Origin of the sequence: Amycolatopsis sp. NPDC052450 (assembly GCF_044547565.1) — a bacterium.
Classification (GTDB): domain Bacteria; phylum Actinomycetota; class Actinomycetes; order Mycobacteriales; family Pseudonocardiaceae; genus Amycolatopsis.
This window is the reverse complement of record NZ_JBIUAQ010000020.1, coordinates 57672-114496: the sequence shown is the minus strand read 5'-3', so window position 1 is coordinate 114496 and position 56825 is coordinate 57672. Positions and strand designations below refer to the sequence as shown.

50 protein-coding genes and 1 pseudogene (2 of these 51 cut by a window edge) are annotated in these 56825 nt (G+C 68.9%); 25 read left to right on the top strand and 26 right to left on the bottom strand.

Annotated features, from left to right (window positions below; translation table 11 throughout):
• The 4 genes in view from ACIHAO_RS28365 to ACIHAO_RS28350 are tightly spaced (at most 58 nt apart) and all read left to right on the top strand, a layout consistent with a single transcriptional unit that may run on beyond the window.
• A protein-coding gene (locus ACIHAO_RS28365) for a hypothetical protein (protein ID WP_396562847.1) crosses the window boundary here: on the top strand, window positions 1-399 show its end. Its footprint begins 2643 nt before the window's first position; only the last 399 of its 3042 coding nucleotides appear in the window; its start codon lies off the left edge, out of view; it ends in the stop codon at window positions 397-399.
• Between the two features lie 58 nt (window positions 400-457).
• Complete coding sequence (locus ACIHAO_RS28360) at window positions 458-985, top strand: hypothetical protein (protein WP_396562845.1); 528 nt, start codon at window positions 458-460, stop codon at window positions 983-985.
• A gap of 9 nt (window positions 986-994) precedes the next feature.
• Window positions 995-1840, top strand: a complete 846-nt coding sequence (locus ACIHAO_RS28355) for a DUF3592 domain-containing protein (RefSeq protein WP_396562843.1) — start codon at window positions 995-997, stop codon at window positions 1838-1840.
• A 21-nt stretch (window positions 1841-1861) separates the two neighbouring features.
• On the top strand, window positions 1862-3175 hold the full coding sequence (locus ACIHAO_RS28350; RefSeq protein WP_396562841.1) for an MFS transporter: 1314 nt from the start codon (window positions 1862-1864) through the stop codon (window positions 3173-3175).
• Here ACIHAO_RS28350 and ACIHAO_RS28345 read toward each other — a convergent pair.
• Together ACIHAO_RS28345 and ACIHAO_RS28340 are read right to left on the bottom strand one after the other, a co-directional pair.
• Window positions 3168-3983 (bottom strand): hydrolase, encoded by an 816-nt coding sequence (locus ACIHAO_RS28345; RefSeq protein WP_396562839.1) that lies wholly within the window; start codon window positions 3981-3983, stop codon window positions 3168-3170. The two genes, ACIHAO_RS28350 and ACIHAO_RS28345, sit on opposite strands and share 8 nt — an antisense overlap.
• Before the next feature lie 82 nt (window positions 3984-4065).
• Window positions 4066-4662 carry a DUF6801 domain-containing protein gene (locus tag ACIHAO_RS28340; protein ID WP_396562837.1) on the bottom strand — a complete coding sequence of 199 codons (597 nt, stop codon included), beginning with the start codon at window positions 4660-4662 and terminating at the stop codon, window positions 4066-4068.
• A 228-nt stretch (window positions 4663-4890) separates the two neighbouring features.
• Here ACIHAO_RS28340 and ACIHAO_RS28335 point away from each other — a divergent pair, with 228 nt between their 5' ends.
• On the top strand, window positions 4891-5688 hold the full coding sequence (locus ACIHAO_RS28335; protein ID WP_396562835.1) for an adenylate/guanylate cyclase domain-containing protein: 798 nt from the start codon (window positions 4891-4893) through the stop codon (window positions 5686-5688).
• A 280-nt stretch (window positions 5689-5968) separates the two neighbouring features.
• On the opposite strand, the gene ACIHAO_RS28330 is transcribed toward ACIHAO_RS28335, so the two are convergent.
• Entirely contained in the window at window positions 5969-7357 is a 1389-nt protein-coding gene (locus ACIHAO_RS28330; RefSeq protein WP_396562833.1) for a Gfo/Idh/MocA family protein, read from the bottom strand.
• A gap of 172 nt (window positions 7358-7529) precedes the next feature.
• Complete coding sequence (locus tag ACIHAO_RS28325; protein WP_125784606.1) at window positions 7530-8225, bottom strand: nitroreductase family protein; 696 nt, start codon at window positions 8223-8225, stop codon at window positions 7530-7532.
• 280 nt (window positions 8226-8505) lie between these two features.
• Here ACIHAO_RS28325 and ACIHAO_RS28320 point away from each other — a divergent pair, with 280 nt between their 5' ends.
• Window positions 8506-9225 carry a S1 family peptidase gene (locus ACIHAO_RS28320; protein WP_396562830.1) on the top strand — a complete coding sequence of 240 codons (720 nt, stop codon included), beginning with the start codon at window positions 8506-8508 and terminating at the stop codon, window positions 9223-9225.
• Between the two features lie 57 nt (window positions 9226-9282).
• Here ACIHAO_RS28320 and ACIHAO_RS28315 read toward each other — a convergent pair whose 3' ends face one another.
• The 3 genes from ACIHAO_RS28315 to ACIHAO_RS28305 form a co-directional block, all read right to left on the bottom strand.
• The gene (locus ACIHAO_RS28315; RefSeq protein ID WP_396562828.1) at window positions 9283-10050 is read right to left on the bottom strand and encodes a twin-arginine translocation pathway signal protein; all 768 of its coding nucleotides are present in this window, start codon (window positions 10048-10050) and stop codon (window positions 9283-9285) included.
• 357 nt (window positions 10051-10407) lie between these two features.
• Complete coding sequence (locus ACIHAO_RS28310; protein WP_396562826.1) at window positions 10408-10905, bottom strand: GNAT family N-acetyltransferase; 498 nt, start codon at window positions 10903-10905, stop codon at window positions 10408-10410.
• 488 nt (window positions 10906-11393) lie between these two features.
• Window positions 11394-12380, bottom strand: coding sequence for a helix-turn-helix domain-containing protein (locus ACIHAO_RS28305; protein ID WP_396562824.1), 987 nt, complete (start codon window positions 12378-12380; stop codon window positions 11394-11396).
• Between the two features lie 242 nt (window positions 12381-12622).
• Between ACIHAO_RS28305 and ACIHAO_RS28300 the strand changes: the two genes are divergently transcribed.
• Window positions 12623-12868: a hypothetical protein gene (locus tag ACIHAO_RS28300; RefSeq protein WP_396562822.1), complete on the top strand. Its 246-nt coding sequence runs from the start codon at window positions 12623-12625 to the stop codon at window positions 12866-12868.
• Between the two features lie 42 nt (window positions 12869-12910).
• Here the strand turns inward: ACIHAO_RS28300 and ACIHAO_RS28295 are convergent, their stop codons facing one another.
• The gene (locus ACIHAO_RS28295; RefSeq protein WP_396562820.1) at window positions 12911-14089 is read right to left on the bottom strand and encodes a WD40 repeat domain-containing protein; all 1179 of its coding nucleotides are present in this window, start codon (window positions 14087-14089) and stop codon (window positions 12911-12913) included.
• Window positions 14090-14393: 304 nt separating this feature from the next.
• Between ACIHAO_RS28295 and ACIHAO_RS28290 the strand changes: the two genes are divergently transcribed.
• Window positions 14394-15413: a hypothetical protein gene (locus ACIHAO_RS28290; protein WP_396562818.1), complete on the top strand. Its 1020-nt coding sequence runs from the start codon at window positions 14394-14396 to the stop codon at window positions 15411-15413.
• Window positions 15414-15511: 98 nt separating this feature from the next.
• Here the strand turns inward: ACIHAO_RS28290 and ACIHAO_RS28285 are convergent, their stop codons facing one another.
• Window positions 15512-16084, bottom strand: coding sequence for a CGNR zinc finger domain-containing protein (locus ACIHAO_RS28285; RefSeq protein ID WP_396562816.1), 573 nt, complete (start codon window positions 16082-16084; stop codon window positions 15512-15514).
• Between the two features lie 64 nt (window positions 16085-16148).
• Between ACIHAO_RS28285 and ACIHAO_RS28280 the strand changes: the two genes are divergently transcribed.
• The 6 genes from ACIHAO_RS28280 (at window position 16149) to ACIHAO_RS28255 (ending at window position 23991) form a co-directional block, all read left to right on the top strand.
• The gene (locus tag ACIHAO_RS28280) at window positions 16149-16787 is read left to right on the top strand and encodes a haloacid dehalogenase type II (protein ID WP_396562814.1); all 639 of its coding nucleotides are present in this window, start codon (window positions 16149-16151) and stop codon (window positions 16785-16787) included.
• 71 nt (window positions 16788-16858) lie between these two features.
• Entirely contained in the window at window positions 16859-17356 is a 498-nt protein-coding gene (locus ACIHAO_RS28275) for a hypothetical protein (protein ID WP_396562812.1), read from the top strand.
• Window positions 17356-18729 (top strand): hypothetical protein, encoded by a 1374-nt coding sequence (locus ACIHAO_RS28270; protein ID WP_396562810.1) that lies wholly within the window; start codon window positions 17356-17358, stop codon window positions 18727-18729. Before ACIHAO_RS28275 ends, ACIHAO_RS28270 begins: the two co-directional genes overlap by 1 nt.
• Window positions 18726-20096 carry a VWA domain-containing protein gene (locus ACIHAO_RS28265; RefSeq protein WP_396562808.1) on the top strand — a complete coding sequence of 457 codons (1371 nt, stop codon included), beginning with the start codon at window positions 18726-18728 and terminating at the stop codon, window positions 20094-20096. The genes ACIHAO_RS28270 and ACIHAO_RS28265 overlap by 4 nt, the downstream gene beginning before the upstream one ends.
• Before the next feature lie 20 nt (window positions 20097-20116).
• Window positions 20117-21229, top strand: a complete 1113-nt coding sequence (locus ACIHAO_RS28260; protein ID WP_125784594.1) for an AAA family ATPase — start codon at window positions 20117-20119, stop codon at window positions 21227-21229.
• The gene (locus ACIHAO_RS28255) at window positions 21226-23991 is read left to right on the top strand and encodes a DUF5682 family protein (protein ID WP_396562805.1); all 2766 of its coding nucleotides are present in this window, start codon (window positions 21226-21228) and stop codon (window positions 23989-23991) included. Before ACIHAO_RS28260 ends, ACIHAO_RS28255 begins: the two co-directional genes overlap by 4 nt.
• A 42-nt stretch (window positions 23992-24033) precedes the next feature.
• Here ACIHAO_RS28255 and ACIHAO_RS28250 read toward each other — a convergent pair whose 3' ends face one another.
• Complete coding sequence (locus ACIHAO_RS28250; RefSeq protein ID WP_396562803.1) at window positions 24034-25500, bottom strand: carotenoid oxygenase family protein; 1467 nt, start codon at window positions 25498-25500, stop codon at window positions 24034-24036.
• Between the two features lie 82 nt (window positions 25501-25582).
• On the opposite strand from ACIHAO_RS28250, the gene ACIHAO_RS28245 reads away from it, so the two are divergent.
• Window positions 25583-26302, top strand: coding sequence for a TetR/AcrR family transcriptional regulator (locus ACIHAO_RS28245; RefSeq protein WP_396562801.1), 720 nt, complete (start codon window positions 25583-25585; stop codon window positions 26300-26302).
• A 40-nt stretch (window positions 26303-26342) separates the two neighbouring features.
• Here the strand turns inward: ACIHAO_RS28245 and ACIHAO_RS28240 are convergent, their stop codons facing one another.
• A complete protein-coding gene (locus tag ACIHAO_RS28240) occupies window positions 26343-26951 on the bottom strand; it encodes a TIGR03086 family metal-binding protein (RefSeq protein ID WP_396562799.1) in 609 nt (202 codons plus the stop codon).
• A gap of 70 nt (window positions 26952-27021) precedes the next feature.
• Here ACIHAO_RS28240 and ACIHAO_RS28235 point away from each other — a divergent pair, with 70 nt between their 5' ends.
• Window positions 27022-27450 (top strand): MarR family winged helix-turn-helix transcriptional regulator, encoded by a 429-nt coding sequence (locus ACIHAO_RS28235; RefSeq protein WP_396562797.1) that lies wholly within the window; start codon window positions 27022-27024, stop codon window positions 27448-27450.
• A 1-nt stretch (window position 27451) separates the two neighbouring features.
• Here ACIHAO_RS28235 and ACIHAO_RS28230 read toward each other — a convergent pair whose 3' ends face one another.
• Complete coding sequence (locus ACIHAO_RS28230; RefSeq protein WP_396562795.1) at window positions 27452-28078, bottom strand: hypothetical protein; 627 nt, start codon at window positions 28076-28078, stop codon at window positions 27452-27454.
• A gap of 84 nt (window positions 28079-28162) precedes the next feature.
• Between ACIHAO_RS28230 and ACIHAO_RS28225 the strand changes: the two genes are divergently transcribed.
• Genes ACIHAO_RS28225 through ACIHAO_RS28215 form a run of 3 tightly spaced genes read left to right on the top strand, consistent with a single transcriptional unit; the run spans window position 28163 to window position 33573 of the window.
• The gene (locus ACIHAO_RS28225; protein ID WP_396562793.1) at window positions 28163-31174 is read left to right on the top strand and encodes a DEAD/DEAH box helicase; all 3012 of its coding nucleotides are present in this window, start codon (window positions 28163-28165) and stop codon (window positions 31172-31174) included.
• Complete coding sequence (locus ACIHAO_RS28220) at window positions 31167-31868, top strand: hypothetical protein (RefSeq protein ID WP_396562791.1); 702 nt, start codon at window positions 31167-31169, stop codon at window positions 31866-31868. The genes ACIHAO_RS28225 and ACIHAO_RS28220 overlap by 8 nt, the downstream gene beginning before the upstream one ends.
• Window positions 31869-31917: 49 nt before the next feature.
• Window positions 31918-33573 carry a DUF885 domain-containing protein gene (locus tag ACIHAO_RS28215; RefSeq protein WP_396562789.1) on the top strand — a complete coding sequence of 552 codons (1656 nt, stop codon included), beginning with the start codon at window positions 31918-31920 and terminating at the stop codon, window positions 33571-33573.
• Window positions 33574-33595: 22 nt separating this feature from the next.
• Here the strand turns inward: ACIHAO_RS28215 and ACIHAO_RS28210 are convergent, their stop codons facing one another.
• Both ACIHAO_RS28210 and ACIHAO_RS28205 read right to left on the bottom strand, forming a co-directional pair.
• Entirely contained in the window at window positions 33596-36118 is a 2523-nt protein-coding gene (locus ACIHAO_RS28210) for a LamG-like jellyroll fold domain-containing protein (protein WP_396562787.1), read from the bottom strand.
• 210 nt (window positions 36119-36328) lie between these two features.
• Window positions 36329-36694 (bottom strand): hypothetical protein, encoded by a 366-nt coding sequence (locus tag ACIHAO_RS28205; RefSeq protein ID WP_396562785.1) that lies wholly within the window; start codon window positions 36692-36694, stop codon window positions 36329-36331.
• 158 nt (window positions 36695-36852) lie between these two features.
• On the opposite strand from ACIHAO_RS28205, the gene ACIHAO_RS28200 reads away from it, so the two are divergent.
• Both ACIHAO_RS28200 and ACIHAO_RS28195 read left to right on the top strand, forming a co-directional pair.
• Window positions 36853-38436 carry an FAD-binding oxidoreductase gene (locus tag ACIHAO_RS28200; protein WP_396562783.1) on the top strand — a complete coding sequence of 528 codons (1584 nt, stop codon included), beginning with the start codon at window positions 36853-36855 and terminating at the stop codon, window positions 38434-38436.
• Between the two features lie 149 nt (window positions 38437-38585).
• Complete coding sequence (locus tag ACIHAO_RS28195; RefSeq protein WP_396562781.1) at window positions 38586-39971, top strand: M20 family metallopeptidase; 1386 nt, start codon at window positions 38586-38588, stop codon at window positions 39969-39971.
• A 2-nt stretch (window positions 39972-39973) separates the two neighbouring features.
• Here ACIHAO_RS28195 and ACIHAO_RS28190 read toward each other — a convergent pair whose 3' ends face one another.
• Together ACIHAO_RS28190 and ACIHAO_RS28185 are read right to left on the bottom strand one after the other, a co-directional pair.
• Window positions 39974-41557, bottom strand: coding sequence for an AMP-binding protein (locus ACIHAO_RS28190; RefSeq protein WP_396562778.1), 1584 nt, complete (start codon window positions 41555-41557; stop codon window positions 39974-39976).
• Between the two features lie 75 nt (window positions 41558-41632).
• Window positions 41633-42193: a TetR/AcrR family transcriptional regulator gene (locus ACIHAO_RS28185; RefSeq protein ID WP_396562776.1), complete on the bottom strand. Its 561-nt coding sequence runs from the start codon at window positions 42191-42193 to the stop codon at window positions 41633-41635.
• A gap of 125 nt (window positions 42194-42318) precedes the next feature.
• Between ACIHAO_RS28185 and ACIHAO_RS28180 the strand changes: the two genes are divergently transcribed.
• From ACIHAO_RS28180 to ACIHAO_RS28170, 3 genes are all read left to right on the top strand, one after another.
• The gene (locus ACIHAO_RS28180; RefSeq protein WP_396562774.1) at window positions 42319-43023 is read left to right on the top strand and encodes an alpha/beta fold hydrolase; all 705 of its coding nucleotides are present in this window, start codon (window positions 42319-42321) and stop codon (window positions 43021-43023) included.
• 77 nt (window positions 43024-43100) lie between these two features.
• The gene (locus ACIHAO_RS28175) at window positions 43101-43745 is read left to right on the top strand and encodes a flavodoxin family protein (protein ID WP_396562772.1); all 645 of its coding nucleotides are present in this window, start codon (window positions 43101-43103) and stop codon (window positions 43743-43745) included.
• Entirely contained in the window at window positions 43746-44783 is a 1038-nt protein-coding gene (locus tag ACIHAO_RS28170) for a LacI family DNA-binding transcriptional regulator (RefSeq protein ID WP_396562770.1), read from the top strand.
• Here ACIHAO_RS28170 and ACIHAO_RS28165 read toward each other — a convergent pair.
• From ACIHAO_RS28165 to ACIHAO_RS28120, 10 genes and pseudogenes are all read right to left on the bottom strand, one after another.
• A pseudogene (locus ACIHAO_RS28165) lies at window positions 44773-45940 on the bottom strand (cytochrome P450). The gene ACIHAO_RS28170 and the pseudogene ACIHAO_RS28165 overlap by 11 nt on opposite strands.
• A 134-nt stretch (window positions 45941-46074) precedes the next feature.
• Window positions 46075-47376 (bottom strand): serine/threonine-protein kinase, encoded by a 1302-nt coding sequence (locus ACIHAO_RS28160; protein WP_396562768.1) that lies wholly within the window; start codon window positions 47374-47376, stop codon window positions 46075-46077.
• Between the two features lie 16 nt (window positions 47377-47392).
• Window positions 47393-48025: an SGNH/GDSL hydrolase family protein gene (locus ACIHAO_RS28155; protein ID WP_396562766.1), complete on the bottom strand. Its 633-nt coding sequence runs from the start codon at window positions 48023-48025 to the stop codon at window positions 47393-47395.
• On the bottom strand, window positions 48022-48783 hold the full coding sequence (locus ACIHAO_RS28150; protein ID WP_396562764.1) for a sugar phosphate isomerase/epimerase family protein: 762 nt from the start codon (window positions 48781-48783) through the stop codon (window positions 48022-48024). The genes ACIHAO_RS28155 and ACIHAO_RS28150 overlap by 4 nt, the downstream gene beginning before the upstream one ends.
• Window positions 48780-49817 (bottom strand): LacI family DNA-binding transcriptional regulator, encoded by a 1038-nt coding sequence (locus ACIHAO_RS28145; RefSeq protein ID WP_396562759.1) that lies wholly within the window; start codon window positions 49815-49817, stop codon window positions 48780-48782. The genes ACIHAO_RS28150 and ACIHAO_RS28145 overlap by 4 nt, the downstream gene beginning before the upstream one ends.
• An 84-nt stretch (window positions 49818-49901) precedes the next feature.
• Window positions 49902-51344 (bottom strand): chondroitinase-B domain-containing protein, encoded by a 1443-nt coding sequence (locus ACIHAO_RS28140; RefSeq protein ID WP_396562757.1) that lies wholly within the window; start codon window positions 51342-51344, stop codon window positions 49902-49904.
• Between the two features lie 13 nt (window positions 51345-51357).
• On the bottom strand, window positions 51358-52659 hold the full coding sequence (locus ACIHAO_RS28135; RefSeq protein ID WP_396562755.1) for an alpha-L-fucosidase: 1302 nt from the start codon (window positions 52657-52659) through the stop codon (window positions 51358-51360).
• 27 nt (window positions 52660-52686) lie between these two features.
• Window positions 52687-53553, bottom strand: a complete 867-nt coding sequence (locus tag ACIHAO_RS28130) for a carbohydrate ABC transporter permease (RefSeq protein WP_396562753.1) — start codon at window positions 53551-53553, stop codon at window positions 52687-52689.
• Window positions 53550-54506 (bottom strand): carbohydrate ABC transporter permease, encoded by a 957-nt coding sequence (locus ACIHAO_RS28125; protein WP_396562751.1) that lies wholly within the window; start codon window positions 54504-54506, stop codon window positions 53550-53552. Before ACIHAO_RS28125 ends, ACIHAO_RS28130 begins: the two co-directional genes overlap by 4 nt.
• Window positions 54503-55831, bottom strand: a complete 1329-nt coding sequence (locus ACIHAO_RS28120; protein ID WP_396562749.1) for an extracellular solute-binding protein — start codon at window positions 55829-55831, stop codon at window positions 54503-54505. The genes ACIHAO_RS28125 and ACIHAO_RS28120 overlap by 4 nt, the downstream gene beginning before the upstream one ends.
• A gap of 182 nt (window positions 55832-56013) precedes the next feature.
• Between ACIHAO_RS28120 and ACIHAO_RS28115 the strand changes: the two genes are divergently transcribed.
• Window positions 56014-56825, top strand: the 5' portion of a protein-coding gene (locus ACIHAO_RS28115) for a hydroxyacid dehydrogenase (RefSeq protein WP_396562746.1). It continues 196 nt past the right edge of the window; the window shows 812 of its 1008 coding nt (coding positions 1-812); its start codon is at window positions 56014-56016; the stop codon falls past the right edge of the window.

Genomic DNA, 56825 nt, shown 5'->3' with positions numbered 1-56825 from the left:
CACCGGCCGTTCACCGCCGCCGACCTCGCACTGTCCGAAATGGACAGTATGCCGGCACGGGTGGCGCTGATCGGCTGCGCCAGCGCGAGCGATTTCGGCCTGGCCGAACCGTTCGGTGTGCTGCTCGCCGCCGTCGCGGCCGGAGCGGGCCTGGTCGCCGCCACGGTCTGGGCCTTGCCGACCTCGGCTGCCGTGCCCGGTTCGGACCCGATGTCCGAACTCGTCATCGCCGTCGACACCGCCCTCGCCGGAGAGGACCCGGTCACCGAGTTGTGCGCCTGGCAGCGATCCCGGCTCGCCCGCTGGCGCGAGAAGCCCGAACCGGCGGGCTCGCCGGTCTTCTGGGCGCCGCTGACCTGCCTCGACGCGACCGACGACGGGAAAACCTGGGTTCGGTAGCAGCCAAGCCCGCCGAAGCTGTGTCCAGCACCAACGACACGGCGAAAGGCGGCACCCGATGTTCAAGAAGATCCGCGACAAGATCAACGACGCGACACAGCAGGGCATGGCGCGTGGGGAGCAGGACTTCCACCGCCACGCGGAACAGTTCCGGCAGGCCGCCGCCGCGCAGGGCCACGACATCACCCCGCAGCTGCCCACGCCGCAGCTGGCCGCGCAGGCGTTCCGGAACCTCAACGCCGACCCGGACATGGCGGCGTTCCTGGCGCTGCCGATGGACGAGCAGTTGCGTCAGCAGCAGGAATTGCAGGCCTACGGCACCGAACTGCGGCGGCTCTACGACACCTGCGAGCCCGCCACCCTGGTGATCCGCGAGCTGGAGCCGACCGGCCGGAAGATCGCCGGGCAGGCGCAGTACACCGCGACGCTCGAGGTCACCCGTGCCGACGGCACCACCTATCGGACGGTGTCGCAGCTGATCGCGCCGCTGGCGACGATCCAGCAGTACGCGCCCGGCACCCGCCACGAGGCCCGCGTCGACCCCGCCGACCCGGCGAAGGTCGCCGTGTTCGGGCCGATCGCGTAGGCGGCGGCGATGTTCGGGTCCTTCGAGTTCGGCCTGCCGGGAGATCCCCGGCAGGCCCGCCGCCCGGGTCTGCGCCTGTGGTTGCTCGGCGTGCCGACGACACTCGCGTGGGCGGCCGTCGGCTGGTCGGGCGCCCTCGGGTTGCTGGACGGCTTCCGGCTGATGTCGCTGAACCGCGTCGACGCGTGGGGGCCCGACGCGGGCCCGGCGGTCTCGCTCGTCCTGTTCTTCAGCGTCTCGATCACGGTGGCTTCGTCACTCGGGTTCGCGATGCTGTGGGGCGGCGGAATGTCGCTGAGCGGGATGGGCGTCGGCTTCCGGGCGAGCAGCCTCGCCGCGTCCCTCGGTATCGCGCTGGGCAGCGGTGTCGCGATCCCTTCCTGGACACCGCCCGAGTCGGTGGGGAAGCGGCTGCCGTCCGAACCGTGGACCGATGTGGACTGGATCGTCTACTACGAGCCGTATCTCGTCCCGGCAGTGGCCGGGGTGACGGCGCTGGTCATGATCATGGTGCTGGGGCGGGCTTTCGTCACCAGGGCCGAGGCGGACGACCGTGCGCAGGCGCTGGCCCAGACCGGCCGTCAGGTGATCGGCCATGTGCTCGGTGTCGAGTTCACGAACGTCTGGGTGATGGGGAATCCGCGGTTCAGCGTGCAGGTCCGGTTCCCCACGGACGGCGGCGAGCGGACCGTCATCACGTCGATGATCACCTCGCCGATGCAGGCCCCTGCCCGAGGTTCGACGGTGAAGGTCACCTACGACCCGCTGAACCCCGACACGGTCCAGGTGGATCCGGATCCGGCCGATCGGGCCGCCGGCGGAAACTTCGGTGCGTTCCTGCCTCCGCTGTTCTGATCGCCCTCTACACTCCCGCGGATGGACGAACAGACGGCAGAGGTGTCCACCGCGTCAGCGGTCCGCAAGGCGATGATCCGGCTGGTCCCGTTACTCGGGCTGCTCTATCTGCTCAACTATCTCGACCGGGTCAACGTCGGGTTCGCGGCGCTCACCATGAACGCCGACCTCGGCATCAGCTCGGCCGCCTACGGGCTCGGCGCGGGCCTGTTCTTCGTCGGGTACTTCTTCTTCGAGGTGCCCAGCAACGTCATCCTGCACAAGGTCGGCGCCCGGATCTGGATCGCGCGGATCATGGTCACCTGGGGCATCGTCGCCTCGGCCACCGCGTTCATCCAGGGCGAGGTCAGCTTCTACATCGTCCGCGTGCTGCTCGGGATCGCCGAGGCCGGGTTCTTCCCCGGCATCATCCTGTACCTGACCTATTGGTTCCCGCGTAAACAGCGAGCCAAGATCGTCGCGCTGTTCTTCCTCGCGGTGCCGCTGTCGTCGGTCATCGGCAGCCCGGTTTCGTCTCTGCTCATCAAGCACGGCGACGGCGTCCTGGGCTTCGACGCCGGCTGGCGTTTCATGTTCTTCGCCGAAGGGGTGCCTTCGATCCTGCTCGGGGTGGCGGTGTTCTTCCTGCTGCCGAGCAAACCGAAGGACGCGAAGTGGCTTTCCCCGGGGGAGCGCACGGCGTTGCAGTCGGCCATCGACGCGGAAGACTCCCGTGAGGTCGGCAAGGAGGTGAGCACCCGATCGGCGCTGACCGATCCGCGCGTGCTCGCGCTGAGCGCCGTCTACTTCGGGATCATCTTCGGCCTCTACGTTCTCGCGTTCTTCCTGCCGCAGGTGATCAAGGGCTTCCAGCAACAGTTCCAGACCGACTACAGCATCGTGGAGATCGGGCTCATCACGGCGATCCCGTACGCGGTGGCCGCCGTGGCCATGGTGCTGTGGGCACGCCATTCGGACCGCACCGGCGAACGGGCGGGGCACGTCGCCATCGCCGCGTTCGTCGGCGCGGTCGCGATCGCCGTCGCGCTGTATCTCGGCTCGCCGCTGTGGGTGATGATCGCGGTGACCGTCTGCGCGGTCGGCGTGTTCACCGCGATCCCGGTGTTCTGGCAGCTGCCCAACGCCTTCCTGACCGGAGTCGGCGCCGCCGCCGGGATCGGCCTGATCAACTCCTTCGGTAACTTGTCCGGCTTCGTCGGTCCCTACCTCACCGGCTGGTTGCAGGGGCTGACCGGGAGCTTCCGTGCCGGGATGTGGGCCGTGGCGTTCTTCATGGCGATGGCGGGGGCCATCGCGTTGACCTTCCGCAACAAGGAAAAGAACGCGATCAAGTGAGGTGGTCGAAGTCGCCGTTCACCCACCGGATGTGGGTTTCGGCGCTTCGGCGCACCACGGCCTTGGCGTCACGATCGATGGTGTCGCCGCCGAGGGTGTAGAGCCGGTCGTAGGCGAAGTCGTCCAGCCGGTCGACGATGCGGCGGACCACGGCACCCGAAAGCGGGATGTGCTTGGGGAAGTTGCGCTGGAACGACACCCAGTCCGGCGCGTACCCACCCGAGATCGTGTCGCCTGCCAGGATGCTGCCGTCCGGCGTCCTGGCCACGGCGCTGCCGCGCATATGCCCGCCGAGCCGCACCAGTTCGAGGCCCGGCAAGGGTTCCACGTGCTCGTCCCAGAACTCGAACGCCGGATCGGGCGCGGGCAGCCATTCGCGGTTGCGTTCGTTGACGAGCACCGGAACCCCGCCGAGCGCGCGGCTCCAGCCGAGCTGGGCGCCGAACATGTGCGGATGACTGGTGGCGATCACGGCGACGTCGCCGAGACCGCGTACGACGTCGAGCACCTCGGTGTCCAACCAGGACGGCGGATCCCAGAGCAGGGTGCCCGCCGGGGTCACCGCGATGAACGACCAATGGCCGATCGCGAAGTTCGGTTCCCGTTTGATGCTGTGCAGGCCGCGGCCGTGATCGCGGTGCAAGGTCCTGTGCGGCGCGGAGATCAGTTCCTCGTGCGTCCACCAGCGTCCGGTGTGCGCGCCGAGGTCGCCTGCTTCTTCGATGCCGACCTCGCCGCGATCGAGAACGCACCGGGGAGGCTCGGGAGTGGCGGGATGTTCGATACCGCACCTGTCGCAAATCCACATGATCGACAGCTTGCGACCTCCAGTGCGCTGGAGGTCAAGACGCGTCTTCCCCCGGCTCGCCGAGCCGGGGGAAGACGAGGGTTCAGCTGACGGTCGTCTTGCCGAGGACGGCGTCCTGGTCGGGCGGGTCGAGCGCGAGCTGGACGTCGAACTCGCCGAGGGAGCTGTCGGTGACGATATGCGAGGTCGCAGCGGCGTCCACGCTGCTGGTCGCCTCACCGGCGGGGGTGCCCGCGGGGATGGTGAAGTCGACCTTGCCCTGCGCGGTGAACTTCAGCGGCCCTTCGGCGGGCACCTCGGTGTCGGGGATCGGCAGCTCGATGGGAATCGAGATCTTCTGCTCGCCGAGCGCGATGTTCACCTTCGAGGCGATCGTGCCGGAGAGCTTCTTGGCACCGACGAGCCGGAGCCCGTCGCCCGCGGCCTGACCCGCGTCGACGTCGAGGGTGAACGGCACCGAAACCGGCTCCCCGGCCTTCGCCGCCGCCGGGATTTCCGCCTTCACGACCACCGCCACCTTCTGGTCGCCGATGATGGGGAAACCGCCCTTGTACGTGAGATTCTTTTCGACGGCGGCAGCGGTTCCCGCCGCGGCGAACATGACCGTGCCGGCGACCGCGGCCGCGATCCCGGCCGCGCAGAACCGCCGAACACCCTTCCGTACGAGGGTTTCCGTCATGTCAGGTCCTTTCGTCGTTGAATGGGCTCGACGCCGAATCTAGGTGGAAAGTCACCAACGAGGAAAGGAAAAGATCTCTCGCGTTTTCTTTACGTGTCGATCTTGTCACGCATATGTGGAATAGCGTGTTCGTGAATTGTCATGCGAAGGCGGAAAGGGGAAATGCGCGCCGCTTTCTTGTCATCCCGGTGACAGGTGCTCCGGTCGTACCGTGCGCGGTCTAAGGTCTTGATCGTGACCGAACGACCCGAGCCGTGGCATCGCCGGACCCGCAGGTTCCTGCGTGCGACGGACCAGCGCGGCGAACTGGTGCGCGGCGCGCGGTTCCTCCGCGGGCTCGTCCCGGGGGACGGCACACCCGGCGATCCGCTGGCGCCGTCGACGGGCCGTTCGTCCGACCGGCTGGCCCGCCTGCTCGCCGAGGCGGGCGCGGACCGGCCCAGCGCCACCCGTGAGCTGGGACTGGCCGCCGTGCAGGCCTGGCAGGCCGTCCGCCGGACCGGCGCGCCGCCGATGTCCGCGGACGGGATCACGGTGCTGTTCACCGACCTGGTCGGCTTCTCGACCTGGGCGTTGCAGGCGGGCGACGAGCGCGTGCTGGAGCTGCTGCGTTCGGTCGCCGAGGTGACCGAATCGGTCGTCACCGGGCACCGCGGCAGCATCGTGAAAGGGCTCGGCGACGGTGTGATGGCCGTGTTCGCCGACCCGGGCGAGGCGGTGAAAGCCGCGTACGAGACGTGCTCCGCTGTCAGCGTGATCAAGGCCGAGGGCTACCTGCCCCATCTGCGCGCGGGGCTTCACCGCGGCAACCCGAGTCGCGTCGGCAACGACTACCTCGGCGTCGACGTGAACATCGCCGCCCGCATCATGGCCGCCGCCGACGGCGACGAGGTGCTGGCCAGCGGAAGTGTCGTCGACGAGCTGGACCCCGGCGCGGTGATCGTGCGCCCGCGCCGGAGTTTCCGCGCCAAAGGGACCCCGAAGGACCTCCGTGTCTACCGCGTCGTGCCTCGCTACTCGTCGTGAGTGGCCAGTCGTGTAGGGCCAGGTCCGGTCCGTGAAGGCCTCCTTGAGGGACTCTGGGTCCCTCAAGGAGGCCTTCACGGACTCCAGGATCGCCACGTTCGCCCCAGCTGTACCAGCAGTCACAGCCGCTGCGCGTGAAGGCCCCCTTCCCTCGGCTCAGCCGAGGAAACTCGACCTTCACACCTTCCCGAGTACATGAAGGCCCCCTTCCTGTACCTAGGCGCAAGGAAGGGGGTCTTCATGTACTCGGGCGGCAAGTGCCGCTCACGAGCCGCACGTCCTAGCCGGGCATGTCCGAGGGCTGCGAGTCCAGCCCCGAACGGGGCTTCGACCAGCCACCGCGCGTGAAGTCCGGCACCGAGACCGGTTTCCCGCCGCGGGCGAGCGAAACCACGCTCAACGGAACGGGGGAGCACCAGGCCGCCGAGTCGTAGACGTCGATGTCCGGCACCAGCCCGGCGCGCATCTGCTGCACGATCCGCCACTGCAGCACGTAGTCCATGCCACCGTGCCCGCCGAGGTTCGGGTCGTCCTTGAGCTTCTTCCACAGCCAGTGGTCGTGGCGCTCGCGGTAAGGCCCGAAGTCCTTCCACGCGTGCCCGCTGTGGTCGGGCTCCAGGTAGATGCGGGCGGGGTAGTCCTCCACGATGCCGCGGCTGCCGGCGAGACTGTTGATGCGGCTGTACGGCCGCGGCGAGCTGACGTCGTGCTCGGCGCGGATGATCCGCCCCTGCTCGGTCTCGATCAGGCAGGTCACCAGGTCGCCGTTGACGTAGGTCTCTTTCCACGACGGATGGCCCGGCGGCATGTGGCGTTTCCGGTAGTCGGCGAGCCCCTTCGGTTCGGTCGCCGTGGCGCGCAACGTGGCGAACCGGTCGCCGCGGTTGACGTCCATGCAGGCGGCGATCGGCGCCAGGCCGTGCATCGGATAGAAGCTCGCGGTGCTGCGGGTGTGCCATTTCCGGCGCCACGCGTCGGTGTAATACGTGTCGGAGAACAGCAGTTCGCGCAGGTCGTGCAGATAGCCGCCGTGCCCGTTGGTGACCTCGCCGAAGACACCCTCGTGCGCCATCTTCAGGATGGCCAGCTCGTTGCGGCCGTAACTGCAGTTCTCGGCCAGGAACAGGTGTTTGCGGGTCTGCTCGCTGGTGTTGACGAGGTCCCACAGCTGGTCGAGCTCGGTGGCGATGGGCAGTTCGACGCCGACGTGCTTGCCGGACAGCAGCGCGGCCTTGCCCTGCGGGTAGTGGAACTCCCACGGGGTGGCGATGTAGACGAGGTCGATGTCGTCGCGGGCGAGCATCTTCTTGTAGGCGTCGGCGGATCCGCCGTACTCGGCCGGGCGCGGACGCCCGTCGGCGGCGAGCTTGTCCGCGGCGGCCTTCGCACGCTCGGCGCGGATGTCGCAGACCGCGGTGACCGCGGCGCCCGGTACGGCGCTCCACCCGCCGATCATGGACATCCCGCGATTGCCGAGACCGATCATCCCGATCCGGACGGTCTGGTGCCGCTCGAACGGCACCCCGATCATGCTGCGCTGACCAGGACGGCGAGGCGCGCTTTCCACCTCTTCGGCTGCGGTCGCGCTCGTCGGGATCGCGGCGAGCGCCCCGGCGGCGAGCGCGCCGCCGAACAGTGTCCGCCGGGAGACAGAGGGCAGGTCGGCCATGAAGAACACTCCTTCGTGTCGCCTTCGGTGCCCAGACCTTGTCCAATCGCCGCCAGATATGTCAAGAGATGCGTCAAAGTGAGCAGTAAACTGCACTAATGAGCAGTTTGACTGCTTGTTTTCGGGCGCTTCGCGCAACCCGGGTGCGCGCACACCCGGGTCACGCTCGCGCTCAACGGCGGATCAGCACCTGGTCGATCGACTTGCGCACCAGGTTCGGCACCACGCAGTCGTCCGCCGGATAGCCGACCGGGATGACGGCGAACGCCTTCTCGTTCTGAGGCCGCTCGAGCAGTTCGCCGAGGAATCGCATCGGCGACGGCGTATGCGTCAACGCGGCCAGCCCGGACAGATGCAACGCCGTGATCAGCATGCCGACCGCGATGCCCACCGACTCGTCGACGTAGTAGTGCTTGTGCTTGGTGCCGTCCTCGTCGAGGAAGTAGCGCTGCTGGAAGACCACGATGAGGTACGGGGCGTCGGTGAGGTGGGTCTTCACGGCGTCGGTGCCCAGCGGGCGCAAGGCGGACAGCCATTCGTCGCCGAGCCTGCCCTCATACGAAACGCGCTCCTCTTCTTCGGCCGCCTCCCGGATCCGCTGTTTGGTCGCGGCGTCCTTGATGAGCACGAAGGTCCACGGCTGCTGATGCGCGCCACTGGGTGCGGTGGAGGCCACCGCGATGGCGTCCACCACCGCCTGCTCGGGTACCGGGTCGGTCGAGAACATCCGCACGGTGCGGCGGGTGTCCATCCGGCGGCGTAGATCGGCGGCGGTCGCCAGCGATTCTTCCGCGGACATGCGCGCCGGACGGTAGGGCACCGGCTCGAAGGGGTCGCCGTAGGTCGGGGTCCACTGTGCTGCGGTCATGGTCACGATTGTGGTGGCGGACCTGGTTTTCGGGAAGCCCCGGAGCCAGGTTATGTCCCTGGGATTATGCCGCCATCCGTCTCAAGTGGACGGACGCCGGTCGTCGTAACCGGCGGGCCCTTCCAATACCTAGAGGGCCACTTAGCGGTGGTCGCGGCGTGGGAATAGGTATCTACTGCACGACTTTCGTCGGTGTCAGGTTTCTCTTGCCGCGCCCCAGAATCAGCACACCCGTCCCCATCGCGCGGCCGAACCCGGGTCGCAGAAATGAGTCGGAACCATGCGACTGCGCTCCTTCGCCCTGATCGCCGGCACCGCCTTCGCGGCGCTGCTCGGCGTCACCGCCCCCGTGGCGTCCGCCGCGGAACCGTCCTCCGATGTCCAGCCGATGATCATCGGCGGCCAGAACGCGTCGAGCGGCCCTTGGGCGGCCAGGCTCTTCGCCAACGGCAGGCAGACCTGTACCTCGACGATCATCGCGCCGCAGTACATCCTGACCGCGAAGCACTGCGTCGCCGGCAGCGGCACGTTCACCTTCCGGATCGGCAGCCTCGACCAGCAGAGCGGCGGCACCATGGCCACCGGCTCCACGGTCACCCGCCACGCAAGCGCGGACCTCGCGATCGTGCGCCTCACCGCCCCGGTGAACGCCACGTACTCGCCGCTGGGCACCACCGCCAACGTCTCCGTCGGGCAGACCGTCCAGGTCTACGGCTGGGGCGCGACCAGCCAGTGCGGCTCGGAGATCAACTGCCAGTCGCGCTACCTGAAGGTCGCCAACGTCTCGGTCACGTCGGTCTCGTGCCGTGACTACAACGGCGGCATCGCGGTGTGCGCGCGCCGCGGCGACGGCATCACCGCCGGCGGCGACTCGGGCGGCCCGATGTTCGCCTCCGGCCGTCAGGTCGGCGTCGCGTCGACGAGTGACCGGCAGACCACCACCGCGTACACGAACATCACGCGGTACCGGCCCTGGATCCAGCAGATCGCCGGCGTCTGACGTCTGGACGTAGCGGGGCCCTCCCCGGCGGTTGCCGGGGAGGGCCCTGTTCCTGCGCTAGTCGGGACGGCCGACCTGGGTGTTCGACAGGTCGAGACCGATCGCGAAGTCCGCCGTGTAGCCGGTTCCGACCTGCTGTGGACGCAGCAGCATCTGGGCTCCGCCGCTGCGGTAGATCGAGTCCCGGCTGTTGGTCGTGTCGGCCGGGCCTTTCCGCCGGTACGGTTCGGTCCGCAGATAGGCCGCGCCGAATTCGGGTGTGAAGTAAAGCTGCGAGGTGAACTCGTACGGACGGCCGTTGGTCCCGACGGTGCGTATTTTGAGGTGGATATGCAGCGTGCGTCCCGTGTACCAGCCCGGCAGAATGGTCGTGAACCTGGCCACTCCCGATTGGTCGGTGTTCTGGTAACCGCGCAGGAAACGGCGGCCGCGACTTCCCTGGGACGGAATGTCGGAGTACAGCCCGAACGCGTCGCACTGCCAGAGGTCGACCATGGCCCCCGATAGCGGGGTGCACACCTGCTGGCGAATTTGCTGAACGGTGAAATTGATTGCCAGCGCGGTGCCGGCGACCAGTTGTCCGGTGGATGGCTCACTGCGGATATCGGAGCGGTTGAGCCGTTCGTCGACGAAGTACGGACCTTCCATTTGCTCTGGCTTGACCACGCAGTCCAGCGTGCAGACCTCGGGTGTGCCTGCACTGGAGGTGGTGGCACTCGCGGTGGCGGATCCGGCGACAGTGAGTGTCGCGCCGGCGGCGCCGAGGAGAATCAACGCCTGCCGCCTGCCGAGTACCCGGCCTACGGGCTCATCATCGTCATGCATGGGTTTCCTTTTCGCCGAATGAGGGGAGCGAGGGAACTGAGCGCGACAAGGGATTGTCGCATTGTGTCGCGCGCAGTCGATTGTCCGCCTTGACTCGCTCGCTGTCGAGAAAGTTCACTCTCGCGCATCATACTTCGAAGTGTGCAGTATTCTTTGATGGGCCATATTCTCGAACCGCTGCTACGGCATTCGCGTACGACGCCTGGAAGTCCGGTTTGAGAAAGTCCGACCGCGGCGGCCATTTCTGCGCAACGCCGGACAACCTCGCTGCCGGGGTTTTGGTTCGTAGCCGCTTTCCGCGAATCGCCAGTACTGGACTTTTCGCGAACGCGCGACCAGTGGAGATCTGAAACCTGACTACCGGCGGTCCGCCGGGATCTCGTAGATGATCTCCAGTCCGTCCTCGTCGTCCCACTGTTCGCCGACCTTGACGAAGCCGTACTGCGATGCCAACTGATAGGAGGCCGTATTGGCGGGGCTGATCGTGACCCGGACGGTGTGTACCTGTGGCTCCTGAACGGCCCGCGCCAGCAACGACTCCAGTGCCGCCCGCGCGTAACCGCGTCGTCGGTGTGCCGGGTCGACGGCGTAGCCGATCTCCACCATCCCCGATGTGTCGGGAGGCCCGTGGTAACCGGCCGTTCCGACGGCCAGCAGGTGTCGCTGATCCCAGATGATGCCGGTGACCCAGGCGGCGCTGCCGGGGTCCGCCGCGACCTGCCTGCTGCGCCTCTTCCACAGCCCACGCCGATCCGATCCGGTCAGGTAGGCCGTCAGCGGTACCGGGCTGGTCGCGGTCGCTCCGGCCAGATCACCGCGAGCGAGCGCGTCGAACACGGGACCGGTCAGCTGCACGATACGAACCGCCGGCTTCGGCCTGTCCGATGTCGCTGCGTGATGATCGTCCGGCACAGAGGTGAACCTGTCAGGGAGCCGAGCACGACGCAAACGATTTGGCACGACCGCTCATCGGCATGTGCGGATGGTCGGGCACGCGGTGGTTCCCTGACCTGGCCACACGGGGTGAGAAGGCGATCGCGGTCTCTGTGACTGATCGTCCATCGGTGCGGGTTTGTTCGTTTTCCGGCTGGTTTGGCCATTGAGCGGCGCTGCGCCGGGTTCGCCATGTGTGCTGCGCTGATCCGCTCGGGGAGCGAAGCTGGGGGCACGGTTCAACTGCCTGGCTCCGCTGGGCGAACCCGACTCCCGGCGGTCCAGCCCCCGCCCCCGGGAGCTGATTCCGGGCGGAGATCCGCCGCCCGGAGTCAGGTTCGCGTCGTGGTGCGGGGATTCCGGGGCGCCACCGCACAGCCGCGTGGGGGCGAGCCCGCAAAGCCAGAGGGTCAGCGATCGTCGCGCTGCAAGGTCCGGTAGGGCGGGCAGCCGTAGGTGGTGCGGTAGTGGTGGGCGAAACGGCCTGGGTGGAAGAAGCCCCAGCGGGCGGCGATCTCGGTGACCGTGACACCGGTGGTGGGGTCGGTGGCCAGTAGTTCCTGATGGGCGTGGGAAAGGCGGGCTCGGCGAAGGTATTCCAGCGGGGTGCTGCCGCAGTGGCGGCGGAAGGCGTATTGCAGGGCCCGGATGGACACGTGGGCCGCGGCGGCGATGTCGGTGACACTGATGTCGTGGTGGGCATGGTCGTCGATGAACGCCATCGCCCGCCGCAGGGTGGCCGGATGCGAGTCGTGGCGGTCCTCGATGGTGGGGTCGACCAGCGCGCTGTTCGGGAAGGTGCTCAACACCGTCGCGGCCAGCATCCGCCCTGCCGTACCGGCCACGAGCGGTTCTGCCATGACCTGGGGCCGGTCGCGCAGGGAGGTTTCGAGGTAGTCGATGGTCGCGGCCAACTGCCGGGCGGCAACGCGGGTGCCGGGACGGTGGCCGGTGAACCGCAGTGGTGCGGGCCGTCGGGTTTCGGCGGTGGCGGCGACCTGGCCCAGTACCGGGAAAGGGATGGAGATGCCCTGCAAGCCACCACTGGGTGTCCGCAGCCAGTACGGCACGCCGCCCTCGGCGGTGGAGAGGAGGAACACCTCGCCAGGACCGAACCGGTGCTCGGCACCTTCGGACCGGTAGTCGAACGTCGCGGTGCGGTGGCGGCCGATCGTCAGAGTCGGCAAGGACTCCACGGTGTAGGTCATGTCGACGGTCTGCACGGCATCGATGGCGAAGGTGACAGTGGCCAGCCGGGTGTGGCGAAGTAGTAGACCGTCTTTGGGGCTGCCCAGCCGGATACTGCTGCCGTAGACACCACTGATGTACTCGCCCCAACGGTCGTGATCGCGAGTCTCGAACAGCACAGGCTGGGACGGGGTGGGCACGGCAGCCATCGTCATGACTCCTGGCACTAAAGGACATCGGCGACCTGCTCCGGCCGCCGCCATCAGTACGGCGAGCAGCTTCCTCCTGCCGGCAGTGCAACGCAGCAGCAAACAGGCACGGCCACACAGTCGGAGCAGCGAATTTCGGCCACCTCACTCGGACGGTCGTATGGAGCATCGGCGCATCCGCCGATCGGCATGACAGGACGTTCGCTCGCGGACCGGATGTCACTCCGGACGCGGTGGCGGCGATGGCCGGCATCGAACCGGCCGTGGCCGCCGCGCTGCTGCGCACACCCGCGGCAGGGCACCTCGTCGAGCGCCACGCCCCGGCCCGCTATCACATCCACGATCTGCTGCGGCTCCACGCGGCCGGACGGGCGGCCGAGGAAGACCAGCACCATCAGGCCATCGAACGGTCCGCCCGGCTACCGGCCGAGGTCCAAGGTCAGGCGGCGGCGGAGGTTCCGCACTGGTCGAACCTCGCCGTCCGCTGACCCGTTCATGGAACGGGCCACTGTGAAGCCGTACGTGATCCACTAGCCCAGGCCGCTCATGTCCCAGAGACGCACGGTGTGGTCCAACATGACGGTGGCCAGAGTCTGTTCAGCCGGGCTGTACAGCACGTGCATGGCGGCGGCGACGGTGCCGATGGGTTCACCGCGTGATTCGCGGCTGGCGACGTCCCACAGTTGCACCCCCTGGCCCGCGCTCGCGGTGACGAGGCGCCGGCTGTCCGGGCTGAACGAGACACTCACGGCGCTGTTGTTGACCGGCTGCCCGAGCCGGCGGCGGCCGGCCACATCCCAGAACTCGGTGGTCAGGCCGGACACCGCGATGGCAAGGGTACGTCCGTCCGGACTCAGGGCCAGGCTCAGCACCGGGCCAGTGGCGTCGATGGGAAGGCGGCCGAGCTGCTGACGGCTGTCGACATCCCAGAGCCGCACCGTGTTGTCCGCCGCCGCGGTGACCAGCAGGCGGCTGTCCGCGCTGAACGCCATGGCGAGGATGCCGGAGGTGTGGCCGAGGAGGGGTTCGCCCACCTGCTTGTGGCTGGCCACGTCCCAGAACCGGACCTTGCCGCTGACCTCCCCGGTGGCGAGCAGCCGATCGTCCGGGCTGAACTTGACCACCATGCTGAAGATCGGCAGCCCGCGCATGCCCTCGGTCTCGCTGAGCGATTGGCCGACCTGCTGAAGGCCGGCCGTGTCCCAGAACTGCACACCCCGGCCCGAGGGCGCGACGGCCACGGTGCGCCCGTCCCGGCTCATCGCCACCCCGTTGGCCGAGCCGGTGTCGAAGGAGCCGAGCTCCTTGTGGTTCGGCACATCCCACAGCCGCACGGTCTTGTCCGCACTCGCCGTGGCGAGGACCTTGCCGTCCCCGCTGAACCCCATCCCAGTGATGTTGGCGGTATGCCCGGACAGGGTGCCGAGCTCGCGTGCCGTGGCGGGCGGCGCCAGCGGGTTGATGTCGAACCCGGTCCGTTGGCCGTCCGTGGCCAGCCAGAACATCAGGACCAGGGTGACCACCAGCGCGATGCCGCCCGCGCCCGCGCCGGCCATCAGCGCGCGCCGCCGGGTACCGAGATATTGGTGGACGCCCCCGGAAATGGTGTTCGCCTGCACCACCATGTTCGTCTTCGCCGACACGGTCAACTCGTTGTGCGTCTCGGGGGCAGGTGAGCCGCTGCCGGCCTCCGGTGGGAGGTCGGTCACCGACGTCGCCTCGTGTCCATGACGCCGAATTCTAGTGGCGCGCCGTCCGCGAATTGGGTCCTTCAGCAGGGGACGGTCCCGGTTCGCTCGAAAGCACCAAGGCCGGCAGAGGAACGTCCACATTTCGGCAGGACGGAATCAGCACGGACCGCGGCACAGGCTTCGAAATCCATGAATTGAGCAGGCCCAGTATCGCCATCAACGCGAAGTGGAACTGATCGGCTGATTCCCGAGGTCCCCGCCGTCCCGGCCCTTCCGGGACGCTAGAGTCATGACGTTCGTCAACACAGTTCTGGGGGTTTTGATGAATCTTCGTCTGTTGTCGACCGCGGGCAGTGTGCTCGTGGCGACCGCTCTTCTCGCCGCGCCCGCGGTGGCGGATGTCGCGGTCACCGATCTCGGCTTCCTGCCCGGAGCGGATCGGGGCATCGCGACCGCGGTCAACGCCCACGGCGCTGCCGCGGGCTCGGCCGGAGCCGGCGATTTCAGCTGGCAGCACGCGGCGCGATGGAACACCGACGGCACCATCACCGACCTCGGGACGTTGCCGGGCGGCACGGTGAGCGGCGCCGGCGGTATCAACGACGCCGGTGTGGTCGTCGGCTCCTCCGCCTCGGGTGACGACAATCGTCAGCACCCGGTGGTCTGGGGAGCGAATGCCGCGATCACCGCCCTCGGCCTGCCGCCGGCCTACGGCGACAGCTGGGCGGAAGACATCAACAACGACGGTACGATCGTCGGATACGGGTTCAACGGAGCGGCCGGATTCACCCGTGGCCTGCGCTGGGATGCCGGCGGCGCGGTGAGCGAGCTCCCGCCCCTGCCAGGGGGATACAAGATCAGCATGGGTGCCGCGGTCAGCGCGGACGGCACGATCGTCGGTACCTCCTCGGGGGGCGGTCTGCCGGTCCGCGCCACTCGTTGGAACACCGATGGCACGGTCACCGATCTGGGCATCTTGCCCGGTGGAATCGACAGCCGCGCCAACGGCATCAACATCCACGGGCAGGTCGTCGGCTACGCCCGGGGTGCGGACGCCGTCACGCGCGCGGTCCGCTGGGACGCCGACGGAACCATCACCGTCATCGGCTCCACGGTGAGCTGGGCCAACGACATCAGTGACACGGGCGTCGTCATCGGGGTGTCCCAGGCGTCGACCGGCGCTTACCAGCCCATCGCCTGGAACCCTGCCGGAACCACGACCAGCCTCGCCATGCTTCCCGGCGACGACACCGGCACCGCCTGGGCGATCAACGGTTCCGGCGCGGCGGTGGGTCAGAGCGGCTACCAGTACCGCCCGGTCCGGTGGCATGGACTTGGCTGAGATCGGGCAGATCCGGCTCAGCGTGCGGGTCGGTGTGGCCGCCTGATCCGCGGTCACCACAAGGGGCGGCATCTCGTCGACCGCCGGGCTGGACGGCTTCAGACGTCACGGCGCCCGAAGCCGTGTGCTGCGGCCTGTCGAGCCCGGTGGTTCGCGACGTTGACGCGATTTCCGCATAGTCCCGGCATGCAATAGCGGCGTCGTCCAGGACGTGTCGTGTCGATGAACGCACCTCGGCACGTAGGTGCGCCACAGGCGCGGAATCGTTCCGCGCCGAGGGACTGGACGACGCCGAGTATTCCGACGCCGCACAACAAGGAAAGCGCGTCGAAGACGGTCGCGCCCGGCCGGAGCGAGACAGCCCATCGCGCGCGGCCGGGCGAGGTGTCGAGGGTGATGTCACCGATCGAAGCGGTGAGCGCGGTGGCGCCGGTGATGAGGCGTGCCTGGTCCGGGTGGTCGACCAGGTCCCGCACGGTGACGCGTAGCCGGTGAACGGCACGCAGATCACCGGGCCGGGTGGGCTCAGGCAGTGAGTGAAGCTCGGCAAAGGCAGCGAGAGACGCCAGGTCGGGCAGCTTGTCTTCGCCGTGCCAGACCTCCGCGGCGGTGTTGACCAGGTCGGTAGCGAGGCCCGCTGCCCGGACGTAATCGTCTAACGCTACTTGCATCCCTTACCGACCTCTCGTACGTTCACGGTTAACCGCTACTTTAACCCTTACCGGGAGGTTCTCCGTGGAGATCGGCGCCTTGGTGTTCGACATACTCGGCACGCTCGTCGACGAGCCCGCCGGGATTCGCGCGGCCATCCGGCAAGCCGCGCCGGATGCCGACGCGGACGAGCTGGTCGACCGGTGGCTCGGCCATGTCGAGACCGAGCAGCGACGCATCGTGGAGGGGGAGAGGCCGTATGCCCCGAGTGACGTTCTCGACCGCGAAGCGGCCCAGCTGGTCACCAACACAGACGTGGTGCCGAAGCGCCCGCCATGGCCTGACACCGTCGAAGGACTGATGAGGCTCGCCGAGCAGTACCCGATCATCGGCCTCTCCAACGCCGGCCGGACGAGCCTGCTGCGGATCAACGCCCACGCCGGCCTGCGGTGGCATCTGGCGCTCTCCGCGGAGGACGCTCAGACCTACAAACCGGACCCTGCCGTCTACGAACTGGCCGTCGAGGCATCGGGCGCACCGCCGGAGCGGCTACTGATGGTCGCCACCCACGCGTGGGACCTGAGGGGAGCGCGGAGCGCCGGCCTCCGGACGGCCTATGTCGCCAGGCCTGTGGGCGACCCACCATCGGCGGCGGATCGCTTCGACTTCCATGCCGAGGACCTCGCCGATCTGGCCGCTCAGCTCGCGGAACGACGGATGTGATCAAAACTGTCGGTGCCGCCCGCTAGGTTCATCCCAGTCCCCACCGAGGCACCTCGCAAGGAGAAGATGCGTTGTCAGACTGGGAAAGAGCGAGCACGGCCCGGGTGTTGCCACCCGCCCGCCCGCGCAAGCTCGCGAAGGTCCCGTTCGTCGAACTGGCCGACGGACGGGTGCAGGGCGTGGTGTCCAGCGGATCGGACATCGGGCGGGTGTACGTCTCGTCGGTCGCGGCGAGCACGTACGAATTCGCCTGTAGTACCAACAACAATCGGCCTTGCGGCGGCGCGCGGGGCATGTTCTGCAACCACATCCTCGCCCTGATCAACGAATCCACCCTTCAGTACGGCGCCGAGCGTGTGGCGCGGTACTTGCGCGTAGAGGCTCCCGAGCCGACCGCGCAGGCCATTTCGCAGACCATGAGCGCGACGCGGCCGTCGCAGGGTGACAACACCGCCGCCGCGTCCGTGTTCAGCCAGTTCTTGCGGCACTTGGCATATCTGGAATTCGAAGCGTCGACGGCGCCGGTGCCGGAGCTGCACTGGTTCCCGCCGACCAGGGCGGTGGTGTGATGCGCACCGATCTGCTCGCCGACCCCATCGCCGGTCTCGACGAGGCGCTCGCCGTCGTCGACGCCTTCGACGACGTACTTGTCGGCGGATTGCTTCGTCCACAGAAGACCGCCGGTTTGACCGGGCTGGCAGAGGCCGTCGCGGGATCGCCGTTGGCGTCGAGAGTCGCCGAGGCGGCCGAGAAGACGGCAGCCGGTGCCGCGGGGGAGGAGCACTTCGTTTCCCTTGCGGCGGCGAGGATCGCCGTGTTCGGTTCCGTGCACGACGCTGTCCTCGCGCGCCTTGCCGAGGCGACCGGTCGGCCGTCGGAAGAGGAGTCCTTTCGGCAAGTGTCCGAGACGGACACGCCGAATCTGCCGGCCGCCGCGCGTTCCTGGCTGTCCGATCTGGCCCGCGCCGGTTGGCAGGGCATCGACCACGATTTGATCTCGGCTTCGGCACAGGTGATCTCCGCTTTGCTCGCGGAACCGAGCCTGCGCCGGCTGGCCGTCCTGCTCGACGGCTTTGCCGCGGAACTCGCGGCGTCCTGTCCTGGTGCGGCGTTGGAACGAGTCCCGGTTCGACGCTGGGGCGACCTGTGGTCACGCGGGATGCTGCTGACCTTGCCCGCGGCCACACCCGCGATCGGCACGGTCACCGGCCGCCTGCTGCCGCTCGGGGTCGATCTGCTGGAACACTCGACGGCCGCGCAAGCGCAGGTCCACGCCGTGTTCGAGCCGGAGGACGGCGGCACGCCGCGCCTCGTGCGTGCGAGCGTGACGGTGCCGAAGCCGGACACGATCATCGGCGCCGGGATCTGGCAGTCGCTGCGCCCGCATCTTTCCCTGCTCACGGCGATCAGCGAGGGCCGCTCGATGGATCTCGCCGAGATGCCGGTCACCGCCGAGGGCAACCTGCTCTGGCAGGACGAACTTGCTCGCCTCGGCGAGCCCGCGGACGCCTTCTCCACCGCGCGTGTCGTGCTGGCGAAGGCCGTCACGCCGGCGGTCGCGCCGCTGGATCGGCATCCGGTGCGGGTCGCCGTTCCCGTCTTCCTCGAGGGTTACGGCATCGAGGGCGAGGAAGACGCGCTCACGTTCACGTTCGCGGGGAACCACCTCGCCGTCGAGACCGACCGCATCCCGGCCGCCGGTCCGCTGACACCGAAAGCGGTCGCGAGTTCCAGTGCGTGCATCGGCCTGATCCGGTGGGACGGCGGTTTCCGGCTCCAACCGCTCGCGGTGGAGACCACGGTGCGCAAGAAGACCACCGCCGTGCACGCCGGCGCCTGGGCCGGCGGCACCACGGACAAGGCCGGGGTGAAAGCCGAGAAGGCGGCCACCGACGCCGCGGCCGTGCTGCGCGAACGCGCCGGAAGGCTGTTGCGGAAATGACCGAATCCGAGGACAACCGCCGCCAGGTCCTGTACTGGCGGCTGCTCGCCCGGCTCTTCGACTCCGAGGAGCAAGCCGCGCTCGAAGCGGCGAGTGTGGCCGTGGTCGAGGACATCGGCCTGCCGTCCGCGGTACTGGATCCGAACGTCGCGGTCGACTCGGTCGTCCAGCGTCACCCGGAGCTGGAGGCCGAGTTCGACGGGCTGATGGTCCCCGAAGCCGGGGACAGCCGGGACAAGGCCGCGGAGGTGCGGCGCGCCGCGCTGGTGTCGAAGGTGCTGCTCAATGTCTTCGCCGCGGCACCCGCCACCGTGACGGCCGGGCAGCTGTCCAGCTGGCAGGCCGACGCGGGCTGGTTCGAGCGCGCACTGGGGTGCCGTCCCGGTGAGCTCCGCGGCGGTCGCCCCGGTGGAGCTCCCACCGGGCTGGGTGGCACCGGCGGGGGCCCGGCTCCCGACCTGAGCACGCTGCTCCCGTCGATCGGCCCGGAACTCGGTGCCATCGAGGCCGACCTCGTCAAGCGGATGCATCTGCGCGAGGTCCTCGCCGATCCCGCGCTCGCGGCGAAGCTGAGCCCGAGCATGTCACTCATCGAACAATTGTTGCGGGACAAGGACAATCTGTCCGGAGTGGCGCTGGCCAACGCCAAGTCGCTCATCCGCCGCTACGTCGACGAGATCGCGGAGGTCCTGCGGACCCAGGTCGAGAAGGCCTCCACAGGCAAGGTCGACCGGTCGGTGCCGCCGAAGCGCGTGTTCCGCAACCTCGACCTCGATCGCACCATCTGGAAGAACCTCACCAACTGGAGCCCCGACGAGGAACGGCTCTACGTCGATCGCCTCTACTACAAGCAGACCGCGAAGAAGACCACCCCGCAGCGGCTCATCGCGGTCGTCGACCAGTCCGGCTCGATGGTGGACTCGATGGTCAACTGCGCCGTACTGGCCTCGATCTTCGCCGGACTGCCCAAAGTGGACGTTCATCTGATCGCCTACGACACCCAGGCCCTCGACCTCACGCCGTGGGTGCACGATCCGTTCGAAACCCTGCTGCGCACCAATCTCGGCGGCGGCAACGACGGCATGGTCGCGATGGCGCTGACCCAGCCGAAGATCGCCGAGCCCGCCAACACCGTGGTGGTGTGGATCTCCGACTTCTACGAGACCCGCGTCGAGCAGCTCTTCGAAAGCATGGCCGCGATCCACCGCTCCGGGGCGAAGTTCATCCCGGTCGGTTCGGTCACCAGCGCCGGCCGGGGCAGCGTCAACCCCTGGTTCCGCGAGCGCTTCAAGGATCTCGGCACGCCCGTGATCTCCGGCCACATCACCAAGCTCGTCCACGAACTCAAGACCTTCCTCACCTCCTGAACTTCCCCGAAAGGCAAGACATGTCCGACGTCCTGCGCGCCCCCGCCGAACTCAAGTACGCCGAAGAGCTGGACTGGCTCGAGTCGATCGACGACGGCCCCAAACCGTTCGCCTGGCGCCTGTCCCCGAAGATGGTGCGCCTGTTCGTCCTCGGCGCCGAGCGCGCCGACGGTCTCGACCGTGAGATCTCGCAGAAATGGTTCGGCGACCGGAGCATCGTCGAACGAGCCATCGTCACGCTCGCCTCCGACCGCGGGCTGCTGCTGATCGGCGACCCCGGCACCGGCAAGAGCTGGCTCGCGGAACTGCTGGCCGCGGCGATCTCCCGTAACTCGACGCTCGTCGTGCAGGGGACCGCCGGTACCACCGAGGACCACATCAAGTACTCGTGGAACGTCTCCATGGTCATCGCCAAAGGCCAGTCCCGGGAGTCGATGATCCCGTCGCCGATCATGACCGCGATGGAGGCCGGCTCGATCGGCCGGTTCGAGGAGCTGACCCGGTCCACCAGCGACGTGCAGGACGCGCTGATCTCGATCCTGTCCGAGAAGTACATCTCGGTACCGGAACTGGACAGTGACGGCATCGTCTTCGCCAAACCCGGCTTCTCCGTGATCGCCACCGCCAACAGCCGCGACCGCGGCGTCAACGACCTGTCCTCCGCGCTCAAGCGCCGGTTCAACTTCGTCCGCATCCCGGTGGTGACCAACAAGAAGAGCGAGGCGGAGATCGTCCGCTTCCGCACCGAGGAACTCCTGCGCCGCCACCAGATCGAGCTGGACGTGCCGCCGACCCTGCTCGACGTGCTGCTGCGCAGCTTCGGTGACCTGCGTGCCGCTGCGGCGTCGGCGGGCAGCGACGACGAGAAGCTGGAGTCCGCGTTGTCCACCGCCGAACAGATCGGCGTGCTCGAAGACGCGGTGTTGCACAGCAACTTCTTCGGCGAACAGGCGCTGACGGCCCGGACGCTCGCGTCGTCGCTGGTCGGATCGCTCGCCCGTCGTGAGCCGGAAGACCTGGCGATCCTCAACAAGTACCTGCACGGCGTCGTCGAGCCGCGCAGCAAGGATGAGGGCGGGGACTGGCCGGAGTTCCTCGACGGCGGCCGCGACGCGATCGCCACCCTCTCGTGAGCGGCGCCTTCGAGGCGCTGCGCGGCCAGTTGCAGGAGGCCGCGGCCGCCTTCGCCGACGGACCGGGCGCGCTGGAGGGAATCCTGCTCGGACTTGTCGACGACGTCGACCGCGCGGTGCGGGAACCGTTGGAGATCTTCCCGGTCTGCCACCATTCCCCGGCTTCGGCCGTGGCGATGGCCCGGCGGTTGCGGGAGAAGCGGCCGAAGGTGGTGTACCTCGAACTGTGCGAGGACATGGCGCCGTTGCTGACCGAGTTGCGCAACTGCCGTCTTCCCGTGGCGGTGCAGGCCTTCGCGACGGACGTGAAGGGATTCCCGGCCGAGTGGGCGCCCTTGTCCGTTGTCGCGCCGATCACCGAGGCTTCGGCCGAGTACCAGGCGATCGCGTACGCCCTCGACACCCCTGGTGTCGAACTCGTCCTCGTCGACCGGTCGGCCGACCACGTCTTCCAGTGGAACGAAGGCGAACCCGCCCCGGATCCGGACGCGCCGCCCGCGGAGGAAGAGGCCGCGCTGCACGGTGACGCGGTCGGCGTCGAGATCGGTGACCTGCGGCCGCGGTTCGCCGAACTCGAGGAACACCTCCTGCGGCACGGGCGGGTGCGGCACTGGTCGGAGTGGTGGCACCAATACGTCGAGCTGCCGCTCGGCGACAGCGACCACGACACCTACCGCCAGGTCATGTTCCTGATCGGCAGCCTGTTCCGCCGTCTCGCTCCGGGAGACACCCGGCGCGTGCGGGTGGACGAAGACCGCGAGCGCTACATGTGGACCCGCATGCGCGAGCACCTCGCCACCTCGGGTGCGGATCCCGCGGACTGTCTCTACATCTGCGGCGCGTTCCACGCGGCCAGCCGGGTCGCGGAGTTCGGTGTCGAAGGCACGGACGGGTTCGTGATCAGCCCGCGCAGCGCGAGCACCTGGCAGTACGGGCTGATCCCGTCGAGCCACGCCTCGATCGAGGCGCAGTTCGGGCTCGCCGGGGGATCGGTGTCGATCGCCGCGACGGAGTGGGCGAAGAACCTCAAGCGCACCAAGGTGAAGCAGTTCCAGCTGGACGGGCAGGTGGGCGCCCCGAAGCGGAAGAAGGCCGCGGGGCTGCCGGTACAGACGCCGGATCCGGCGGCAGTGGATCCATCGGATCAGCTTTCCGGCTTCCTGCAACGGCCTCCGGTGCTCGACCGGCTGGACGAGGCCGAGCTGCTTGGCTGGTCAGTCGAGATCGTGCGGGCGGCGCGCCGCAACGGGTACCTGTCCTCGACGGCCGACGCCATCGCGGTGTTCGAGACCTCGATCCTGCTGGCGGGCCTGCGTGACAGGGCCAAGCCGACGCCGTACGACTTCCAGGACGCGGCGGTCACCTGTATCGAGAAGGACGTCGTGCCCGGCAGGCGCGACGTGCGCCGCCTCGTCGAGATCATGATGGGTGGCGACCGGATCGGCCAGGTCGGCTACGACGCGTTGCCGCCGCTGGCACGCGACGTGCACGACAGGCTCGAACCCCTGAACCTCAAGCTGCAGCAGCGAGGTGTGCAACGGGCGCTGCTCGACATCGCTTCGAGGCCGGAGCTGGAGCCCTGCTCCGATCTGCTGTGGATGCTGCGCTACCTGATGCCGCACGGCGCGGCACGGCCGATCATGGGGGAGCGGCGGCTCGGTGAACGGCCGATCCAGGAGTCGTGGGATCTGGCATTGGGCACCCACCAGCGGGCCCTCATCGAGCTGGGCTACGAGGGCGTCAGCATCGAACAGGTGCTGGAGCAACGGCTTCGTCGTGCCGCCTACCATCCGCAGGCCACCGCGGCGAAGGTGCTCGGAGCGGTCGAGGACGCGACGCTCTACCTGCGCAGCGCCCGGCTGGCGGGGGAGCTGGGCACGCGTGCCCTGGAGGTGCTGGCCACCGAACGCTCCGTCGACGGCGCGCCGGAAGTGCTGCGGCGGGTTCGGAGGCTCCTGGCGCACTATCGGACCAGCGAGCCGGTACTGCCCCGGTGGATCGAGGACTTCGTCAGGACGGGGTACGCGCACTACTGCACCCTGCTCCCGGCGGCCTTCGCCGACGAGGAAGCCGGGGTCGAGCAGGTCGCCGCGATGCTGGGCTTCCTGTTCAGCATGGAGGCGCTCGCCTTGTCGCTGGGGTGCGACCGTACGCAACTGGAGCTGGCGATCTCCGGAGCGCATCCGGAAGAGCCGTCGAAGGTGGCGTTGCTGTGGGCGGCGCAGGTCCAGCTCGGACGCCTCTCTCGCGCGGAACTCCGTGAGCGGTGCGCCGGACTGCTGGCCAACCCGTTGGTGCTGCCCGCCTATCCGCGCTACCTGAGCGGGTTCGTCCACGCGCTGGAACCGGCGCCGGGCTTGGCCGACTTCGTCGTCGAGGCGGTGTCGAACGCCTTCTCCGAGCTCCCGGACAGGTTGCTGCTGCCGTGGTTGCCGACGTTGATCACCACGCTGCGGTCCCGGGGCGCGGATCTGGTGCCGCTGCTCGTGCGTGAGGCGGGGCGGATCTTCCCCGGCCGCCTGGCGGCGCTCGATGAATGGGTTCCGCCCTGGAAAGACCAGCCGGAACCGCTTGCCATGCCGAGGAAATCCGGCGGGAATGGGCTCGCGCTGCTGGCCGCGCACCCGGCGGCCTGCGACGCCGTGGCGGGGCTGCTGGGCTGCGACGAGCCATGGGGTAGCGGCGCACCCACCGGCTTGACACTGCTCGAGCGGTACCCGGACTCCGCCGCCGCGCTGGAGGAGGTGCTCACCGGGGTGTGAACCCGTGGGCGGTCGCCGGGTATCCGGCGACCGCCCGATCGGTCAGTCGGCGACCCAGCTTCCGTGGAAGCCCAGTGGCACCGGTCTCGGCAGATGGATGCGCGCCAAGGGTTTCGCGGTGAAGTCCTGTGCCGAAAGGATCACCAGATCCGAGGCGTCGCGGTCGGGATTGTTGACGTAGGCGAGGGCATAGCCGTCGTCCTCGGATTTACCGCGGGACGACGGGACGAAGACCGCTTCGCTCGCGTCGGCGCCCCGGCCGAAGCGGTGCACCTCCGAGCGTCCGCTCCGCAGGTCGTGCTTGATCAGCGCGTTGCCGAAGGTGTCGGCGGGCTTGTCCAGGTAGACGTCGAACAGTTCGCCGGGGGAGGCCGAGTAGCCGTACCGGTGCCGTCGTGACACCAGGCTTTCGTTGACGCGCGGGAACTCCTGCGGCCGGTCGTCGAGGACACGGCGCCGCACGCGGCCCTGCGCGAGATCGATCGTCCAGCGCTCCAGCACCGGCGGCCCCGACGCCGACGGGCCGCCGGAGCCCTGCTTGCCCGCCACCTCGAACGGCGCCGGCATCGTCGTCAGGTCGATCACCACCGTGGAGCCGTGGTCGTAGGCGTTGAGCGTGTGCGAGTAGAACACCGGATCCACACCGAACCAGCGGACGGGGCCACCGTCGCGTTTCATCACCCCGACCCTCGCCGGGTGATCCGTGTTCCACTTGTAGGGCACGACCTTGCCCGGCTGCGGGTCGAAGGTGACCGGTACGTCGAAGACGACCACGTAGTTCTCCGTGAGCCCGAAGTCGTGCATCATCGGGCTGTCGGTGACCGGGATCCGGGTGGTCCGCACGACGCGGCCGGTCCGGTCGATCATCAGATGCCGTACGTGGTCCCAGGTGGGGTGGTAGGTCACGGCGTGCAGTTCGTCGGCGCGCGCGTCGAACTTGGTGTGCGCGGTGTAGGAGCCCTCCAGCGAGCCGCTGAAATCGAAGGGCCCCAAGGTGTTCAGTTCGCCGTCGAGTTCGTACGGCGGGGCGCCGGACTCCTGCAGGGTGAGGATGCGGCCGTGGTGGCTGATCACGTGCGTGTTCGGCGCGAAATCCTCGGCGGGCACCGGCCACGGGTACCGCTCGCCCAGTTTCGCCGCGACACCGGACGAACGCACCCACCGGTTGCGATACCACTCGGCCTTCCCGTCGCGCAGCCGGACGCCGTGCACCATCCCCTCACCCAGCATCCAGTGGTGAGCGCGCGGATCTTCGAGCCCGAGGACATTCGGCCCGGTGCGCAGATACCGCCCGCAGAGGTCGTTCGGAATGCGGCCGGTGACCGGCAGGCCGAACGCGGTCACCTCCTCCTTCACCGGCGCGAACGCGCCTTCGACGAACGGGTGACGCGGTTTCGCCGGATTCGGCGCGGCGAACGCGGGCCCGGTGCTCCCGTAGGTCGCGGCGGCTCCTCCGATGGCGAGCGCGGTCGCGCCGCGGAGCACGTTCCGCCTGTTCGGTTCGGTCATGGCGATCCCCCAACTCGAGAAGTAACTGTGTATGCCATGAACAGTGTATGCCTTTACCTGTTTTGGGTGCAACAATGCCCCGATGGACGACGTCGAGATCGAGTTGCTGCCGCCGGGTACCGCGCTGGCCTGGGGGCACACCCCGGCGCCCCGGCGCGGGCCGAAGCCGGGATACAGCCTCGAGCAGATCGTCGACGCGGCCGTCGCGCAGGCCGACGCGGAGGGCTACGCGGCACTGTCCATGCCGTCGATCGCCAAACGGCTCGGCATCACCGCGAACGCGCTTTACCGGTACCTGAGCTCCAAGGAGGAGTTGCTCGTCCTGGTCGCCGAAGCGGCCTGGGGGCCGCCGCCGGAACTGTCGTCCGGCGATTGGCGCGCTGCGGTCACGGCCTGGGCCCGCGCGCTTCTGGCACGCTGCCGTCGGCACCCGTGGCTGATCGACCTGCCGGTGCGAAGGGCGCCGAGCACGCCGAATCTGCTGGGGTGGCTGGAGAACTTCCTCGAGGGGATGGCCGGTTCGGGTCTGAGTGTCCAGGATGCGACCGGCTGCGCCGTCCTCGTCGACGGGTGGGTCCGCAGCACCGCTTCACTGCTGCGAGACGTGAACGCGAGCCCTTCGGATCAGGTCCGGGCGTTGAGCGCGTTCCTGGGGCCGCGTCTCGAAGGCCGAGGCTACCTGCGCGTCGCCGCCGTGATCTCCGGCGAGGCGTACGGCGAAGAAGGCATGGAGGAAGCCGACATCGAGTTCGGTCTCGGCCGCATCCTGGACGGTATCGAAGCGCTCGTCGATCGCCGCTGAACACTTCGTCGAGCCGGTAGCCGACGTTCCGGGGGTGCGATCAGGCCGCGACCGCGGTGTCCGGCCACGACGGCGAACGGCCGAGCAAGGCGACGATCGTGTCCAGGTCGGACGGCCCCTTCTCGTCGACGGCCGGGGCGAAGGCGGCGCCCGGCGCCTTCCGGTTCTTCCCGTCCGGGATCGATTCGGCGAACCGCAGGCCGGCGTCGAGCACCTCTCGCTGGAACTTGAGCGGCAGGCCGAGGGTTTTGGCCACGTCCCAGGAGTGCACCAGGTAGTCGACGAAATGGAAGCCCAGAGCCTGCTCCGCGGTGAAGGTGATTTCGGTGGAGAACTCGGGGAGAGCGAACTTCCGGTCGGCGAGGTCGTGGGGGACGAAGGCGTTCAGTACTCGCTTGACCGAGGCGCGGTAGGTCTCCACGGGGTCGTCGCCCAGCGGGAGCAGGCGCCAGTGGCCGAGGTCGGTCTCGCCCTCGGCCGCGGCGGCGAAGCCGTGGTGCTGGGTGGCCATATGCGCCAGCAGGCCGTGCAGGGTCCAGGCGCTGCACGGCGTCGGCTTGGTCAGGTCGGCGGGCGTGATCTTGGTGACCAGATCCAGGCTGGCCCGGGTCACGATGGCGTCGAGGATGCGGAGTTCGTCAATAGGCATGCGCATATCATCTACATATGCGTACGAGTTCGTCAACCGGTTTCGCGAACCAGGTCGGTATGGTCTGCGCATGGCGGAGCAGGGGAGGCCGGATCTCGCGGCGATGCTCGGCGGGCTGGTGCGACGGCTGATGAACGCCGAGACGCCGGTGCTGGCCGAGCACGGGTTGACCATGTGGGGTTACGTGGTGCTGAGCGCGCTCGACGACGGGCCCGTCCGCACGCAGGCCGCCCTCGCGAAGGCGGTCGGCGCGGACAAGACCCGGATCATCGGCACCCTCGACAAACTCCAGGAGGACGGGCTGATCACCCGCGAGCCGGATCCGAAGGACCGCCGGGTCCGGCTGCTGGGGATCACCGAAGCCGGCCGCGCCGCGCGAAGGTCGGCCCAGTCGAAGATCCAGGCGCAGGAGGAACGGCTGCTCGGACAGCTTTCCGCTGCAGATCGCGAAGCCTTCCTTCGCGCCGCGCGTGTGCTGTCCGAGACGCGGTGGCCGTGAGTCAGCCCAGCGACTCCACGACCATGCCCGGAGGATAGTCCGATGGCGACCGGCGCCACCACGCGCCGAAAGCCTGTGCCAGCCGCCGTGGCACCTCGACCTGCGCGCCGCCTCCGTGGAAGTCGATCGTCACCAGCACACCGCCGATTTCCGTGGAACCCCAGGGGATCCGCCGGATCAGCTTCGCGTAGTCGGCGCTGGCGGACACGAATGTGACCACCTTCGCCGCCCCGATCCGGCGTGCCTCCCCGAGGACGGCGTCTTCGAGCACGCCGGACGGCCAGTCGCCGAGCTTGAGTTTCCGGTCGTAGTAGGAGATCGGCTCGTCGGCGCGCAGCAGCCCGTAGCCGCCGCTGAGGATCAGCGTCCGCCCGGACGCGGCGGCCTCGCCCAAGGCGTCGCCGACGTTCCGGTAGAAGTTCCCGCGGTAGCGCAGCCACGCGGGGCGCAACCCGCCGTCGTCGACCTTGGACCTCGCCAGGACATCGGCCCGCGCGCGAAGCATCGCCTCCGGCCAGACGGTGCTGGGCTCGGGCAGGTCACCGCCGCGGTTCTTGGCCTTGGAAGGGCCGAGAACGGTCAGCGCTTCGCGCGGATCGATCGCGTCGAGCACGCCGGTCGCCTCCATCGAAGGGATCCTATCGGCGACGCGCTGACCGGACGCTGATCGGTCCCGGGCATGCTGGAAGGACCAGACCGCGGAAGGGGGACCATGTCGCCACTCGTCGTGCACGGCCTGTGGTCCCCTCGCCGCGGGATCCTGCTGTGGGGCGAACACGGCGACCGCCCGGCGACGACGTCGATGCGGCCGTCGAGCGCGGCCCGGCCGCATCCGTTCGCCGCGTCGGTCGCGGATCTGACGGCCCTGCATCCCGGCAAACCGGCGTCGGCCGTCCTGCTGCTGCCGTCGCGGCGCGGCGGCCCGGTCGCCTCGCCGGAACTGGGCGTGCGGGGTCGTCCGCAGCAGGAACTGACGCTGGAACCCTGGTCGGTGCCCGCGCTCCTGATCGACCCTTCCGAGCTGGGAGACCTGGCCGACACGGTCAGCTACGGCACCTCCGTCCGTCACCTTCGCGCCGTCGTGCGGCTGGCGGACGACCTGGTGCGCCGCGGCCGGGTGCTCCCCACTCTCGTGCGGAACGAGATCGTGGCGCGGGCGCGGTGGCGGCCGGTGGCCCGCGGCGGCGACGCGGTCGCGGTCCGGGCGCTGATCGCGGCCACCCCGCCGGTCGGCCGGGCCGAACATCCCGGCCCGGATCCGGCGGCGCTCGTCACTGACGCGCTCCGCACCCTGGTCGACGCCGCCGTCCGTGACCGGCTGGCCGCCGCCGGACACGCCACGGAAAGCGACGGGCGCGAAGGCCCGTTCGGGTCGTGGCTCCACGCGCTGAAGAGCGCCGACGACCGGATCGGCCAGTCGCCGGGACGGATGGGGATCGTCGCCGAGGGTATCGCCGCCTGGGACGCCGTCGGCGACACGGACCTCACCGAGGGCACCGTCTGCTTCCGTCTCGACGAGGTTCCCACGCTGCACGGCCCGGCCGACGATCCGGACGACCAGACCGGTGACGGGACCAAGTGGCAGTTGCGCTTCCTCCTGCGTTCCGCGGCCGATCCCAGTCTTCTGCTCCCGTCCGAGGACGTCTGGTCCGGCAAGGCGGGCGCCAAGTTCACCGACCCCGAAGGCCTCTTCGCCGCCGAGCTGGAGCGGGCCGCCGAGGTGCTGCCGCTGCTCCGCCCCGCGGTCGAAACCGAGAAACCGGGCGTCTACGACCTCACCGTCGCCGAAACCGTGGAGTTCCTCGACGGCGGCGCGGAACGGCTGGTCGCGGCCGGGTTCGACGTCCAGCTCCCGGCGAGCTGGGGCGGCAGGCGCAAACTCGCGCTCAAGTTGTCCGTCCGCGGCGCGCCCGTCGACCAGGCCGCCGTGCACCGGCTCGGTCGCCACCAGCTCGCCTCCTACCGCTGGGCGCTCGCCGTCGGGGAGGACGCGCTGACCGACGAGGAACTCGCCGGGCTCGCCGCCGCGAAGTCGTCGCTGGTGCGGCTGCGCGGCCGGTGGGTGAGCGTGGACCCCGAACTGCTGCGCGCCGGGCTCGAGTATCTCCGCCGCGAGCCGGATCGCGAGAAACCGCCGCTGCCCACGCCGGCGGAACTGCTGGCCCTGCTCCACGGCTTCGACGACACGCCGCTCCCGGTCACCGAGGTCACGACCGACGGCTGGATCGACGACTTCCTCGCCGGCCGGGTCCAGCGCACCATCGAACCGGCCGAGCCGCCGCCCACGTTCCTGGCGACCCTGCGGCCTTACCAGAGCCGTGGCGTCGCCTGGCTTTCGTTCATGGCGTCGATCGGCCTCGGGGCCTGCCTCGCCGACGACATGGGGCTCGGCAAGACCGTCCAGCTGCTCGCGCTCGAAGCGATCGAGCGCGCACAGGGCGACAGGGCGCCGACGCTGCTCGTCTGCCCGATGTCGCTGCTCGGGACGTGGCAACGGGAAACGGCCAAGTTCGCGCCGGAGCTGCGGGTCCACGTCCATCACGGCGCCGATCGCGAGCACGGCGCGCGGTTGACCGCGCGCGCCGGCGCGGCGGATCTCGTCGTCACCACGTACTCGACCGCCGCCCGCGACGTCGACGAACTCGCGGGCATCCGGTGGCATCGGCTCGTGCTCGACGAGGCGCAGGCGGTCAAGAACCAGAACACCGGACCCGCGCAGGCCCTGCGCCGCATTCCCGCCGGGCACCGGATCGCGCTGACCGGGACGCCGGTGGAGAACCGGCTCGCCGACCTGTGGTCGCTTTCGGATCTGCTCAACCCCGGCGTCCTCGGTGGCAGGCAGGAGTTCCGCGAGCGGTTCGAGGTGCCCATCGAACGCCGGGGCGACCTTCCCGCGGCCACCGAGCTGCGCCGGCTGACCCGCCCGTTCCTGTTGCGGCGCCTCAAAACCGATCCCACCGTGCTCGCCGACCTGCCCGAGAAGATCGAGATCCTCCAGGAATACCGCCTCACCCGCGAACAGGTGACGCTGTACCGCGCGACCGTCGACGAGATGATGACCAGGATCGCCGACAGCGCCGGGGTCAAGCGGCGTGGCAACATCCTCGCCGCGATCACCAAGCTCAAGCAGATCTGCAACCACCCCGCGCATCTGCTGCACGACGGTTCGCCGATCGGGCACCGCTCCGGCAAGGTCAACCGGCTCGAAGAACTCCTGGCGGAGATCCTGGACTCCGGCGATCGCGCGCTGTGCTTCACCCAGTTCGCCGAGTTCGGGCATCTGCTCGTGCCACATCTTTCGCACCGGCTGAACGTGAAGATCGCGTTCCTGCACGGCGGGTTGTCTCAGCGGCGCCGCGACTCGATCGTCGAGCACTTCCAGTCGGGCGAGGGGCCGCCGATCCTGCTCGCGTCGTTGAAGACCGGGGGAGCGGGGCTGACGCTCACCGCCGCCACCCACGTCCTGCATCTCGACCGGTGGTGGAATCCGGCGGTGGAGGAGCAGGCCACCGACCGTGCCTTCCGCATCGGTCAGCGGCGCAGCGTCCAGGTACGGAAGTTCGTCTGCCCCGGCACCATCGAGGAGCGGATCGACGCCGTCATCACCAAGAAGGAAGCGCTGGCCGATCTCGTCGTCACCGACGGGGAGGACTGGCTCACGGAACTGTCCGCCGATTCGCTGCGCGAGGTCTTCGCGCTGGGCCGGGAGGCGGCCGATGACTGAGGGATTCCGCCGGACACTGGACGAACTGGGTGTCCACAAAGGACTTGTGCCGCCCTGCCGGGTCGACACGCTCACGGTCGGACCCGGTGCCGCCGTCGCCCGGGTCCGGGTGACGCGACAGCGGTTCTACGAGGTCCGTATCGGTCTGCCGACCTTCGGCAAACAGGTGTGGACGGCGGTCATCGCCGCCGTCGCCGCGGACGAGGCCGCCAGGACGGCCCTGCTCGACGGCCGGATCCCGGACGACATCGATCGCTTCTTCGCCGCGGAGCAGGTGCCGCTGTTCCCCGAGGCGGCGTGGGAACTGTCGCTGGACTGCACCTGCCCCGGCACCCGCGTCCCGTGCGACCACCTCGTCGCGGGGCTCATCGCGGTCGAAGAAGAGGCGGACCCGTTCGCGATCTTCGCCCTCCGCGGCCGCGAACGCACGACGCTGCTCGAAGAGATCGGGCGGCACGCGGGCGCTCGTGTGACGGCTCCGTCTTCAGACGATGAGACACCCGGTCTCGACGAAGTGATGGACGACTTCTTCGGCTGGGGCCCGGCCGGGGACGTCACGAACAAGCGCCGGCCGGCGACCGGAGACCCACTGGGGCTGCTCGACGAGGTCCCGCCGCTCAAGGCCACTGTGGACGGAACCTCGGTCACCGCCCTGCTGCGGCCGCTCTACCGGTCGCTCACCGGCCCGGAATGAACGGAAAAACCGCCAGCGAGGAACGGGTCCGGTCTGGTAGTCATCGGATATGAGCGATCAGCCGACAGCGGCGGAGCTGGCCGACGAACTCCTCGACGTACTCGCGACCGAGATGCCGTTGATGGCGACCTTCGACAACATCCCCGGACACGATCACGAGTTGCGGGACGTCTCCGAGGCCGGCGATGCCCGGCTGAGGGAAAAGGCCGTCCGGATCGCCGACCATGCCGCGCGGTCCACGGATCCGGACCGGATCACGCTCGGCGTCGTCACCCACCACGCGGAATCGCTCCTGACCAGGCTGGACTCGCGGCAGCTCGAGTTCACCATCGCCGATCAGATGGCGGCCGAGGGAACGGGCGTGCTCTCCTGGCTGCCGCAGCTCGAGCCGTCGGGGGAACAGGCCGAGGAGGACTACCTGGCCAGGCTGGCCGCTTTCCCGCGGTTCTTCGCGGCGTTGGCCGACCGCCACCGCGCCGGGGTCGCGGCGGGCCGGACACCGGTGGATCGCGCGGTGCGCGGCGCCATCGACCACGTCGACCGGTTTCTGGCCGCCGAGCCGCATCCGCTGCTCGTCCCGCCGCTGACCGGCGACCGGGTGGCGCGCCGGGAACGGCTGTTCACCGAGAAGGTGCGCCCGGCGCTCGTCGCGTATCGCGACATCCTCGCGAGTGAGATCGCCGGACGCGGCCGCCCCGACGACCGGCCGGGCCTCTGCTGGCTGGACGGCGGCAAGGAGAGCTACGCGGGACTGGTCAGAACACACACCACCACCGGGATCTCGCCGGAGGAACTGCACGAGACGGGCCTCGAAATCGGCCGGGCGCTGGACGAGGAGTACCGGCGGCTGGGCTCGGCGGTGTTCGGCGAGGACGACCCCGTCGAGGTCCGGCGTCGGCTGCGCACCGATCCCTCGCTGTGCTGGCGTGACGCGGACGAGATGATCACGACCGCGACGGAAGCGGTCGCGCGGGCCACGGCGGCCGCGCCCGGCTGGTTCCGCCGGGTGCCGTCCGCCGAATGCGTCGTGCGCGCGGTACCGGAAGCGGACGGGCCGTCCGCCGCGCAGGCGTACTACATGCCGCCGTCGGCCGACGGCAGCCGTCCCGGCGTCTACTCCACCAACGCCTACCGGGTGACCGAGCGGTTCCGGTTCATCGCCGAGTCGGTCGCCTTCCACGAAGCCGTTCCCGGACACCACTTCCAGGCTTGCGTTTCCTACGAGCTCGACGGAGTGCCCCGGCTGCGCAAACTCGTCCCGCTTTCGGCGTTCGACGAGGGCTGGGCGCTCTACACCGAACGGCTCGCCGACGAGATGGGTTTGTACTCCGACGACGTGATGCGCCTGGGCATGGTCGCCGAAGATTCCCTGCGCGCGGCGCGGCTGGTCGTCGACACCGGGCTGCACGCGCTGGGCTGGACCCGGCAGCAGTGCGTGGACTACCTCGCCGAGCACTGCATGCTGAGCGACGTCGAAGTGCGGTCCGAGACCGACCGGTACATCGAATGGCCCGGTCAGGCGCTGTCGTACATGACGGGCAGGCTGGAGATCCAGCGGCTGCGCGCCTTCGCCGAGGAACGGCTGGGCGAGGACTTCGACATCCGCGATTTCCACGACGTCGTGCTGAGGCAAGGGCAGGTGCCGTTGCCCGTGCTCGGCGACATGGTGCGGGAGTGGGTGGCGGGCACGCGGCGCCGGGAGTGACCCCGGCGCCGCGCGAGCGAGCTCAGCCGCGCTTCGCGAGCGTCGCGACTTCGGCGTCGGACAGCGGCCGGTCGTACAGCCGGACGTCGTCGACCGCGCCACGCAGGAAGTCGACCTGCTGACCGCCGTACTGGCCACGGCCGATCACGGTGTGTCCCGTGCTCGGTGCGGCGGAGCAGGCGTTCTGCGAGGCGACCTTCCGGCCGTCGACGTACAGCGACAACGTGCCCGCCTTGACGTCGCGGACCCCGGTCAGGTGGTACCAGCGGCCGACTTCCGGCTTCTCCGGCGACAAGGCGCGAAGGCCGACGAAGCTCATCGCCCACCGCTGATCCTGCCCGGAGTACTGCAGGAAGAACGCGCTGTCACGGCCGGTGTCCTGGCTGACGACGGTCTGGAACGCGCCGCTCGCCTCATCCAGCTTCGCCCATGCCGAGACCGAGTAGCTGCTCGCCGTGGTGACGAGATTCGTCCCGGTGTCGGCCTGACCGTTGCCCGTGAAGGCCAGCGCGCCGCCTTCGACACCGCCCGCCCACTGCGTGTTGGTCAGCGTGGCGTGCGCGGTGCCGACCGAGTCCGCCGCGCTGGATCCGGTGCCCTCATTGAACTTGTAGGCGTGCACGCCGGCGAGCCCCGGAGTGCCGGGGCCCGGGTCGGGTGCGCCCGAACCGCTGCCGTCGGCGTTGCGAATGATCGCCTGGTTGACCGCGCGCACCTGCGCGAAGTCCATCTTCTTCACCTGCCTGTCGTAGGTGAAGAAACCGTTGACCTCGTGCTCGACATCGGTGATCTGCGTGTAGATCGAGCCGCTGATCCCGCAGCTCTGCGCCGACGCGAGCACGTCGCGCTGGTTCTGGACGTAGCGGCTGTTCAGCGTCGCCTGGTCCTTCACCATCTCGTAGGCGTGGCCTTCGCCGAACCACATGTGGTCCTCGACTTCGAGGCCGTAGCCGCCGTGTTCGCCGTCGATCGAGATCCGCTTGCCGTCGGGCATCGGTTTCGCGGGGCCGGGATAGGCGTGCCAGTCGATGACGTCACCCTTGCCGGAGTCGCCGAGGGAATCGCAGCAGTTGACGCCGCTGTGCGCGTTGACCAGCCGGGTCGGATCCTGGGCCTTGACGTCGTCGGCGATCTTGCCGGTGGTCTCGCGCGACCATTCGCCCCAGCCCTCGTTGAACGGCACGTAGCCGACGATCGAGGTCCAGTTCTTCTTCTGCTCCACCAGTTCCTTCAACTCGACCTGGAACTGCCGCTGGGCGTCGGCAGGCGGACGCCCACCGGTGCGCATCGACGGCATGTCCTGCCAGACCAATAGCCCGAGTTTGTCGGCGTGGTGGTACCAGCGGTCGGGTTCGGTCTTGATGTGCTTGCGGACCGTGTTGAAGCCGAGGACCTTGTGCTGTTCGAGGTCGAACCGCAGCGCCTGGTCGGTCGGCGCGGTGTAGATGCCGTCCGGCCAGTACCCCTGGTCCAAAGTGGACTGCAGGAAGAGGATCTTGCCGTTGAGGGTGAAGCGGAGTTTGCCGTCGGCGCCCTTCGCGGTGCCGAATTCACGCATGCCGAAGTAGGACGAAACCCTGTCCACGGTGCGGCGGCCGTCCTTGAGTTCGACGTCCAGGTCGTAGAGGAACGGGGAATCCGGCGACCAGAGCTTCGCCTTGGGCACCGGCAGGGAGATCGTTCCGGCCGCGGACGCCTTGCTGCGGCTGACCACCTTCCTGCCGTCGCGGACCACGGCCTCGACGGTCAGGCCGGAGTTCCCGCCGGTGTCTACGGTGAGCTTCAGCGTGGAAGACTTGAGATCGGGGACCATGCCGAGTGTGCCGATGTGCTTCGCCGCGACCGGTTCCATCCACACCGTCTGCCAGATGCCCGAAGCGCCTTCGTAGAAGATCCCGCGATCGGGGACCAGCCGCTGCTTGCCGACGGGCTGCCAGGTCGCGTCGGCGCGATCCTCGACGCCGACGATGATCTCCTGCTCTCCCTGGGCTTTCAGCGCCGGCGTCACGTCCGCGGAGAACGCGCCGTAGCCGCCCTGATGTGCGGCCACCTCCTTGCCGTTGACGTAGACCTTCGCCTTGTAGTCGACGGCGCCGAAGTTGATCCGAAGGGTGTTGTCCCTGCCGACGTTCCAGTTCCTCGGCACGGTGAACGTGCGCCGGTACCACATGAAGTCCTCATGCCGCTGGATCCCGGAAAGCGCCGATTCGGTGGGGTAGGGGACCAGGATCTTCTCGGCGAGCCTTTCGCCGAAGGGCGGGACCTCGCCGGGGGCGGCGCCGGCGAACTCCCAAACACCGTTGAGGTTCTGCCAGTTCTCGCGCACCAGCTGCGGCCGCGGGTACTCGGGCAACGCGTTCGAGGGCGACACCTGGTTCGTCCACGGCGTGGTCAGGCGCGGCTTGCCCAGCTTCCAGCCGCTCTCCGCGGCCGTCGCGGCTCCCGGCGTCATCGCCAGGGCGGAGACCACCGCGACCGCGGTGGCCAGTGATTTCCGGAAGCGCCTCGGCTTTCGGGAGCGGTGTGGTGACAACGTTGACAACATCTGCTCGACACCCTTCTCCGGGGGCGGCCGCCTCGGCGGAGGTGCGCCTCCCGCTGGACTTGTGCAGGCGTGAAACCACGACGCCGTGGTCGGGGGACCGGTGTGAGCCGGGCCACGGGCGGCCGTCAGGATGTTTTTACATCGTTGATACAACGTTGTAAAGCGTCGAAGGCCTCGAATCGGTCCTGGGTGGAAGAGCTGTCCTGTGTGTCAGGGAAGGCGGGGTTCCCGCAGCCACTCGGCGAGCTTCCGGTTGTCGGCGCTGGTCAAGCCGCGCCGGGGATCGACCCGATGCAGGAGGGCCGGTCCGGGATGGTTGCCGGACACCCAGTCGCGATCGGTGTCGGAAAGCTCGTCGTCGATCCATACGAACGAGCGGTTCTGGGCGTGGTCCAGCAGGGGACGCGTCTTCCAGTGCAGGCCGATGCGGGCGTCGAACTCGTCGGTGTCGGACGGCTCCGGCCACTCCACCACCGGCAGGCGGGGAAGGCCGAGTCTGGGGGCGAGGGAGTCGTTGGCGTCCTGAAGCCAGGTCGTGGCCCAGACCAGTTCGCCGGGAAGGGCTTTCAGGCGCAAGCCATGCGACGGGTCGAGCCTGCCGAGAAGCGGGCTCTCGCCAATCTACGGCGACGGCCACAACGGCACACGTTATCGGTGTTCGTCGTCGCGGTGCGTTGACACGATAATTGACCGATAGGTAACTTACTGGCGAGTCAGATCGAACGGAGGCATCGATGCCGACCGAGGAGCGTTCCTGGTGGGGCTGGGGCACCACCGCCGGCGCACTGTCGAGGGAAGAGTCCGACGCGCTGGTCGCCCGCACCTCGGGTGTGCTGCCCGCTCACGACTTCACCGACCACGCCCCGCCGGACCCCGCGGAGCTCGACGTCCCGGCAGCACGGATCCGTCCGCCCGCGGCGCTCGCCGCGTTGTGCAGCGACCTCCCCGTCGACCGGTTGTCCCACGCCAGGGGCAAGGCGTTCCGCGATGTCGTCCGCAACCTGCTCGGACGGCTCGACCACGTGCCGGACCTGGTCGCCCGCCCTCGCACGGAACAGGACGTCGCCGACCTCCTCGACTGGTGCACGACCTCAGGCACTCCGCTGATTCCGTACGGTGGCGGCAGTTCCGTGGTCGGCGGGGTCGAACCGAGGTTCGACGGGCCGTCGATCTCGATGGATCTGGCCGGCCTCGGTGACGTGCTCGAAGTGGACACGGTCAGCCGCGCGGCCCGGATCCAGGCCGGGATTTTCGGCCCGGCGCTGGAAGACCGCCTTCGCCCACTGGGGCTGACCCTGCGGCATTTCCCGCAGTCGTTCGCCCATTCGACGCTCGGCGGCTGGCTCGCCACCCGTGCGGGCGGGCATTTCGCGACTCTCGCCACGCATATCGACGATCTCACCGAGTCGCTGCGTGTCGTCACCCCGGCCGGGATCAGCGAATCGCGGCGCCTGCCGGGCTCGGGCGCGGGCCCCTCACCGGATCGGATGTTCCTCGGCTCCGAGGGCACGCTCGGCGTGATCACCGAAGCGTGGATGCGCCTGCAGGACAGGCCGGTCTGGCAGGTCACCGCGTCGGTCGCCTTCGAGCGGCAGGAAGACGCGGTCGCCGCCACCCGCGCGATCGCGCAGTCCGGGCTCCACCCGTCGAACTGCCGCCTCCTCGACCCGGCCGAGGCGTTCATCAACGCGGGCGCGAGCGTGGGCGGTGGCCTCCTGCTGATCGGGTTCGAATCCGCCGATCATCCGGTCGATCCCTGGCTCGACCGCGCGCTCGAAGTGACCGCGGGCCACGGCGGAGTCGTGAAAACCAGGCGCGGCAAGGATTCCTCCGGCCAGGACAGTGCGTCGACGTGGCGATCGTCGTTCCTGCGCATGCCCTATCAACGCGACGCGCTGGCCCGCCGGTCGCTCATCGTGGAGACCTTCGAGACCGCGTGCACCTGGGACGGCTTCGCGGAGTTCCACGACGCGATCACGTCGGCCGCACGTGCCGCGATCGACGAGGTGTGCGGCGGTGCCGGCGTCGTCACCTGCCGCTTCACCCATGTCTACCCCGACGGTCCCGCGCCGTACTACGGGATCTACGCCGCCGGGCGCTGGGGGAGCACGGTCGAGCAGTGGGACGAGATCAAGGCCGCCGTTTCCGAGGCGATCGCGGCCCATGGCGGCACGATCACCCACCACCACGCCGTCGGCCGCGACCACCGGCCCTGGTATGACCGGCAGCGTCCCGACCCGTTCGCCGCCGCGCTCGACGCCGCCAAGTCCGCGCTCGACCCGGCCGGAATCCTCAACCCCGGAGTGCTGCTCCGCTGACCGGTGCACGGCCAAAAGCGGCATGGGGTCGCGGAAGCCGGGCATGCCCCCAATGCCACATTGGGGGCATCAGACCGTGGCCCGACCGGCTCCATGGTCACTTCAAATAGGCTCATCGGCGATACACGACGAGCGAATCGGGAGACACCGTGGCGATCCCCGCAGAACTGGTCTCGAAAGCGCGGCGGCACGTCGATTCGGGTGCGTTCTTCGCCGAACTCGCGGGCCTCGTCCGGTATCCGACGGTGAGCGATCACCCGAGCGGCCGCGTCGCCATCAAGGCGTACCTGGACGAGGTGCTGACGCCGGCGCTGACCGCGCTCGGCTGTTCCGTGGCGATCCAGCCCAATCCGGATCCGGGCGGCGGCCCGTTCCTGATCGGTACCCGCGTCGAGTCGCCCGAGCTGCCGACACTCCTGTGTTACGGCCACGCCGACGTCGTCGACGGGCACGAGGGCCGGTGGAGCGAAGGCCGTGACCCGTGGACGCTGACCGCCGACGGCGAGCGCTGGTACGGCCGCGGCTCGGCGGACAACAAGGGGCAGCACCTGATCAACCTGACCGCGCTCCGGCTGCTGCTCGCCGAGACGGGTTCGCTCGGGTTCAATCTCAAGTTCCTGTTCGAGACCGGGGAGGAGATCGGTTCGCCCGGTCTCGACGAGTTCGTCGCGGCGAACCGGGAGGCGCTGAGCGCCGACGTCCTCATCGCGTCCGACGGTCCGCGCCTGGACGCGGCGACGCCGACGTTGTTCCTCGGCGCGCGGGGCAGCGTCCGGATCGCCCTCGACGTGGATCTCCGTCCCGACGCCTACCATTCGGGGAACTGGGGCGGGGTACTGCGCAATCCCGCCACCACCCTCGCCGGGGCGATCGCCTGCCTCGTCGACGGGCATGGCCGTGTCCAGGTACCGGAACTCCTGCCGCCCGAACTCCCGGAAAGTGTCCGCGCGGCACTCGCCGGGCTCGAGATCGGGAACAAGCCCGGGGATCCGGCGCTGGATGAGCACTGGGGTGACACCCGGCTGACCGCGGCCGAGCGGCTGTACGGCTGGAACACCCTCGAAGTCCTCTCGCTGGGCGCGGCCGACATCGAGCGGCCGGTCAACGCCATCCCCGGTCGCGCCCGCGCGATGCTGCAACTGCGCTACGTCGCGGGCACCGATGTCGACCGCGTGGGCGAGGCCATCACGAAACACCTTGCCGCGCAGGGGTTTTCGATGGTCGACGTCACCGCCGAAGGCAGTTTTCGCGCCAGTCGAACCGCTGTCGACGACCCGTGGGTCGGCTGGGCGAAGGGCGTCCTCGACGAGTTTTCCGATCGTCGGGTGGCGATCCTGCCGAGCTTCGGCGGGGGACTGCCGAACCACGTTTTCACCGATATCCTCGGCCTTCCGACGCTGTGGCTGCCGCATTCCTACCCCGGATGCCTGCAACACGCACCCGACGAACACCTGCTCGCGTCGATCGCCCGTGAAGGGCTCGTGCTCGCCACGACGCTGTTCCACGCGCTCGGGCGGCGCGGCGAACTCGCGTGATTTCACAGGTCTCGTAGCAGGTATCGCTGCAGTTTTCCGCTTGCGTTGCGCGGCAAGGCTTCGATGAAGCGCACGCGCCGCGGGTACTTGTACGGCGCCGCGGTCGCTTTCGCGTGGTCTTGCAGTGCCCGCGCCAGATCCGTGCCCGGATCGGCGCCGGGACGTGGCACGACGAACGCCGTCACGACCGAACCGCGGTCGGGGTCCGGCGTGCCGATCACGGCGCATTCGTCCACGTCCGGATGGGTCAGCAGGACCTCCTCGACCTCGGGCGCGGCGATGTTGTAGCCCGACGAGATGATCATGTCGTCGCTGCGCGCGACGAACCGGAAGTAGCCGTCGGCGTCGCGGACGTAGGTGTCGCCGGTGATGTTCCAGCCGTCGCGCGCGTAGTCCTGCTGGCGCGGGTCCTCGAGATAGCGGCAGCCGGTGGGGCCTCGCACCGCCAGGAACCCGGGAGTGCCGTCGGGAACGGGTGCGCCGTCGATGTCGAGAACTGCCGCTTCGTAGCCGGGTACGACCTTCCCGGTCGCGCCGGGACGTGCGGTGTCGTCGGCGGCGGAGATGAACACGTGCAGCATTTCGGTGCTGCCGAGGCCGTCGATGAGCGGCCGTCCGACGCTCTCCCGATACCGCTCGGCCACGGGAGCGGGAAGTGATTCGCCGGCGGAGACGGCCCGGCGCACTCCGGCCAGGAGTCGTCCGTCGCCCGCGTTCAAAATCGCGCGATACGCGGTCGGGGCGGTGAAGAGGACCGTGACGCCCTTGTCGGCGACGATGGCGGCGAGTTCCGCCGGAGTGGCGCGTTCGACCAGAAGTGTGGCCGCGCCCGCACGCAAGGGAAAGACCAGCAGGCCGCCGAGACCGAAGGTGAACGCCAGCGGTGGCGTGCCGCAGAAGAGATCGTCGGACGTCGGGCGCACGATGTGCCGGGAGAACGTGTCGGCGATCGCGAGCAGGTCGCGATGGAAGTGCATCGTCGCCTTCGGGGATCCCGTCGTGCCGGAGGTGAAGGCCAGCAGGGCGACGTCGTCGGCAGCGGTCGGGACGTCGGCGAACGTGGGCGGATGCCGTTCCGCGCGGGCGGCCAGATCCGTTCCGTACGACACGACGGGGAGATCGGCCGGGAGTTCGTCCAGCAGACGTTCGTCGCAAACGGCGAGTGCGGGTTTCGCGCGGCCGGCGATCTTGTCGAGTTCGGCACGCCGCAGCATCGGCATGGTCGAGACGGCCACCGCGCCGGCCTTGAGCACCGCCAACCAAGCCGCCGCGAGCCACGGGGTGTTGGCGCCCCGCAACAGCACCCGGTCTCCGGGAACCACCCCGAAATCGGTGACCAGGACGTGGGCGACGCGGTTGGCGCGGGCCAGGACTTCGCCGTATGTCCACGTTTCGGCGAGGGAGAGCAGGCAGGGCCTGTCCGGACCGAAGCGGGCCACGGTGTCGTCGAGCAGCGCGGTCGCGGCGTTCAGCCTGTCGGGGTATCGCAGTTCCGGCAGGTCGAACACGAACTCCGGCCACTGATCGGCGGGCGGCAGCCGGTCACGGCAGAACGGGTCGACGTGCGCGCTGGGAGAAAGCCTCATCGTCGCCGCTCCTCGGTCCGGCCCCCTTCCGCGAAGGTAGCACTTGTTACGACCGTCGAGAAGACGCGATGAAGCTCAGGGGACGAGGTCGGCCACGGCTCGGTGCAGAGTGGCGCGCACGGTCTCGGCGTCATCGAGGTTGCCGCCGTGAAGCGCGCCGTCGCGGAGAAGGACGAGAGTGCGGGCGGCGTGGTCCGGGTCGGCGTGGCCCGCGTCGCGTGCCAGGTCGCGAAGGACGCCGAAGAACCAGTCCCGGTGGTCGTCGATGACCTGGCGGACCTGATGTCCGGGATCGGGGTATTCGGCCGCGGCGTTGAGGAACGGGCAACCGCGGAAGTCGTCGTCGAGCGTGCGGTCGCCGATGATGCCCAGCGCGGCGAGGAGCGCTTCGCGGGCGGACTTTTCGCTGGTCACCGCGTCGACGCCCGCGCGGATCCGCTCGCTCGTGGTGCTCAGGTAAGCGGCGACGAGGTCGTCCTTGGTGGGGTAGTGGCGGTAGAACGTCGCCCTGGTCACGGCCGCCTCGGAGACCAGGCGCTCCACGCCGACGGCATGGATGCCCTCGGCGTAGAACAGCCGTGAGGCTGTCTCTAGCAGCCGGATTTTCGGATGGACGTCCCGGTCGACAGTCGGCATTCCCCAACCGTAGAGAAAGAACGGTCATTCCACCAGGTCGCCTTCGTCACGTTGCGGAAGGCCGCCGGGGCGAGCATTGTTCAGGCAGAAAGACCGATCGTTCTCCCTGACCTGAAGGAGCCACCATGACCAACCAGAAGCCCACCATTGTCCTGGTCCACGGTGCTTTCGCCGACTCGTCCAGCTGGAACGGCGTGGTTCCGAAGCTGCGTGAGCAGGGCTACCGGGTGCTGGCCGCGTCGAACCCGCTGCGCGGCATCGATTCCGACGCGGACTACGTCGCCGACGTCGTCAACGGCGTGGACGGCCCCGTGGTGCTCGCCGGGCATTCCTACGGCGGCGTGGTGATCAGCCGCGCGGCCACCACCGCGCCGAACGTCAAGGCGCTCGTCTACATCGCCGCCTTCCAGCCGGAGGCGGGGGAGAGCGTGTTCGAGCTGTCCGGCCGGTTCGAAGGCGGCAAGCTCGGTCCGGACACCACGAACGTCCTGGCTGCCCAGGGCGAGCTGTCGATCAGGCCCGAGAATTTCTCGGACGTGTTCGCGGCCGACGTCCCCGCGGAGACCGCCGACGTCATGGCGGTCACCCAGCGCCCGGTCACCGAGCGCGCGCTCGCCACGCCGTTCGACGGCGAGCCTGCCTGGAAGAACCTGCCGTCGTGGGCGCTGATCGCCGAGCAGGACCACGCGATCCCGGCCGCGGCGCAGGCGTTCATGTCCGAGCGCGCCGGTTCGGAGGTCACCAGGACCGACGCTTCGCACGCCGTCTCGGTCTCGCGGCCGGACGTCGTCGCGGAGGTCATCCTCGCGGCGGCCGCCAAGGTCGCCTGACCTCGGTCGCTTGACAGCGGAAACCTTCCCCGGAGAGACTGCAAAAGCGTTTTTGCAGTCTCTCCGGGGAGAACCACGTGAAGGTCTTGGTGCTCGATTCGAGTCCGCGTCGTGAGGGCAATTCCTGGTCCCTCGCCCAGGCTTTGGCCAAAGGGGCGGAGGAAGCGGGACACACGGTCGGCTTCGTCCACCTTTCCGATTTCGTCGAGTCGCCGCTGGGGGACTGTCGCGGCTGCCGGCTGAGCGACCGGTCCTGCGGCATCGCGGACGGCTACGAGCGGCTGCTGTTCGACCACGTGCTCCCGGCGAACGCGATCGTCTACGCGACACCACTGCACTGGTACGGCATGACCGGCCGGCTGAAGTCCTTCTTCGACCGGCTTTTCTGCTACACCTCCGGCAGTTCGCCGCACACCGCCGAAGTCGTGCCCGGGCTGATGGGCAAACGCGCCGCCGTGCTGATCTCCTGCGAGGAGAGCTACCGCGGCGCGACACTCGGGCTGGAGGCCCAGTTCCAGGAACTCACCCGGTACCTGCGTCAGGACCTCGCGGGGATCGTGGTCGGCGTCGGCAACAGCCGGGGCGAGGTGGAGCGCGATCCAGCCCGGCCGCTGGAGGTCGCGGCGGACCTCGGACGTAGGCTGTGCGACGCCCACGTCACCGACTATCGGCTGGACACCGACCGGCCGAACCGCGTTTGGGGACCGCCCGTGGAGGCATGAGTGTCGCCGACCATCCGTGACGTAGCCGCGGCCGCGGGGGTCTCGATCACCACCGTTTCGCACGTGCTGAGCGGGCAGGGCCGGATCTCCGAAGAGACCCGGCAGCGCGTCGCGCGGGCGGCGGCCGAACTCGGCTACCAGGCCAGCGTGCACGCACAGCAGCTCGTCACCCGGCGCAGCCGCACCTTGGCGATCCAGCTCGCGAACTCGGTCGACGCCGGCAGCGCGTGCGCGCTCGTACCCAACTCGGACTACTTCCTCGAAGTCCTCAACGGGGCGGCCGAGGTGGCGTCGAAACGGTCGTACGCCTTGCTCCTGACGCCGAGGGAAGCCGACCTCGACCGGCTGAACGCCTTCGCCGTCGACGGCGCGATCCTGGTGGATCCCCGTGGGGACGAGCCGTTCTTCGCGACCGGCTGGTGCCGCGACCGGCCGCTGGTGACCGTCGGACGCCCGATGGCGGCGCCGTGCCCGGTGCCGGTCGTCGTCGACAACGACCTGGTCGCGGCCGCGCGGTTGATGCTGGATCACTTGGCGGACAACGGTTACGAGCGTCCGGCGATGATCACCACCGACACCCGCCGTTCCTACGCGGCGGACTTGGTCGCGGGCTACCGGGGCTGGATGGAGGCTCGGGGCCTGGAGCCGGTGGTGGCCGAGATCGACGAACCGCCGACCACCGAAGGCACGGCGGAGGCGCTGGGCAGGCTGCTCGACCGGCGGGTGTGCCCGGACGCCGTGTTCACGACGTCGGAGAACCTCGCCCTCGGCGTCCTCCACGAGGCCCGTCGCCGCGGGCTCGCGGTGCCCGGCGCGCTCGGGATCTGCAGTGCGGTGGACAGCGGATCGCTCCGGCTCACGTCGCCGCGGGTGACCGGCATGTTCGTGCATCCCCGCGAGGTGGGCGGCCGTGCGGCCACGGCGTTGATGGACCTCATCGAGGGGAAGGCGTCCGAAGGCGAGCCGCGCCGGATCGAAGTCCCCGTGCGCCTGAACGCGCGGGAATCCACCGGCGCGGCTCACCGGTTCACCAGGTGACGGGCAGTTCCCGCACCGTGTAGAAGACGGCGTTCTCGTCGAACGGCAGTTCTTCCAGCGGTGCGGCCGGTTTCAGGGTCGGTATGCGCCGGAACAGCGTGCCGTAGACGACCTGGAGTTCCACCCTGGCCAGCGGAGCGCCGACACACAGGTGCCTGCCGTGACCGAAGGCGACATGGTGGCGCGCCTTGCGCCGGACATCGACGGCGTCCGGATCCGGAAAGGCGACCGGGTCGCGGTTGGCGGTGCTCTTCACCGCGATGATGCCGTCGCCGGCACGGATGAGCCTGCCGCCGATCTCCAGATCCTCCCGCGCGACGCGGCGCGCTTCGGTGTGGGTGATGGACAAATAACGCAGGAGCTCCTCCACCGCGCCGGGAGGATCGGCACGGACCTGGTCGAGCTGATCGGGGTTCGCCAGGAGCGCGGCCGTGCCCAGCGCGATCATGCCCGCGGTGGTGTCGTGCCCGGCCACCAGCAGGAGCTGGCCCATCGTGGCGATCTCGCGCGGGGTCATCGCGCCGGTCCGGACCTGCCCGACGGCCAGCGTGCTGAGCAGATCCTCGCCGGGCTCGGCGGTCTTCGCGATCACCAGCTCTTCCAGATAGGCGTTCAGCTCCTCACTGGCGGCCATGGCCCGTTCGGGATCGGACTCGTCCATGACGAGGGTGCGCGCCACCCCCTGGAAGAAGCCGCGGTCGGCGTAGGGCACGCCGAGCAGTTCGCAGATCACCAGCGAAGGGACCGGCAACGCGAACGCAGTCACCAGATCCACCGGTTTGGGGCCGTCGAGCATCGCGTCGAGGAGATCGTCGACGATCCGCTGGATCCGGGGTCGCAGGGCCTCCATTTTCCCGATCGTGAACTCCGGGGTCAGCAGCCGTCGTTGGGCGGTGTGTTCGGGTGCGTCCATCTGCATCAACGTTTTCATCGTGGTGTCGCGTGCCTTGCTCACCGCGTTGGTGTGCGGGAAGCCGGGCCGTGTGGCATCGACGCCGATCCGCGGATCGGCCAGTACCGCGCGCACGTCCTCGTACCGGGTGATCAGCCACGGCGTGCCGCCATCCCAGAGCCTCACCCGCGACACCGGGTCCTTTTTCGGCCAGCCGTGACAGTTCCGGTGCCGGGTCGAAGGGGCAGCCCACCGCGCGCGCCATCGGGAATCGTGGCGTGCTCGCTTGGTCGTCCACGCGTTTCTCCTTGCTGTCGAGTGCTTCGCGCTCGCAGCATGCCGGTGCGGCGACCCCCGGTAATCGGACAAATCAGACGTGAGTTGTGTCACATTCTTCGGTCAGGAACTCCGGCACTCCGCGACCGGCGTGTCCCCGCCGTCTTCGCCGGTGGTCGCGATGAAGCCGAAGGTGGTCGTCCCACCGACCGGCAGGACCGCGTTCCAGTGGGCTTCGGACACCCGCACGCGATCGCCGTCCTGTGCCAGGGAACCGTTCCACAGATTGGCGATGCGGGTGCCGGGCGGCAGGGTCCAGCTGACCTCCCAGCCGGTGAGCCGGGTGTCCTTGGAGTTCCGCACGGACACGCGGATCTCCGAGCCGCCGGGCCAGCGATTGGCCACCTCGTAACGCGCTTCGCACACCGGTTTCGCAGCCGAAGGCGACGGCGCCTCCACCGGAGCGGCAGCGGTGGGCGGGTCGCCGTCGGACAGGAGGACGCCCGCCAGCACACCACCCGCCACGACCACACCGCCCGCGATGGCGAACGGCAGGCGTGAACGACGAGTGGGCGCGGGAAGCCGTTTCGTACCGGACAGGATCGCCGGACGGCCGTCGGCGACGGCGGCGAGCATCCGCTCGGCCTCGGCCATGTCCGGCCGTTCCCGTGGATCGCGCCGGAGCATCCGCAGCAGGACATCCGTGAGCGGGCCGGTCGACCGCGGTGCGGTGATCTCGCCGCGGGCGACCCGTTTGAGGAGGGCGATCTGGTTGCCGTCGGTGCCGAACGGCGGCGCGCCTTCCAGCGCGGTGTACAGCGTCGAGCCGAGGGAGAACACGTCCGACGGAAAGCCGGGCTCCTCGCCGTCCGCGACCTCGGGGGAGAGGAACGCGGGTGTGCCGACGACGAGACCGTCGCCGGTCATCGTCCCTTCGCCCGTGGCGTGGGACAGGCCGAAGTCGGCGATCTTCGCTTGCCCGTCCCCGGTGATCAGGATGTTGTTGGGTGTGACGTCCCGGTGCAGGATGCCGTCCTCGTGCGCGGCGGCCAGCGCCGAGGCGATCCGCGCGCCGAGTTCCGCCACCCGGCCCGCGGGGAGCGGGCCGTCGTCCGCGAGGAGTTCCGTCAGCGGCCGCGACGACAGGAACTCCATGATCAGATAAGGGGTTCCGTCCTGTTCGACGACGTCGTAGACGGTGACGGCGTGCGGATGCTTGAGCCGCGCGGCGACCCGGGCCTCCCGCATCGCGCGCACGATCGACCGGAACGGCGCGTCACCCGGCGAGTTGTCCGGCAGCAGCTGTTTGACCGCGACCGTGCGGTCGAGCCGCTCGTCCCGCGCCTGCCACACCACGCCCATCGCGCCCCGGCCGACCTTGTGCTCCAGCCGGTAACGACCGGCGATGATGGCGTTCCGGTTCACCGGGCAACTGTATCCGCTACGGGAGCGGAACCTCCTCGACCGGCGAACCGGCCGTCGCGAGCCATGCCTCGGCGAGCAGGCGGTGGCCGAGCGGGCTGGGGTGGACGCCGTCCGGGGCCAGCGTCGCCGCCCCGTGCTCCTCCGCGGCGCGCGGCATGAACAGATCCGCGCGGACCAACCGCGCGCCGAACTCGGTCGCCACGTCGATCGCCGCTTCGACGCGGGGCGCGAGATCGCCGAGCCATTCTTGCTGTTCCGGCTCCACCGGCAGCAGGAACGGCGTGATCACGTACAACTCGGCCGGGAGGTGCTCCCGCGCACCGGCCAGCAGCCGGGTGTAGGCGGCACGGAACTTCCCGATCGGGCTCGACAGGCCGCGATCGAAGGTCCGCCAGGTGTCGTTGATGCCGATCTTCACCGTCAGCACCGTGGGGTGCGCCGCGAGGACGTCGGTGGCCCACCGGGCTTCGAGGTCGTAGATCCGGTTGCCGTTGAGGCCCCGGTTGATCACCTCCGGCCCGTCACCGAGAAGGTCCGCGATCTGCCGGACATAACCCTTGCCCAAGGACGCGGGATCGGCGCGGTCACGGCTGGAGTCGGTGATGGAGTCGCCGGCGAAGAGCAGCCTGTCGGCTTCGGTGAACCTCACGCGCCCGCCTCGATCAGCTTCCGCAGCGAGTCGGCCTCGCCGGGGATCAGGTCCGGATCGTTGTCCGGGACGAACTCCAGCAGCGCGTCGAGCGGCCGTCCGGTCTTCGCGAGCAGGCCGAACGCCCGCGTCCACAGGTCCGCCCGGAAGGTCAGCGGATGCCGCTGATTGCTGGGCCACCACGAGAACACGTGCACCGCGCGTACGTGGTCGAGCACCAGCTCCAGCCCCGCCAGCGCCTCGTCGTCCGGCAGGTCCTGGGGCGGCTGCCAGTAGGTGCCGAGATTGTCGCGGCCGACCTCGTCGAGCAGCCGGACGGTCGATTCGGCGGTGTCGGTCAGCGTCCCGCCGTGGAATTCCAGCGCGACGTCCAGACCGTGGTCGTTCGCGAGGTCGGCGGCCTCGCGGAGACCGGCGACGACCTGCGCGCGCTCGTCGGGGTCGACGTCCTCGGAGCCCGCTTTGCCCGCCCACACCCGGATCCGCGAGGCGCCGAGCCGGACCGCGGTGGCGGCGATGTCGCCGAACTTCCCGGCCTCCATCGGGGTGGCGCGGAAGTAGGAGCCGTAGGAGTCGCAGGTGAGCCCGTGCCGTGCCATGGCCTCGAACGCGCGCTCGGCCGCCCAGTCGTCGCCGGGGCGCACGTGGACGTCGGCGCCCCACTCGATCACTTGCAGGCCCGCCTTTCCGGCGCGGCTGGCGACTTCGTCGGCGTCCAGGCGTCGCAGGGTCACCGAACACAGTCCTGGGCGGATCATTTTCCCTCCAACGGTTGAGTGCTTTCGCGCAGCACGACCTCACCGGTGATCGGCTTGACACGAGGACCGGCCGCGCGGTCGTCGAGGATGAAATCGAGCGCTTGTTCGCCCATGCGCTCGATCGGCACCCGCACAGTCGACAGCGAAGGCCTTATGTCGCGCAAGGTAATAATGTCGTCGAAGCCCGCGATCGCGATCTGCGCGGGGACCAGCAGCCCGCGGTCGCGGCAGGCGGCCATCGCACCGACGGCCATCACGTCGTTCACCGCGAAAACGCAGCCGCGGAAGCCGTTCTCGATCGCTCGCACCATCGCCGCGTAGCCGCCGTCGCGGGTGAATTCCGCGCGCAGCACATGGTTCTCGGGCAACGGGATACCGTGCCGGGTGAGTCCGTCACGGAAGCCGAGGACGCGATCGCGCGACGTCAGCAGACCGGATGGCCCGGCGAGCACGAGGAAGTCCCGATGCCCGAGCGCGGCGAGGTTGTCCGCCAGATCCGCCGCTCCGGCCCGGTTCTCCAGCATGACCGTGTCGAACGGCAGTTTCCGCTGGCCGATCACCACGACCTGACCGTCGGCGGCCTCGAACGCCTTGAGTTCCTTGGTCAGATTCCGTTGCAGGGCACTGTCTTCGTTCCGCGACCCGGCGAGGATGACCGCTCGTGCCCGTTGCCCGCGCAACGTCGTGACGTACTCGAGTTCCTTCTCCGGATGGTTTTCCGTGCTCGCGATGGTGACCGTCAGCCCGTGCCGGGCCGCCACGCGCATGACGCCGGACGCGATCGAGGAGAAGTACGGGTCGACGATGTCGTGCACCAGCAGCCCGACGACGTTGCCGCGGCCGCGGGCCATCGCCTGCGCGGGCACGTTCGCCGTGTACTGCAACCGTTCCGCGGCCCGCAGTACCGATTCGCGCAGGGTGCCGCTGACCTGTCTGGTGCCGCCGTTGAGCGCCCGCGACGCCGTCGCGAGCGACACTCCCGCCTCACGGGCGACGTCGGCCAGGGTGGCCGAACCCGCGGCGCGCTGCGGCATGCTTCCTCCTCTGGGTCTGGCGGTGGGCTCACGCCGGCGTGGGCTGACGCCGGCGTGAGCCCGGCTTTGATGTCGACCGCCCGGCTACGGAGCGCCGGGGCCGACGTCCGCGGGGGTGAGCGGTCGGTTGGCGATGGCGGCCGTCGAGTACTCGTCGGCGCCGACGTCACGGAGGCTGCCGCGGGCCTGACCGTCGATGTCGAGCGTGACCGGTGCGCCTCCCAGGGTCGCCGCGTCGATCGCGGGGCTGCCCGCGGCGAGCCGCGAGACGCCGTCGCTGCCCTGCACGAGCTTCGGGTCGACCCGGCGGAAGGTACCCGCCGGGATGTTCCCGTCCCCGCCGGAGCCCCACAGGATGTTGCCGGACCAGGTGAAGTTGCCCGTGGTGCTCATCGCGACCAGGTCACCGTTGCTGCCGACGAAGAGGTTGTCCGAGATCGTGCAGTCGCGCGGTTCGATCGACCGTTTGGTCTCGCCGGAAAGCGTGCTGCTGTTGTTCAGCAGCGTGTTGTGCGCGATGAGCACGCGGTCCGCCGCGTCGTTTCCGCGCCGCGATTCCTTCGATTCACCCGGGAAGTGGTCCCGGACGCTGCCGCTGCCGACGACCAGCGCGTTGCTGGAAACTCCGGCGATGTAGTTGTTCAGGATCTTGTGGTCGTTGCCGTAGATCCGGATGCCTTCCTTGCCGCCGAGGATGAAATTCGATTCGACGACGGACTTGTTTCCGTGGCGGAGCACGATGCCGCCCTTGCTGTTCCGGATGGTGTTGTTGCGGATGAAGTTGCCCGACGACTTGACCGAGATCGCCTCCGGGTCGCCGTTCGCGCGTTCGAACAGGTTGAACTCGATCTTGGCACCGGCGGTGGTGAGCGCACGCGGGCTGACGCCGAGCCGGATCGGCTCGCCGCCGTTGTCGCCGGGGAAGGTGTGGTCGGAGAAGTAGTTCCGGAAGACCTCAACGTCCGCCGCCATCTTGTCCTCGTCCGCGCCCTCGATGCAGAGCATGACGCCGAGCGTGGTCTTGTGGTGGAAATGGTTGCGGTCGATCTTGCTGTTGTCCGCGCGCACCATCACCCAGTGCAGGTCCGGGAGGTCGGCGAACTGGAGATCGTTGCGGGTCAGCCGGATCCGCGAGCAGTTCGGCGGGATCTCCAGCGTGGTGCTCTGGCGGAACTTGAACCCGCTGATCGTGACGCCGGTGGAGTCGTCGAAGACGAAGCTCTGCTCACCGTTCAGTGTCACGCCGCCGCGGGACTGCGCGACGATGGTGATCGGCTGGTCCTTCGTACCGCGCCTGCCCTTGATACTGATCGGCTTGCCCGTGGGCACGGTGTAGGTGCCGTTGTTCACGGTGATGACGGCACCGGGGCCCGCCTTGTTGATCGCGTTCTGCAGTTCGGTCAGCGAACTGACGTTCAGGGCGCACAGTCCCGTCGGTTTGGCCGACGCCGTGCCCGCGGTGACCCAGGGGACGGTGATCAGCGCGGCGCCGAGGGTGGCGCCGCTGAGGAACCTTCTGCGATCCATGATGCCTCCGTGCTCAATCGGTGGGGAGGGTTTCGGCGGCGGGGCTTTCGTTGCTCAGGAACAGTTCGATCACCGGGACCGGGGTGTCCGGTTTACGGATAGGAAGCTTGAGGGTGAGCGTGCCTTCCGGCTGCCCGCCCATCTGGGTGTTCTGCGCGGTCTGCCCGGGCTCCGTGTGCACCTGCCGGATTTCCGAGGCGTCGTCGAGCAGCTGGGCGTAGCGCACGCGCCCGGCGAGCGCTGGCAGGTGCACGTGGTTCATCGGCCAGCTGAACAGGTGCAGGTACAACCGGTCTCCGCGCTGGGTGTAGCGGCCGTCGGCGGGCGCGGTGAACTCGGCGGGGCCGCAGCCGCGGATGGAGCGTTCGTGCCGGTCCATCCAGCGGCCGAGTTCGGCGAGCACTTCGAGCGCCCGCGGGTCGATCTCGCCCCGGCCGTTCGGCCCGACGTTGAGCAGCAGGTTGCCGTCCTTGGACACGCCGTCGACCAGCATCCGGATGAGCAGCTCCGGGCTCTTGTAGTCGAGGTTGTCGCGGTCGTAACCCCAGCTGCCGTTCAGCGTCTGGCACGCCTCCCACACCACCGGGACGCCGTCGCGGGTCATCGGACCCGACGGCTGGTACTGCTCCGGGGTGATGAAGTCGCCCGGGATCCCGGTGCGGTCGTTGACGAGGATGCCGGGCTGGAGTTCACGGACCAGCGCGAGCAGGCCGGGGGAGTCCCAGTCGTCCGGTCCCTTGCCGCCCCACCATTCCTTGCGGCCCTTGTAGGAGAAGTCGAAGAACAGGTAGTCGATCGTGCCGAAGCGGGTGAGCAGCTCGCGGACCTGACCGTGCAGATAGAGCTGATACTCGGCGATGTCGGCGTACTGGTGCGCCGCGATGTACTCCGCGTCGTCACGACGGGGATGGGTGCCGTCGACGGGGAAAGCGGGATGATGCCAGTCGATCAGCGAGTGGTAGAAGCCGACCTTCAAGCCTTCCTCGCGGCAGGCGTCGACGAACGGGCCGAGCAGATCCTTGCCGTAGGGCGTGTTCGTCACCTTGAAGTCGGTGAGATCGCTGTCCCACAGGCAGAAACCGTCGTGGTGCTTGGTGGTCAGCACGACGTAGGTCATGCCCGCGGCCTTCGCGGCCCGTGCCCAGGAACGCGGGTCGTACTTGTCCGGCTCGAAGTGGTCGAAGTAGACGCGGTACTGCTCGTCGGTCAGCTTTTCGCGGTTCTGCACCCATTCGTGCCGGGCGGCCAGCGAGTACAGTCCCCAGTGGACGAACATCCCGAACCGGTCGTGGGTGAACCAGGCGGTGGAACTCACTGCAGGATCTCTCCTTGAGATGGTGGGTCAGCCCTTGAGCGCGCCCGAGGCGAGGCCGCGGACGAACGAACGCTGGAAGAACAGGAACGCGGCGACCGAGGGGAGCAGCGCCAGCAGCGACGCGGCCATGATCACGCCCGGCGTGACGTTCGTGTCGATCCGCAGTGTCCGCAGGGCCAGCGGCAGGGTGTAGGTCGAGGCGTCGGTCGACACGAGCAGGGGCAGCAGGTACTGGTCCCAGATCATCGTGAAGCCGAAGACACCGATCACGCCGAGCGCGGGCTTGCACATCGGGAGGATGATCTGCGCGAAGATCCGCAGATCGCCGGCGCCGTCGATGCGCGCGGCCTCCTCGAGTTCGCGGGGGACGTCCTTCATGAACTCGGTCATCACCAGGATCGAGAAGGCCCACGCGCCCAGCGGCACGATCATCCCGGCGAGGCTGCCGATCAGGTTGAAGTGCACCAGCGGCAGATCCGACATGATCAGCGACAGCGGGATCGCGAGGATCTCTTCCGGCAGCATCAGCGTCGCCAGGATCGCGACCAGCACGAAGGTCATGAACCGGAACTTCTTGCGCGCCAGCGCGTATCCGGCCAGCACCGAGACGATGACCTGCAGCAGCAGGCCGAAGCCGACCACCAGGAACGAATTGAGCAGGTACATCCCGACGCCGAGGTCGAAGGCGATGCCGAAGTTGTCCAGGGTGGGGCTCGACGGGACGACGCTCAGCGCCGTCGGATCGGAGACGTTGTTGAACGCGCTGACCAGCAGCGCCAGCAGCGGCCCGGCGAACACCAGGAGCAGCAGGGTGTACAGGACGAGCTTCAGGATCCGTCCGCCCGGCGACTTGACGGCGTCGAGGCCGAGTGCCGAATCGTTGGCCGCGGTCATGCGTCTCGCCTCCGTCGGAGCACCTGGACGAACAGCGTCAGCACGAGCGTCGCGAGGAACAGCAGGACCGCGCCCGCCGCGCCGACGCCCAGCCGGTTCTGTTCCAGGCCGAGTTTGTAGATCAGGGTCATCGCGACTTCCGTCGAGCCGTTCGGCCCGCCGTTGGTCAGCAGGAACACCTCGGTGAACACCCGCAGGCCCCGGATCGCCGCGAGCACGAACAGGATCGAGAACACCGACCGCAGGCCCGGCAGCGTCACGTGGAGGATCTTGCGCCAGCGGGAGGCACCGTCCACAGTGGCCGCTTCGTAGAGGCCCCTGTCGATTCCGGCCAGTCCGGCGAGGAAGATCATCATGTCGTACGGCGCGCCGCGCCAGATGCCGGTGACGATGACCGAGATCATCGACGTGTCGGGATCGTTGATGAAGCCCGACGGGCCCAGCCCGACCATGCCGAGGATGGAGTTCAGCATCCCGTCCTCGGTCGGGTGGTACATGATCCGCCAGAGTTCGGCGACCACCGCGATCGGCACGACCACCGGCAGGAACGCCGCCGACCGCAGGAACTTCAGCCGTTTGCTCTGGCCCTCCATGAGCAGGGCGAGCGCGAGGCCGATGACCATCGACCCGACCGTCTGCCCGACCGCGATGATCACGGTGTGCCAGATGGCGGAGTGGAACGCCTCGTCACCGAGGACGGTGCTGTAGTTCTGCCCGCCGACCCACTGGTTGCCGAGGTACGGCTGGACGTCCTGGAAGGACATCGTCACCGCGGTGATCATCGGGATGAATTTGAAGTACACGAACAGGATCAGGGCGGGGGCCAGGAACAGCCACGGCGTCCACCACTTCCCGTCGCGGTCGCTGCGCCTGCGGGCCTTCGGCGCGGGCGCCCGCTTGGCAGCGGGACGGTCCGCGCCGACGGCCGCCGGCTTGGCGTGATCTACGGTCATGACGCGCTGATCCCCTGTTGCTGCAAGGTCGCGGTGAGCTTGGTGTCGAGTTTCGCCAGTTCCGCCTTGGTGTCGAGCTTGCAGTCGGCGATGAGCGCGCTGACCGTGTCGGCGGTGTCCTGGCGGACGGGCGTCCAGTTCGGGATGGACGGCGCGTAGTGGCCGGACTTGGTGTAGATCTCGGCGTAGGTCTTCCAACGCGGGTCCGGGCGGACCTGGCTGATGTCGATGTTCTTGTTCACCGGGAGCTGCACGATGAAGGCCGATTCGCCCTCCATGCCGATCTTCTGCCCGTCGGCCGAGATCGCGAAGTCACCGAAGGCGTCCTGCCCGGCCTGGTTCGGCGAGCCGGCCATCATGTAGATCGACAGGCCCTCGGCGAGCACGTCGGCGTTCTTGGCGCCCTTCGGCATCGGGACGACCTCGTACTTGTCCTTGCCGAGCGCCTTGTCGAAACGCGGCAGCAGATACGGGCCGACGACGTACATCCCGGCCTTGCCCGCTTCGAAGGTCTCGTTGGTCGCCGGGGTCGGCATGGTGACCGAACCGGGCTGGATCACGTTGTCCTTGCAGCCGAGATCGCGGAACCACTGCACCGCGGCGACGGATTCGGGTGTGCTCATCGACGGCTTGTACTTGCCGCCCCCGGCCTCGGTGATGAAGTCGCCGCCCGCGGCCCACAGGAAGTTGGAGAAGTACCAAGAGGCGTAGCCCCGCTTGGTCGACAGCGTCGCGTTCAGGCCCGCGGTGTCGTTCTTGCCGTTGCCGTCGGGGTCACCTGTGGTGAACGCCTTGGCGAGGTCGACGAGCTCCGGCCAGCTCTGCGGCACGCTCTTGCCGAGCTTCTCACGCCAGTCCTTGCGGATCAGCAGCGCCGAAGCCTGCGCGCTGTAGGGCAGGCCGTACAGCTTGCCGTCCGGGGTCTGGTTGGACTTCAACGCCTGCTCGGTCAGCTCGGCCGCGTGCTTGATCTTGCCCTGTTCGATCTCGCGCACGAGACCCTGGCTCTTCAGCGTGCCGACCTGCGTGACGTCGTTCATCACGATGTCCGGCAGATCGCGCTGGGCGGCGCGCTGGGCCAGCTTCGTCTCGAAGTCGTCGAAGATCGCGGTGACCTGCACCTTGAACCCGGTGGCCTTCTCGAAGGCTTCCGCGAGCCGCTTCGTGGCCTGCTCGCCGGCGCCGCCCGGAGTCGTCCGGGTCCACAGTTCCAAGGGCGCCTTGGTGTCCTGCGCGACGTTCGTTCCGGCGGGGCCTGCCGAGCAGCCCGAAAGGACCAGCGCTGAGACAGTGAGTCCCACGCCGATCCACCGCGATTTCCGCATCGCATCTCCTGTTCACTGTGGACCACGCTGTCTACTCCGCAGGGGACGGTAAGCGCTTTCCTGACCTGAGGTCAATGGTCCGATGATTACGAATTTCAATCGGCAGGGTTTGCCCTTGTGTGGGGCTTGCCGCGCGTGGACCGGGGAAAGCATCCGATGTATGGTCGCCGACGGAGGTAGGGATGACCGAGCTGCAACACCGCCCGACGGCACTTCTCGTGATGGAGGAACGCCGCCGCGACGACGTTTACCCCGAGGCGGTGCTGAAGGAGATCGGCACGCTGGTGGACCTGCGCGAGCCGCTCACCCGCGAGCGGCTGGCGGAGGATCCGGCGGCACTGGAAGGCGTCGAAATCCTGTTGTCCGGCTGGGGTGCCCCGGTGCTGGACTCCGTCCTCTTGGGACACGCGCCGGACCTGCGCGCGGTGCTCGTCGCCGCCGGATCGGTCCGGCCGCTGACCACCCCCGACTTCTGGGCGCGCGAGCTGCCGATCGTGTCCGCCGCGGCCGCGAACGCCGTCCCGGTCGCCGAGTTCACCCTGGCCCAGGTCCTCTTAGGACTCAAGCAGGTGCACCGGATCTCCCGCGAAATCCGGGAGCGGCGGGCCTATCCGCCCGACCCGAGGGTCGCCGGCGCCTACCGGTCCAGGGTCGGCCTGCTCGGCCTCGGCGAGATCGGTGCTCTCGTCGCGTCGCATTTGCGCGGTTTCGACGTGGACGTGCTCGCGAGCGACCCCGTCGTCGACCCGGCGACCGCCGCGGGACTCGGCGTGCGGCTGGTGGGCCTGGACGAACTGTTCGCCACGTGCCCCGTGGTCAGCCTGCACGCGCCGCTGCTTCCGGAGACCGAAGGACTGGTGAACGGGGAGCTGGTGGCCAGGATGGGCATCGGCGCGACCCTGATCAACACCGCCCGCGGCGCCGTCGTCGACGAACCGTCGGTGATCCCGGTGCTGCGCGAACGCCCGGACCTCACGGCGATCCTCGACGTCAC

Coding starts and splice junctions, on each gene's coding strand:
- ACIHAO_RS28305 (WP_396562824.1), bottom strand. CDS start 12,380: ATGGCTGCCGTGCCCACCCCGTCCCAGCCTGTGCTGTTCGAGACTCGC.
- ACIHAO_RS28340 (WP_396562837.1), bottom strand. CDS start 4,662: ATGACGGAAACCCTCGTACGGAAGGGTGTTCGGCGGTTCTGCGCGGCC.
- ACIHAO_RS28265 (WP_396562808.1), top strand. CDS start 18,726: ATGACCGAATCCGAGGACAACCGCCGCCAGGTCCTGTACTGGCGGCTG.
- ACIHAO_RS28210 (WP_396562787.1), bottom strand. CDS start 36,118: ATGTTGTCAACGTTGTCACCACACCGCTCCCGAAAGCCGAGGCGCTTC.
- ACIHAO_RS28120 (WP_396562749.1), bottom strand. CDS start 55,831: ATGCGGAAATCGCGGTGGATCGGCGTGGGACTCACTGTCTCAGCGCTG.
- ACIHAO_RS28235 (WP_396562797.1), top strand. CDS start 27,022: ATGGCGGAGCAGGGGAGGCCGGATCTCGCGGCGATGCTCGGCGGGCTG.
- ACIHAO_RS28185 (WP_396562776.1), bottom strand. CDS start 42,193: ATGCCGACTGTCGACCGGGACGTCCATCCGAAAATCCGGCTGCTAGAG.
- ACIHAO_RS28260 (WP_125784594.1), top strand. CDS start 20,117: ATGTCCGACGTCCTGCGCGCCCCCGCCGAACTCAAGTACGCCGAAGAG.
- ACIHAO_RS28285 (WP_396562816.1), bottom strand. CDS start 16,084: ATGCAAGTAGCGTTAGACGATTACGTCCGGGCAGCGGGCCTCGCTACC.
- ACIHAO_RS28320 (WP_396562830.1), top strand. CDS start 8,506: ATGCGACTGCGCTCCTTCGCCCTGATCGCCGGCACCGCCTTCGCGGCG.
- ACIHAO_RS28300 (WP_396562822.1), top strand. CDS start 12,623: ATGGCCGGCATCGAACCGGCCGTGGCCGCCGCGCTGCTGCGCACACCC.
- ACIHAO_RS28330 (WP_396562833.1), bottom strand. CDS start 7,357: ATGGCCGACCTGCCCTCTGTCTCCCGGCGGACACTGTTCGGCGGCGCG.
- ACIHAO_RS28315 (WP_396562828.1), bottom strand. CDS start 10,050: ATGCATGACGATGATGAGCCCGTAGGCCGGGTACTCGGCAGGCGGCAG.
- ACIHAO_RS28125 (WP_396562751.1), bottom strand. CDS start 54,506: ATGACCGTAGATCACGCCAAGCCGGCGGCCGTCGGCGCGGACCGTCCC.
- ACIHAO_RS28245 (WP_396562801.1), top strand. CDS start 25,583: ATGGACGACGTCGAGATCGAGTTGCTGCCGCCGGGTACCGCGCTGGCC.
- ACIHAO_RS28150 (WP_396562764.1), bottom strand. CDS start 48,783: ATGATCCGCCCAGGACTGTGTTCGGTGACCCTGCGACGCCTGGACGCC.
- ACIHAO_RS28350 (WP_396562841.1), top strand. CDS start 1,862: ATGGACGAACAGACGGCAGAGGTGTCCACCGCGTCAGCGGTCCGCAAG.
- ACIHAO_RS28190 (WP_396562778.1), bottom strand. CDS start 41,557: ATGAGGCTTTCTCCCAGCGCGCACGTCGACCCGTTCTGCCGTGACCGG.
- ACIHAO_RS28200 (WP_396562783.1), top strand. CDS start 36,853: ATGCCGACCGAGGAGCGTTCCTGGTGGGGCTGGGGCACCACCGCCGGC.
- ACIHAO_RS28225 (WP_396562793.1), top strand. CDS start 28,163: ATGTCGCCACTCGTCGTGCACGGCCTGTGGTCCCCTCGCCGCGGGATC.
- ACIHAO_RS28230 (WP_396562795.1), bottom strand. CDS start 28,078: ATGGAGGCGACCGGCGTGCTCGACGCGATCGATCCGCGCGAAGCGCTG.
- ACIHAO_RS28325 (WP_125784606.1), bottom strand. CDS start 8,225: ATGACCGCAGCACAGTGGACCCCGACCTACGGCGACCCCTTCGAGCCG.
- ACIHAO_RS28145 (WP_396562759.1), bottom strand. CDS start 49,817: ATGCCGCAGCGCGCCGCGGGTTCGGCCACCCTGGCCGACGTCGCCCGT.
- ACIHAO_RS28140 (WP_396562757.1), bottom strand. CDS start 51,344: ATGGATCGCAGAAGGTTCCTCAGCGGCGCCACCCTCGGCGCCGCGCTG.
- ACIHAO_RS28290 (WP_396562818.1), top strand. CDS start 14,394: ATGAATCTTCGTCTGTTGTCGACCGCGGGCAGTGTGCTCGTGGCGACC.
- ACIHAO_RS28130 (WP_396562753.1), bottom strand. CDS start 53,553: ATGACCGCGGCCAACGATTCGGCACTCGGCCTCGACGCCGTCAAGTCG.
- ACIHAO_RS28180 (WP_396562774.1), top strand. CDS start 42,319: ATGACCAACCAGAAGCCCACCATTGTCCTGGTCCACGGTGCTTTCGCC.
- ACIHAO_RS28355 (WP_396562843.1), top strand. CDS start 995: ATGTTCGGGTCCTTCGAGTTCGGCCTGCCGGGAGATCCCCGGCAGGCC.
- ACIHAO_RS28215 (WP_396562789.1), top strand. CDS start 31,918: ATGAGCGATCAGCCGACAGCGGCGGAGCTGGCCGACGAACTCCTCGAC.
- ACIHAO_RS28220 (WP_396562791.1), top strand. CDS start 31,167: ATGACTGAGGGATTCCGCCGGACACTGGACGAACTGGGTGTCCACAAA.
- ACIHAO_RS28240 (WP_396562799.1), bottom strand. CDS start 26,951: ATGCCTATTGACGAACTCCGCATCCTCGACGCCATCGTGACCCGGGCC.
- ACIHAO_RS28360 (WP_396562845.1), top strand. CDS start 458: ATGTTCAAGAAGATCCGCGACAAGATCAACGACGCGACACAGCAGGGC.
- ACIHAO_RS28270 (WP_396562810.1), top strand. CDS start 17,356: ATGCGCACCGATCTGCTCGCCGACCCCATCGCCGGTCTCGACGAGGCG.
- ACIHAO_RS28250 (WP_396562803.1), bottom strand. CDS start 25,500: ATGACCGAACCGAACAGGCGGAACGTGCTCCGCGGCGCGACCGCGCTC.
- ACIHAO_RS28345 (WP_396562839.1), bottom strand. CDS start 3,983: ATGTGGATTTGCGACAGGTGCGGTATCGAACATCCCGCCACTCCCGAG.